At 71.7% G+C, this 57,671-nt stretch carries 43 protein-coding genes and 1 pseudogene (2 of these 44 cut by a window edge); 22 read left to right on the top strand and 22 right to left on the bottom strand.

The window, feature by feature from the left end:
• The 3 genes in view from IE311_RS18045 to IE311_RS18035 are tightly spaced (at most 32 nt apart) and all read right to left on the bottom strand, a layout consistent with a single transcriptional unit that may run on beyond the window.
• Positions 1-527, bottom strand: partial view of a DUF1345 domain-containing protein gene (locus tag IE311_RS18045; protein WP_189832722.1) — the 5' portion only. Its footprint begins 109 nt before the window's first position; 527 of the gene's 636 nt are visible here — the first part of the coding sequence; the start codon lies at positions 525-527; its stop codon lies off the left edge, out of view.
• A 32-nt stretch (positions 528-559) separates the two neighbouring features.
• The gene (locus IE311_RS18040) at positions 560-1,402 is read right to left on the bottom strand and encodes a family 1 encapsulin nanocompartment shell protein (protein ID WP_189832721.1); all 843 of its coding nucleotides are present in this window, start codon (positions 1,400-1,402) and stop codon (positions 560-562) included.
• 6 nt (positions 1,403-1,408) lie between these two features.
• Positions 1,409-2,392 carry a Dyp-type peroxidase gene (locus tag IE311_RS18035; RefSeq protein WP_189832720.1) on the bottom strand — a complete coding sequence of 328 codons (984 nt, stop codon included), beginning with the start codon at positions 2,390-2,392 and terminating at the stop codon, positions 1,409-1,411.
• Positions 2,393-2,723: 331 nt separating this feature from the next.
• Here IE311_RS18035 and IE311_RS18030 point away from each other — a divergent pair, with 331 nt between their 5' ends.
• A complete protein-coding gene (locus IE311_RS18030) occupies positions 2,724-5,054 on the top strand; it encodes an FdhF/YdeP family oxidoreductase (protein ID WP_189832719.1) in 2,331 nt (776 codons plus the stop codon).
• A 24-nt stretch (positions 5,055-5,078) separates the two neighbouring features.
• Here the strand turns inward: IE311_RS18030 and IE311_RS18025 are convergent, their stop codons facing one another.
• The 5 genes and pseudogenes from IE311_RS18025 to moaA form a co-directional block, all read right to left on the bottom strand.
• Positions 5,079-6,851 carry an FUSC family protein gene (locus IE311_RS18025; protein WP_189832759.1) on the bottom strand — a complete coding sequence of 591 codons (1,773 nt, stop codon included), beginning with the start codon at positions 6,849-6,851 and terminating at the stop codon, positions 5,079-5,081.
• A 110-nt stretch (positions 6,852-6,961) separates the two neighbouring features.
• Positions 6,962-7,435 (bottom strand): molybdenum cofactor biosynthesis protein MoaE, encoded by a 474-nt coding sequence (locus tag IE311_RS18020; RefSeq protein ID WP_189832718.1) that lies wholly within the window; start codon positions 7,433-7,435, stop codon positions 6,962-6,964.
• 45 nt (positions 7,436-7,480) lie between these two features.
• Positions 7,481-7,757 (bottom strand): annotated as a pseudogene (locus IE311_RS18015) (MoaD/ThiS family protein).
• 53 nt (positions 7,758-7,810) lie between these two features.
• The gene (locus tag IE311_RS18010; protein WP_229901990.1) at positions 7,811-9,193 is read right to left on the bottom strand and encodes a molybdopterin molybdotransferase MoeA; all 1,383 of its coding nucleotides are present in this window, start codon (positions 9,191-9,193) and stop codon (positions 7,811-7,813) included.
• Positions 9,194-9,287: 94 nt separating this feature from the next.
• Positions 9,288-10,307, bottom strand: coding sequence for a GTP 3',8-cyclase MoaA (gene moaA, locus IE311_RS18005; RefSeq protein ID WP_189832717.1), 1,020 nt, complete (start codon positions 10,305-10,307; stop codon positions 9,288-9,290).
• Between the two features lie 283 nt (positions 10,308-10,590).
• Between moaA and IE311_RS18000 the strand changes: the two genes are divergently transcribed.
• The 3 genes from IE311_RS18000 (at position 10,591) to IE311_RS17990 (ending at position 14,872) form a co-directional block, all read left to right on the top strand.
• Entirely contained in the window at positions 10,591-12,879 is a 2,289-nt protein-coding gene (locus tag IE311_RS18000; protein ID WP_189832716.1) for an FdhF/YdeP family oxidoreductase, read from the top strand.
• Positions 12,880-12,957: 78 nt separating this feature from the next.
• Positions 12,958-13,794: a formate dehydrogenase accessory sulfurtransferase FdhD gene (gene fdhD, locus IE311_RS17995; protein ID WP_189832715.1), complete on the top strand. Its 837-nt coding sequence runs from the start codon at positions 12,958-12,960 to the stop codon at positions 13,792-13,794.
• Positions 13,795-13,954: 160 nt separating this feature from the next.
• On the top strand, positions 13,955-14,872 hold the full coding sequence (locus IE311_RS17990) for a LysR family transcriptional regulator (RefSeq protein ID WP_189832714.1): 918 nt from the start codon (positions 13,955-13,957) through the stop codon (positions 14,870-14,872).
• A gap of 91 nt (positions 14,873-14,963) precedes the next feature.
• On the opposite strand, the gene IE311_RS17985 is transcribed toward IE311_RS17990, so the two are convergent.
• Complete coding sequence (locus tag IE311_RS17985; RefSeq protein WP_189832713.1) at positions 14,964-15,131, bottom strand: hypothetical protein; 168 nt, start codon at positions 15,129-15,131, stop codon at positions 14,964-14,966.
• Positions 15,132-15,134: 3 nt separating this feature from the next.
• A complete protein-coding gene (locus tag IE311_RS17980) occupies positions 15,135-17,687 on the bottom strand; it encodes an ATP-dependent Clp protease ATP-binding subunit (protein ID WP_189832712.1) in 2,553 nt (850 codons plus the stop codon).
• A 224-nt stretch (positions 17,688-17,911) separates the two neighbouring features.
• On the opposite strand from IE311_RS17980, the gene IE311_RS17975 reads away from it, so the two are divergent.
• Positions 17,912-19,189 carry a YhgE/Pip domain-containing protein gene (locus tag IE311_RS17975; protein WP_189832711.1) on the top strand — a complete coding sequence of 426 codons (1,278 nt, stop codon included), beginning with the start codon at positions 17,912-17,914 and terminating at the stop codon, positions 19,187-19,189.
• Between the two features lie 25 nt (positions 19,190-19,214).
• Here IE311_RS17975 and recQ read toward each other — a convergent pair whose 3' ends face one another.
• The gene (recQ, locus tag IE311_RS17970) at positions 19,215-21,344 is read right to left on the bottom strand and encodes a DNA helicase RecQ (RefSeq protein ID WP_189832710.1); all 2,130 of its coding nucleotides are present in this window, start codon (positions 21,342-21,344) and stop codon (positions 19,215-19,217) included.
• A 202-nt stretch (positions 21,345-21,546) separates the two neighbouring features.
• On the opposite strand from recQ, the gene IE311_RS17965 reads away from it, so the two are divergent.
• Complete coding sequence (locus IE311_RS17965; protein WP_189832709.1) at positions 21,547-21,798, top strand: EF-hand domain-containing protein; 252 nt, start codon at positions 21,547-21,549, stop codon at positions 21,796-21,798.
• A 119-nt stretch (positions 21,799-21,917) separates the two neighbouring features.
• On the opposite strand, the gene IE311_RS17960 is transcribed toward IE311_RS17965, so the two are convergent.
• Complete coding sequence (locus IE311_RS17960) at positions 21,918-22,217, bottom strand: hypothetical protein (RefSeq protein WP_229901989.1); 300 nt, start codon at positions 22,215-22,217, stop codon at positions 21,918-21,920.
• A 123-nt stretch (positions 22,218-22,340) separates the two neighbouring features.
• Here IE311_RS17960 and IE311_RS17955 point away from each other — a divergent pair, with 123 nt between their 5' ends.
• Positions 22,341-23,141, top strand: coding sequence for a YoaK family protein (locus IE311_RS17955; protein WP_189832708.1), 801 nt, complete (start codon positions 22,341-22,343; stop codon positions 23,139-23,141).
• Here IE311_RS17955 and IE311_RS17950 read toward each other — a convergent pair.
• On the bottom strand, positions 23,131-23,616 hold the full coding sequence (locus tag IE311_RS17950) for a carboxymuconolactone decarboxylase family protein (RefSeq protein WP_229901988.1): 486 nt from the start codon (positions 23,614-23,616) through the stop codon (positions 23,131-23,133). The genes IE311_RS17955 and IE311_RS17950 overlap by 11 nt on opposite strands.
• Before the next feature lie 113 nt (positions 23,617-23,729).
• Here IE311_RS17950 and IE311_RS17945 point away from each other — a divergent pair, with 113 nt between their 5' ends.
• Together IE311_RS17945 and IE311_RS17940 are read left to right on the top strand one after the other, a co-directional pair.
• Positions 23,730-24,653 (top strand): pirin family protein, encoded by a 924-nt coding sequence (locus IE311_RS17945; protein ID WP_189832706.1) that lies wholly within the window; start codon positions 23,730-23,732, stop codon positions 24,651-24,653.
• A 59-nt stretch (positions 24,654-24,712) separates the two neighbouring features.
• On the top strand, positions 24,713-25,105 hold the full coding sequence (locus tag IE311_RS17940; RefSeq protein WP_229901987.1) for a GNAT family N-acetyltransferase: 393 nt from the start codon (positions 24,713-24,715) through the stop codon (positions 25,103-25,105).
• A gap of 84 nt (positions 25,106-25,189) precedes the next feature.
• Here the strand turns inward: IE311_RS17940 and IE311_RS17935 are convergent, their stop codons facing one another.
• Both IE311_RS17935 and IE311_RS17930 read right to left on the bottom strand, forming a co-directional pair.
• The gene (locus IE311_RS17935; protein ID WP_189832705.1) at positions 25,190-25,987 is read right to left on the bottom strand and encodes a VOC family protein; all 798 of its coding nucleotides are present in this window, start codon (positions 25,985-25,987) and stop codon (positions 25,190-25,192) included.
• Between the two features lie 138 nt (positions 25,988-26,125).
• A complete protein-coding gene (locus IE311_RS17930) occupies positions 26,126-27,469 on the bottom strand; it encodes an ROK family transcriptional regulator (RefSeq protein WP_373313892.1) in 1,344 nt (447 codons plus the stop codon).
• A gap of 134 nt (positions 27,470-27,603) precedes the next feature.
• Here IE311_RS17930 and IE311_RS17925 point away from each other — a divergent pair, with 134 nt between their 5' ends.
• The 5 genes from IE311_RS17925 (at position 27,604) to IE311_RS17905 (ending at position 33,396) form a co-directional block, all read left to right on the top strand.
• Positions 27,604-28,908 (top strand): ABC transporter substrate-binding protein, encoded by a 1,305-nt coding sequence (locus IE311_RS17925; RefSeq protein WP_189832703.1) that lies wholly within the window; start codon positions 27,604-27,606, stop codon positions 28,906-28,908.
• A gap of 11 nt (positions 28,909-28,919) precedes the next feature.
• Positions 28,920-29,912: a carbohydrate ABC transporter permease gene (locus tag IE311_RS17920; protein WP_189832702.1), complete on the top strand. Its 993-nt coding sequence runs from the start codon at positions 28,920-28,922 to the stop codon at positions 29,910-29,912.
• Positions 29,913-29,949: 37 nt separating this feature from the next.
• Entirely contained in the window at positions 29,950-30,789 is an 840-nt protein-coding gene (locus tag IE311_RS17915; RefSeq protein ID WP_189832755.1) for a carbohydrate ABC transporter permease, read from the top strand.
• 35 nt (positions 30,790-30,824) lie between these two features.
• On the top strand, positions 30,825-32,216 hold the full coding sequence (locus IE311_RS17910; RefSeq protein WP_189832701.1) for a GH1 family beta-glucosidase: 1,392 nt from the start codon (positions 30,825-30,827) through the stop codon (positions 32,214-32,216).
• 112 nt (positions 32,217-32,328) lie between these two features.
• Positions 32,329-33,396: a phosphotransferase family protein gene (locus IE311_RS17905; RefSeq protein WP_189832700.1), complete on the top strand. Its 1,068-nt coding sequence runs from the start codon at positions 32,329-32,331 to the stop codon at positions 33,394-33,396.
• Positions 33,397-33,418: 22 nt separating this feature from the next.
• Here IE311_RS17905 and IE311_RS17900 read toward each other — a convergent pair whose 3' ends face one another.
• Positions 33,419-34,438, bottom strand: coding sequence for a LacI family DNA-binding transcriptional regulator (locus IE311_RS17900; protein ID WP_189832699.1), 1,020 nt, complete (start codon positions 34,436-34,438; stop codon positions 33,419-33,421).
• A 190-nt stretch (positions 34,439-34,628) separates the two neighbouring features.
• On the opposite strand from IE311_RS17900, the gene IE311_RS17895 reads away from it, so the two are divergent.
• From IE311_RS17895 to IE311_RS17880, 4 genes are all read left to right on the top strand, one after another.
• Complete coding sequence (locus IE311_RS17895; RefSeq protein WP_189832698.1) at positions 34,629-36,824, top strand: discoidin domain-containing protein; 2,196 nt, start codon at positions 34,629-34,631, stop codon at positions 36,822-36,824.
• Positions 36,825-36,961: 137 nt separating this feature from the next.
• Positions 36,962-39,154 carry a discoidin domain-containing protein gene (locus IE311_RS17890; protein ID WP_189832697.1) on the top strand — a complete coding sequence of 731 codons (2,193 nt, stop codon included), beginning with the start codon at positions 36,962-36,964 and terminating at the stop codon, positions 39,152-39,154.
• Positions 39,155-39,296: 142 nt separating this feature from the next.
• Entirely contained in the window at positions 39,297-40,388 is a 1,092-nt protein-coding gene (locus tag IE311_RS17885) for a DUF1996 domain-containing protein (RefSeq protein ID WP_189832696.1), read from the top strand.
• A gap of 106 nt (positions 40,389-40,494) precedes the next feature.
• Positions 40,495-41,943, top strand: a complete 1,449-nt coding sequence (locus IE311_RS17880) for a GH1 family beta-glucosidase (protein WP_189832695.1) — start codon at positions 40,495-40,497, stop codon at positions 41,941-41,943.
• 31 nt (positions 41,944-41,974) lie between these two features.
• Here IE311_RS17880 and IE311_RS17875 read toward each other — a convergent pair whose 3' ends face one another.
• Complete coding sequence (locus IE311_RS17875; RefSeq protein ID WP_189832694.1) at positions 41,975-42,847, bottom strand: class I SAM-dependent methyltransferase; 873 nt, start codon at positions 42,845-42,847, stop codon at positions 41,975-41,977.
• 344 nt (positions 42,848-43,191) lie between these two features.
• Here IE311_RS17875 and IE311_RS17870 point away from each other — a divergent pair, with 344 nt between their 5' ends.
• Entirely contained in the window at positions 43,192-44,400 is a 1,209-nt protein-coding gene (locus IE311_RS17870) for a glycoside hydrolase family 64 protein (protein ID WP_189832693.1), read from the top strand.
• A 165-nt stretch (positions 44,401-44,565) separates the two neighbouring features.
• On the opposite strand, the gene IE311_RS17865 is transcribed toward IE311_RS17870, so the two are convergent.
• The 5 genes from IE311_RS17865 to IE311_RS17845 all read right to left on the bottom strand — a co-directional run bounded on the left by IE311_RS17865 (position 44,566) and on the right by IE311_RS17845 (position 53,447).
• Complete coding sequence (locus tag IE311_RS17865) at positions 44,566-48,036, bottom strand: M28 family peptidase (RefSeq protein WP_189832754.1); 3,471 nt, start codon at positions 48,034-48,036, stop codon at positions 44,566-44,568.
• A 398-nt stretch (positions 48,037-48,434) separates the two neighbouring features.
• Positions 48,435-49,682 (bottom strand): multiple monosaccharide ABC transporter permease, encoded by a 1,248-nt coding sequence (gene mmsB / locus IE311_RS17860; RefSeq protein WP_189832692.1) that lies wholly within the window; start codon positions 49,680-49,682, stop codon positions 48,435-48,437.
• Entirely contained in the window at positions 49,679-51,256 is a 1,578-nt protein-coding gene (mmsA, locus tag IE311_RS17855; RefSeq protein ID WP_189832691.1) for a multiple monosaccharide ABC transporter ATP-binding protein, read from the bottom strand. The genes mmsB and mmsA overlap by 4 nt, the downstream gene beginning before the upstream one ends.
• A 93-nt stretch (positions 51,257-51,349) precedes the next feature.
• Positions 51,350-52,456, bottom strand: a complete 1,107-nt coding sequence (chvE, locus tag IE311_RS17850) for a multiple monosaccharide ABC transporter substrate-binding protein (RefSeq protein ID WP_189832690.1) — start codon at positions 52,454-52,456, stop codon at positions 51,350-51,352.
• A 4-nt stretch (positions 52,457-52,460) separates the two neighbouring features.
• Positions 52,461-53,447 (bottom strand): hypothetical protein, encoded by a 987-nt coding sequence (locus IE311_RS17845; RefSeq protein ID WP_189832689.1) that lies wholly within the window; start codon positions 53,445-53,447, stop codon positions 52,461-52,463.
• A 444-nt stretch (positions 53,448-53,891) separates the two neighbouring features.
• Between IE311_RS17845 and IE311_RS17840 the strand changes: the two genes are divergently transcribed.
• The 3 genes in view from IE311_RS17840 to IE311_RS17830 are tightly spaced (at most 45 nt apart) and all read left to right on the top strand, a layout consistent with a single transcriptional unit that may run on beyond the window.
• The gene (locus IE311_RS17840) at positions 53,892-54,662 is read left to right on the top strand and encodes an IclR family transcriptional regulator (protein WP_189832688.1); all 771 of its coding nucleotides are present in this window, start codon (positions 53,892-53,894) and stop codon (positions 54,660-54,662) included.
• The gene (locus IE311_RS17835) at positions 54,659-55,507 is read left to right on the top strand and encodes an SMP-30/gluconolactonase/LRE family protein (RefSeq protein ID WP_189832687.1); all 849 of its coding nucleotides are present in this window, start codon (positions 54,659-54,661) and stop codon (positions 55,505-55,507) included. The genes IE311_RS17840 and IE311_RS17835 overlap by 4 nt, the downstream gene beginning before the upstream one ends.
• 45 nt (positions 55,508-55,552) lie before the next feature.
• Positions 55,553-57,671 carry the 5' portion of a hypothetical protein gene (locus IE311_RS17830; protein ID WP_189832686.1) on the top strand. The gene runs 239 nt beyond the window's last position, so the window shows 2,119 of its 2,358 coding nt (coding positions 1-2,119); it begins with the start codon at positions 55,553-55,555; its stop codon lies off the right edge, out of view.

Below are 57,671 nucleotides of genomic sequence, written 5' to 3'. Positions count from 1 at the left end.
CTGGAGACATCGGTGTCGGAGACCTGGTAGGTCATGCCGAGGTTGTAGCTGAAGTAGAGGAAGTCGCTGTAGCGGGGCGGTTCCTGGGAGTTGAAGTCGATCCCGCCGCCGGGTCCGAGGTAGTAGACGTACGCGTAGCGCGTGGCGTACATGAGGTGCAGGGCCGCCCAGGCCATGAACACACCGGCGAGGGCCGTCGCGGCGGCGGCGTGACTCAGGTCCGACTTGGCGGCCAGGAGCAGCACGACGATGCCGACGAGCCCGCCCACCGCCGTGGCGACGACGGCCAGCTCCTCGACGACGGGCCGGAACTCCTCGCGACGCACATTGCGATGGGTGGTGGTGGCGTCCATCGGCCACAGGGTGATCCACCCGGCGACGACGAAGAGTGTCTCCCCCACGGCGATCGCGGCGAGGACGCCCAGGGGCACGTGGGTGAAGGCGGCGACCACGGCACCGGCCGCCGCCCCGACGACCGCCGAGAGGGCGAGCCGGGGGACGGCGGCGAGCGGCAGCGGACTCTTCATGGTGGCCTCGGGGGTTCCTGTCGTTCCGGATCTCAGGCTTCCAGTACGACGACGGCCTCGTCCGTGTACGTCCGGAACGTCAGCGTCTCCTGGAAGTACAGCTGGACGGTGTGGGCGTCGTGCCCCGTGTAGCCGATCGCCAGGTCCTGGCCGAGGAGCAGTTCGAAGTCGCCGCCGCGGGTGGAGAGCACGAAGCCGCCGCTGAGGGCCGGCGCCCAGATCGGGGAGCCGTCCAGCATGCGGCCGAGGTGGGCCGCGATCGGATAGCCGTGGTCGGAGGTCTCGCTGACCGCCCGGTACTCCTCTGCGCCGAGCAGCAGCGCGTACGGTCCGTCGACACCGGCGAGGCGAAGCTCGGTGAGGGCCCGGCTGACCGCGTCGGGGTAGTCGCGCGGCTCGGCGGGCAGCCGTACCACCGGGTTCGAGGACCTGGCGCGCAGTCCGTCGATGCCGGCCGCCTCGTACCCGTCGAAGATCACCCGGTCCTCCACGAACGCCATGTCGCGTGCCGCGTCCTTGACGGGCTGCCAGTCGGAGTCCTTCGCGCCGCGCTCGACGTCGTCGACGGCGGACCGGTCGACGGTGAACGGCACCCTCAGTTCGACGAGGGGTCGGACCTCGCGCAGGCGCGCGACGACGCCGGGGGCGGGCGCGGCCATACCGGTCAGGTGCCCCGTGCCGACGGCGGCGAGTTCCGGGCCGCCCGGGTCGGGGACGTCGACGACGCGTCGGCCCGCGACGTTGCGCCGGAAGGTGCGGCGGGCCTCCTCCTCGATCTCGGCCCAGGCGGCGGGGGTGATGGGGGCGAGTTCGCGGTGGAGGTTGTTCGTGTCGGGGCCGCGATGCGGCTCGTTCGGGGCGTCGGAGGTCGTCATGGCGGCTCAGGATCCTTTCAGGCCGCCGATGCCCAGGGAGTCTCCCTGGCGGGCGGCGGTCGGCGGCACGGCGGGCAGGTCGTCGAGAAGGTCGGCGCTCGGCACGAAGAAGAGGCCTCCGGTCACGGCCCGGGAGAAGTCGAGGATGCGGTCCGTGACGCCCGGGGGGTCCCCGAGGAACATGTTGCGCAGCATCCGTTCGGTCACGGCGGGTGTCCGCGCGTACCCGATGAAGTACGTGCCGAACTCTCCGGCGCCGATCTGCCCGAACGGCATGTTCGCGCGGAAGATCTGCTGCTGGACACCGTCCTCGTCGACGACGGTGTTCAGCGCGACGTGCGAGTCCGCCGGCTTGACGCCGTCGGGCATCTCCACGTTGGACGCCTTGCCGCGCCCGATGACGTGTTCCTGCTGCTCGACGGTGAGGCCGTCCCAGGCCGCCATGTCGTGGAGGTACTTCTGCACCATGACGTAGCTGCCGCCCCGGAAGTCGGGGTCCTCGTCGCCGATGTGGACCGCGTCGAGCGCCACCTGGCCGCCGGGGTTCTCGCTGCCGTCGACGAACCCGAGGAGGTCGCGCTCGTCGAAGAAGGAGAAGCCGTGCACCTCGTCGACGACGGTCACCGAGGCGCCCAGGCCCTCCACGACCTGCCGGGCCAGCTCGAAGCAGAGGTCCATGCGCGTGGCGCGCAGATGGAAGAGCAGGTCACCGGGGGTGGCCGGGGCGCGGTGGCGGGGCCCCCGCAGGGCGGGGAAGGGATGGAGTTCGCGGGGGCGGGGGCCGCCGAAGAGCCGGTCCCAGCCCTCGGAACCGATCCCGGCGACACAGGTGAGGCCGGATTCGGGGGAGCGGAAGGACACCGAACGGGTCAGACCCGTCACGTCCTGGAGTGCCTCCCGCACCTCGGCCTCACCACCGGGATTGACCGTGGCCACCAGGGACACGGCCGCCCGCGAGGGTGGGGCGACGACGGGCTGGACGACGACCATGGGACTCCCACGTACAGACCGAAATCGGCAGAAAAGGACAGCGTCAGCGTAGGCGTGCATGATCTGGTACGCAGCCCGGCACGCGCCCCCACCGAGACCGAACAGCGGCACAGGGCGCACGCCCCCGCCCCAGACCGAACGGCACGGGTCACGCGCCCCCGCCCAGGCCGAACGGCACGGGTCACGCGCTCCCGCCCAGACCGAACGGCACGGGTCACGCGCTCCCGCCCAGGTCGAATGGCACGGGTGATGAGGCGGGCATAGCCTGCCCGAAGGGGTCCTTTTCGTCCCGCAGCGTCCCATGTTTTCGCATGGGGAGAGGGTGAACGCCTTGAGCACCGACCAGGAAGCCCCCAGCCCCCAGGACGCGCCGGAACCCCTGGAACCCAGGGTGGGCCCCACCCCCGAGGGTGACCCCGAGTTCCACCCCTACCACCACCCCGCCGCCGGCTGGGGCGCCGCCAAGAGCGTGACCAACTTCCTCGTCCGCGAGCGGGCGCTGGTGGACGGCCCGCGCGCGATCATGCGGATGAACCACGAGAACACCGGCTTCGACTGTCCCGGATGCGCGTGGCCCGACGACACCAAGGGCCTGCACCTGGACATCTGCGAGAACGGGATCAAGCACGTCACCTGGGAGATGACCCGGAAGCGGGTCGACCGTGAGTTCTTCGCCGCGCACTCGGTGTCGGAGCTCGCCGAGTGGAGCGACTACGACCTCGAGAACGAGGGCCGGCTGACCGAGCCGATGGTCTACGACCCCGAGTCCGACCATTACGTGCCGATCACCTGGAAGGACGCGTTCGAGGTGGTCGGCCGTGCCCTGCGCGGCCTCGACAACCCGAACCGGGCGTCGTTCTACACCTCGGGGCGGCTCGGCAACGAAGCCACCTTCCTCTACCAGTTGATGGCCCGTGAGCTCGGCACCAACAACCTGCCCGACTGCTCCAACATGTGCCACGAGGCCAGCGGGCGGGCCCTTCAGGCCTCCCTGGGCACGGGCAAGGGAACCGTCGACCTCAAGGACTGGGAGACCGCCGACGCGCTGTTCATCCTCGGGGTGAACGCCGCCTCCAACGCGCCCCGGATGCTCACCGCGCTCGCCGAGGCACACCACCGCGGCGCCCGGATCGTGCACGTCAACCCGCTCGTCGAGGCGGCCGCCACCCGCACCATCGTCCCGCACGACTTCACGGACATGGCCCTCCTCAAGACGACGAGGACCAGCACCCTGAACCTCCAGCCGCGCATCGGCGGCGACATGGCGCTGCTGCGGGGCATGGCCAAGGCGATCCTGGAGCGGTCCGCGACCGACCCCAAGGCCCTCGACCAGGAGTTCATCGACCGCCACACCTCCGGCTTCGACGAGTACCGCGCGCGGTGCGAGGCCACGCCGTGGGAGGAGATCGAGAGCCAGTCCGGGCTGAGCCGGGCCGAAGTCCTCGAGGCCGCGCAGGTGTACGGCGAGGCCGACCGCTCCATCGTCAGCTGGTGTCTGGGGCTCACCCAGCACGAGCACGGTGTCGACACCGTCCGCGAGATCGTCAACCTGCTGCTGCTCCGCGGCAACCTGGGACGCGAGGGGGCCGGTCCCTCCCCCGTCCGCGGACACAGCAACGTCCAGGGCAACCGCACCTGCGGGATCGACCACCGCCCCAGCGACGCGTTCCTCGACCGCCTCGCCGAGGCCTGCGAGATCGAGCCGCCGCGCGAGCACGGCCTGGACACCGTCCGCACCATCGAGGCCATGGGGCGCGGCGAGATCAAGGTGTTCGTCGGCATGGGCGGCAACTTCGCCCTCGCCGCACCCGACACCCCGCTCACCTACGCGGCGCTGCGCAGCTGCGACCTCACCGTCCAGGTGAGCACCAAGCTGAACCGCAGTCATGTCGTCCACGGCGCGCAGGCCCTGATCCTGCCGTGCCTCGGCCGGACCGAGAAGGACCATCAGCGCAAGGGCGTCCAGAGCACCTCCGTCGAGGACTCGATGAGCATGGTCCATCTGTCCGTCGGCATGAAGCGTCCGGCCTCGTCGCACCTGCTGTCCGAGCCGGCGATCGTCGCCGGCATGGCGCGGGCCGCGCTGCCCGACAGCGCCACACCGTGGGAGTGGTACATCGAGGACTACGACCGCATCCGGGACACCATGGCCAAGGCCCTCGACGGCTTCGAGGACTTCAACCGGCGGGTCCGGCTGCCCCTCGGCTTCCGCATCAAGCAGCCGGCTCGCGAACTGGTCTTCCTCACCCCGTCCGGGCGCGCCGAGTTCTCCAGCCCTCCGCTGCCCGACGTCGTGCCCGAGCCCGGCACCCTGGCCCTGGGCACCATGCGGTCCCACGACCAGTGGAACACCACCATCTACTCCGACAACGACCGCTACCGCGGCATCAAGAACCTCCGCACGCTCGTCTTCATGAACCGGGCCGACATGCGCGAACGAGGAATCGACGACATGGGTCCCGTGGACATCACGAGCACCGCGAAGGACGGCAGCGAGCGGCATCTGCACGGCTATCTCGCGATCCCGTACGACATCCCCCGGGGCTGCGCGGCCGGCTACATGCCCGAGATGAACGTGCTGTGCGCGCTCGTCGACTACAGCACCCAGAGCGACCAGCCGATCATGAAGCACGTCAAGGTGAGGATCGTCCCGGCCGCCTGACCCCGCGCGCCGCGCAGGGGGCGCTCACCCCTGGTGGGCGAGCCGTTCCAGGAGAAGATACGCACGCCGTTCCGCGGCGGCGAGTTCGGTGGGGTCGATCTCGGCCGGCCACAACTCGCCCGCCGCGGCGTCGTCGGCCTCGCGCAGTTCCACGACGGCCGCCGCCAACCGCGTCTGCACGACCGGGAACGACCCCACCGCCCCCTCCTGCAAGGCCCGCTCGGCACCGCCCGACGCCGCCGCGCACGCGGCGAGCGCGCGCTGCGCCCGGACCGCCGCCCGGTCGTGGACCACCACGAGCGCGCAGACCAGCGCGATGCCGACACCGAGCAGACTGCTGAGCGCGCGGTCCTGGACGAGGTCCCCGGCCGGCGAGGGAGCGGCCAGGTCGGTGAGGAGCAGCGCCAGCGGGGTGAGGAAGACGACGCCGAGACCGTAGTTGCGGGCGACGACGTACTCCAGCAGGAACTCCAGGAGCACGATCACCAGGACGAGGACGACGGGCTCGGGGCTCGCGGCCAGCACGCCGAGGGCGAGCGTCAGACCCGCCGTCGTGCCGAGGGTCCGCTGCACGGCCCGCTGCGCCGCCGTCCGCACATTGATCGAGTGCAGTACCGCCGCCGCGGAGATCGCCGCCCAATAGCCGTGGCCGAGACCGAGCAGCAGGGCCGCGCCTCCCGCCAGCCCGGTGCCGAGAACCATCCGCAGAGCCGGTACGAGCAGGACCGCCGCACGCGCGGGGACGCCCTGGCCCCGCCCCGTCACCAGTTCCGTGGCCCGCAGTTCGGTGGCCCGCAGAGTGGTGGGGTCGTCCGGAACGGTCCCCGGGGCGGCGGCGGCCCGCGCGATCAGGGACGGGACCGCGAGTTCGGGAAGCATCCGCGGCAGGTGCCGCCGACGGCTCACGAGCAGCCGGACCTGACGGCGCAGGTTCCGTGCCAGACCGGTGGGGTCGTGCGGCGTCCGGCGCGCCGAACCGGCGAGCAGCGCCCATGCGAGGTCGGTGAGGCGGAGGCACGTGTCGCCCCGGCCGCCTCGTCGGGCCGCGGTCGGCGGCAGCGCCCCGAGCGTCCGGTACGCCTGGAGGACGGCGGCCGTCGCCCGGTGCCGTACGAGCCCACGGCCGTTCCCCGAGGCCGCCGCCTCCCACAGGTCCGCCAGCTCGCGCAGCGCCGCCGCCACGGCGAGCCGCTGCGGACGGTCCGGATGCACGAACCATCCGAGCACGGCGAGGACCCAGGCCACGGCGGCGCCCGTCGCGGCCAGGGCCGTCCGGAGCGGGATGTCGGCGGGGTCGGTCGAGCCGTTGGCGGCCACGGCGAACGAGAAGAGCAGCAGCACCGCGCCGAGACCGCTCAGCCGGGCCGCGTCGCAGGCGAACTTCGCCCCTCCCGCCACCAGCGCCGTCGCCACGACCGTCACAGCGGCCCCCGCTCCCCCGTCCCTCGGCTGCGCCCAGGCGCCGAGCGCCGCACCGCAGCCCACGCACGCCGTCATCGCCACGGCGACGACGGCGAGCACCCGGGCCCGGCGCGCGTAGGGCAGGTTGCGGCCGAAGGTGGTGGTGAAGGAACCGAGCATCGTGTAGACGGCGAGATCCGCCCGCCCCGCCAGGGCGAGCGGCAGCGCGGGCAGCGCCATGGCGAGCGCGGCGCGCAGAGCGAAGGACAGGGCACCGTCGACGCTCTGCAGGGCCAGCGCGCCCCGGGGGGAGAGCGCCCGCCCCGCCCGGACCGCCGCCCGCCGCCGACGACCGGGCGCACCGACGCAGGCCGGCCCTCCGCCTCCCGTCGGCATGACGCCTCTCTCCGGCACCCCGCCTCCCTCCGGGGCGACCCGGCCCTTCGACTCCCCCGGGCCGTCCGCTCCGTCCACTCCATCCGGGCCGCCCTGCTCCCCCCGGTCGCTCAGCACGCGCCGACCCACTCCTCTTCGCCGTCGACGAAGATCTGCTGCTTCCAGATCGGCACCTCGTGCTTCAGGTCCTCGACCAGGCGCGCACAGGCGGCGAACGCCTCCGCGCGGTGCGGGCAGGAGACGGCCGCCACGACGGCGACCTCGCCCACGGTCAGCGGGCCGGTCCGGTGCACGGCGGCCAGCGCGCGGACGGGGAAGTCGGCGGCGACCTTCTCGGCCACCCGGCGCAGTTCGGCCTCGGCGCCGGGGTGGGCGCTGTAAGCCAGGGAGGTCACCGCCCGGCCGCCGTCGCGGTCACGCACGGTGCCGACGAAGAGGGCGGTGCCACCCGCGGCATCGTCGCCGACCGCCGTGTACACCTCGTCGAGGGAGAGCGGCGTGTCCCGTACGGCGAGGAGCCGGATCGGGTCATCGGCGGAAGCGGGGACGCCGGGCGGGGTCACGGGCGGGGGCAGGTGCGTCATGGTCCAGGTTCCTGAGGGGGAGCGGGCGGCGGTACGGGGGCGGGCTCAGCCGCCCGCGAACGGGGGCAGCACGTCGGCCGTGCCCCCTTCGGCCGGCGGTACGGCGGTGTGGTCCCGGGCGCCGACCGGGTGACCGTCCACCAGGAACGAGCCGTGCCCCAGGAGCCGGGCGAGGCGCGGCCGGTCGGCGCGGCGGGAACGGGCCCGCGCCAGGGCCTCCGCGAGGGTGGTCGCGCGGTACGGCTCCTCCGCCGTACCGGCCTCGGCCTTCGCCGCCCCAGTGGCGGATGGTTCCAACGGGTGTCGTCGTCGACGGCTTCACGGCCGTGCCTCCTCGATGGGTTCGGGTGGGTGGTTCCCCCCGGGGGGCGACGGTCACCGCCCGGGAACGTCGAGCACCTCGGCCGTCGCTCCGGCGGGCAGCCCGCCCGGCGGCACGACGGCAAGGCCGTCGGCGAGGGCGAGGCCGCGCAGCATCGCCGGTCCGTCGAAGGGCAGCGGCGCCACGTCCCGCCCCAGGCGGCGCACCGGCACCAGCCGGGTGTCCCGCGGGTGCCCCGGCAGTGCGGCGGCGCAGGCCGCGCGGAGCGGCTCGGGGTCCGCGTGACCGCCGAGCCGACGCAGCAGCGGTACGGCGAGGGTCAGCGCCCCGGCGACGGCGGCCAGCGGGTTGCCGGGCAGGCCCACCACATGGCGGGGCCGGCCGTCGGGACCCGGCGGCAGCGCGGCGAGCAGCATGGGGTGGCCGGGCCGTACGGCGACGGAGTCGACGAGGAGCCGGGCGTCCGCCGCGCGGAGGGCGTCGTGCAGGAAGTCGACGGGTCCGGCGGCCGTGCTGCCGGTGGTGACGACGACATCGGCGGTGGAGTCGCGTACGGCCTCGTACAGCGGCGCGAGCGCGTCCGTCACCAGGCGGCGGCCGGTGACGTCCGCGCCCCCGGCGTCCAGCCAGGGAGGCAGGAGCGGGCCGAGCGCGTCGCGCACGCGCCCGTCCCCGGGCACGCCCGACTCCAGCAACTCGTCGCCCAGCACGAGGAGTTCGACAACCGGGCGGCGGTGCACGGCGAGGGCGTCGTATCCGGCCGCCGCCGCGAGGCCGAGGACGGCCGGGGTCACGGTCGTGCCGGCGGGGAGCAGGAGCTCGCCCGCCCGGCACTCCTGGCCCCGGGGCCGGACGTCGCGGCCCGGCGCCAGGGGTCCGGGGCCGGTGGAGCGGTCGTGCAGCATCCCGCCGCGCGCGTCGGCCTCCCCGTACTCCCGGCGCAGGACCGCGGTGGCCCCCGAGGGCAGCCGGGCGCCGGTGGCGACCGGGACGGCGGTGCCGAACCGCAGGGGCTCGGGGCGCGCGCCGGCGAGGACACCTCCGCCCCGCAGCCTCCAGGGCCCCGGACCCGCGACGACCCAGCCGTCCATCGCGGAGGTGTCGAACGGCGGCAGGGCGGTGAGCGCCGCCAACGGCGCGGCGAGTGCGTGCCCGAGTGCCTCGCCGAGGTCACGGGTGACGACGGGCAGGGGCGGTACGTCGCGGGCCACGGTCCGGGCCCGGTCCCAGGCCGTGGCGTGGGGGCGCCCCGCCGAAGGGCCTCCCGGGCGGCCCGCCGAAGGCGCCTCCGCGCCGCCGGCCGGGGCAGCCACCGGGCTCTCCGGCGCCACCTTCTCCGGTACCGCGTTCCACGGCACCGGGGTCTCCGGTACCGGGGTCTCCGCCCGTTCCGAGCGTCCGGAGAATCCGGTGTCGCTCATCGGTACCGCCGTCATGGACTTCCTCGCTTCCGTCACTTACGCCGCTTCCCTCTGCTTCCTGTCACTTCCGTACCGCCGCGCTTCCTGTCACTTCCGTACCGCCGCCGTGTCAGCCGCCGATCGCCGACATCGGACGCTCCGGCCGCCGGAACTCCGGGCTGTCGATGGCATGGCCCGGACCCTTCCCGCCGATCGAGCTCCGCCAGGCCGCCTCCAGGGCCGCGTCGTCGGCGCCACCGCGCAGCAGGGCCCGCAGATCGGACTCCTCGGTGGCGAAGAGGCAGTTGCGCAGCTGTCCGTCGGCGGTGAGCCGCACCCGGTCGCAGCTGCCGCAGAAGGGGCGGGTGACGCTGGCGATGACGCCCACCACCGTGTCCGTTCCGGCGATCCGCCACTCCTCGGCGGGCGCGTTGTCCCGCCGTCCGGCCGGGAGCAGCTCGAAGCGTTCGCCGAGGCGGTCCAGGATCTCCTCGGCGGTGACCATCCGGTCCCGGTCCCAGGCGCCGTGCGCGTCCAGCGGCATCGACTCGATGAATCTCGCCCGGTAGCCGTGCTCGACGGCGAAGGCGGCCAGGTCGGCGATCTCGTCGTCGTTGACCCCTCGCACCGGGACGGTGTTGATCTTGACCGGTGAGAGACCGGCGGTGCGGGCGGCGCGCAGGCCGTCCAGGACGTCGTCGAGCCGGTCGCGCCGGGTGATCGCGGTGAACCGCTCGGGGCGCAGGGTGTCGAGGCTGATGTTGACCCGGCGCAGCCCGGCCTCCCGCAGGGCGGCGGCGCTGCGCGCCAGGCCGATGCCGTTGGTGGTGAGGGACAGTTCGGGAGCGTCGGGCAGGGCGTGCAGCCGGGCGACGAGTCCGGGCAGGCCCCGGCGCAGCAACGGTTCGCCGCCGGTCAGCCGCACCTCCGTGATGCCGAGGCGCCCGGCGGCGACACGGACGAGCCGGACGACCTCGTCGTCGGTGAGCAGTTCCGGCCGGGGCAGCCAGTCGAGGCCCTCGGCGGGCATGCAGTAGGTGCAGCGGAGGTTGCAGCGGTCGGTGAGCGACACCCGGAGGTCGGTGTGGACCCGTCCGAAGCGGTCCGTCAGCGGGGACGGGACGGTCCTGTCGAGGAGCGGTCGGGACACGGGGCTGCCTTCTTCCTCTGCCCGGGGGCAGTCGCGCATTTCTCACCCGCCGACCACTTTCGGGGGAGGGCGGGATGAAGTCAAAGAGGGTTTCGCTATGACGTCATCGGTGGCGCCAATCCGAGCCGACAGATCCGCTCTGACCTGGGAATTCGTAGCAATAGGCCACACCTTTCAGGTCATCGAATTCCCCTCTTTGACTTCACTCCGCGAATAAGCGGATATTCGGCTCACGATCCCCGGAACGCAGGGCCCCGAACAAAGGGAAAGAGGCGCATCGGTCATGAGCAGCCGCATCGAGGACGACCCGGGCGACGACCTGAAGGTCACCCCGCCCAAGACCTGGGCGACGGGTCTGCCCGCGGTGACGCACGCGCTGGAGTACTCACTGAGCCAGACCTCGCCCCGCCGCACCGCGCTGACGCTGCTGAACATCAACCAGCCCCGGGGCATCGACTGCCCCGGCTGCGCCTGGCCGGAGCCCGCGCCGGGCAAGCGGCACAGGAACGAGTACTGCGAGAACGGCGCGAAGCACATCAACGACGAGGCCACGTCGCGGCGCGTCACCCGGGAGTTCTTCCGCGCGCACTCGGTCGCCGAACTCGACGGGAAGTCCGACTACTGGCTGAACCAGCAGGGCCGGCTGACGGAGCCCATGGTGAAGCGGCCCGGCGGGACCCACTACGAGCCGATCGGCTGGGACGAGGCGCTCGGCCTGCTCGCCGAGGAACTGCGGGGGCTGGACTCCCCCGACGAGGCCCTCTTCTACGTCTCCGGCCGGCTGAACAACGAGGCCGCGTTCCTCCTCCAGCTCTTCGCCCGCGCGTACGGCACGAACAACCTTCCCGACTGCTCCAACATGTGTCACGAGTCGAGCGGTTTCGCGATGTCCCAGACCCTGGGCATCGGCAAGGGCAGCGTCTCCCTCGACGACATCCACGAGGCCGACCTGATCTTCGTGGTGGGCCAGAACCCGGGCACCAACCACCCCCGGATGCTCTCCGCCCTCGAGGAGACCAAGCGCAACGGCGGCCAGGTCGTGGCGGTCAACACGCTGCCCGAGGCCGGCCTGATGCGCTTCAAGCACCCGCAGAAGGCCCGCGGTCTCCTCGGCCGCGGCACCCCGATCGCCGACCAGTTCCTGCACATCCGCGCCGGGGGCGACCTGGCCCTGTTCCAGGCCCTGAACCGGCTGCTCCTGGAGGCCGAGGAGGCGGAACCGGGAACCGTACTCGACCACGAGTTCATCCGGACGCACACCACCGGCTTCGAGGACTTCGCCGCGCACGCGCGGAAGATCGACTGGGCGGACGTCCTGGCGGCGACCGGGCTCTCCCGCGAGGAGATCCAGGAGGTCTTCGAGCGGGTGCTGAGGAGCGGGAGGATCATCGTGTGCTGGGCGATGGGGCTCACCCAGCACAAGCACGGGGTGCCGACCATCCGCGAGGTCGTCAACTTCCTCCTCGCCCGTGGCAACATCGGCCGGCCCGGCGCCGGCGTCTGCCCGGTGCGCGGCCACAGCAATGTGCAGGGCGACCGCACGATGGGGGTGTGGGAGCAGATGCCGCAGGAGTTCCTCGACGCCCTGGGGGCCGAGTTCGGCTTCACCCCGCCCGCGCACCACGGCCTGGACGCCGTGAACGGCATCCGGGCCATGGACGAGGGCCGCGCCAGGGTCTTCCTGGGTGTCGCGGGCAATTTCGTCCGGGCCACCCCCGACAGCGAGGTCACCGAGGCCGCGATGCGGACGTGCCGGCTCACCGCGCACATCTCGACCAAACTCAACCGCTCCCACACCGTCTGCGGCGACACCGCGCTGATCCTGCCCACGCTGGGCCGCAGCGACCGGGACGTTCAGGCGACCGGCGAGCAGTTCGTCACCGTCGAGGACTCCATGAGCGATGTCCACGCCTCCCGGGGAAAGCTTCCGCCCGCCTCCCCGTATCTGCTCAGTGAGGTCGCGATCGTCGCCCGGCTCGCCCGCCGGACCCTCGGTGACGAGCCCGCGGTGCCGTGGGAACTCTTCGAGGCCGACTACGGCGCCATCCGTGACCGGATCTCGCGCGTCGTGCCCGGCTTCGAGGACTTCAACACCCGGGTGGCCGAGCCCGGCGGCTTCAACCTGCCCAACCCGGTGAACCGGGGAGTCTTCCCGACCCCGAGCGGCAGGGCCGTCTTCACCCGCAACGACTTCACCATGCCGCACGTCCCCGAGGGACACCTGCTGCTGCAGACCCTCCGCTCGCACGACCAGTGGAACACCGTCTGGTACGCGCCGAACGACCGCTACCGCGGTATCCACGACGCCCGCCGGGTCGTCCTCGTGAACCCTGCCGACCTGGAGGCCCTGGGCCTCGCCGACCGTGACACCGTGGACCTGGTGAGCGTCTGGCACGACGGCCGGGAGCGCCGCGCGAAGGACTTCCGGGTCGTGGCGTACCCCGCCAGCCTCGGCTCGGCGGCGGCGTACTACCCGGAGACCAACGTCCTGGTGCCCCTGGACAGCGTCGCCGACGTCAGCAACTGCCCGACCTCGAAGGGAGTCGTGGTCCGCCTCGAACGCACGTCATGAAACAGTCGTACGAGGCCGCCCGTAAGGCACGACCACCATCACACCGTCGGAGCGGCGCTCCGAGGAGAGGAGCGAACCATGGGACGAGTGACCGTACGGCGGCGCGTGCTGCGCGTGCGGGAGGGTGACTCCTCCTACCGCCCGGACACCCTCGCCGCCGAGGAGCCCATGGAGATCCGGGTCGGCGGGCGCCCGCTGACGGTGACCATGCGCACCCCGGGAGACGACTTCGACCTCGCGGTCGGCTTCCTGGTGAGCGAGGGCGTGGTGCACTCCGCCGAGGACGTGGCCGGCATCCGCTACTGCGCGGGCGCCACCGCCGACGGCAGCAACACGTACAACGTGGTCGACGTCGGCCTCGCCCCCGGAGTCGCCGCCCCCGACGCGTCCCTGGAGCGGAACTTCTACACGACCTCCTCGTGCGGTCTGTGCGGGAAGGCGAGCCTGGACGCGGTGCGCACCACGGCCGCCTGGTCGGTGGCCGAGGACCCGCTGCGGATCGGGACGGACGTCCTGACGGCGCTTCCGGACCGGCTGCGGGCGGCCCAGCGGGTGTTCGACAGCACCGGTGGTCTGCACGCGGCGGGGCTCTTCTCCGCCGAGGGCGAGCTGCTGTGTCTGCGGGAGGACGTGGGCCGGCACAACGCCGTCGACAAGGTCGTCGGGCACGCCCTGCGGTCGGGGCTGCTTCCGCTGCGCGAGTCGGTCCTGATGGTGAGCGGCCGGGCCTCGTTCGAGCTGGTGCAGAAGGCGGTGATGGCGGGAATCCCGCTGCTCGCGGCCGTCTCCGCGCCGTCCTCGCTGGCGGTGGACCTCGCCGCGGAGAGCGGCCTGACCCTGGTCGGCTTCCTGCGCGGCGCCTCGATGAACGTGTACACGGGCGACGAGCGACTGCGCCCGCTGCCCGTGGCCTGAGCGGCGCCGGCGGGAGGCCGCGCTCCGTAGGTGCACGTGGTGGGGGCAGGTGGTCCGGGCACGTCGTGGGGGCGTGTGGTCGGGGCGGATCGTGGGGCTCGCGACCGTGTGCACCGTGGGGCGATTGGCGTTCGGCCGGACCGTCGGGTAGACCCGGAGGGTGCTGTTCCGTCAACTCGAATACCTTGTGGCGCTCTCCCGCGAGCGTCACTTCGCCCGCGCCGCCCAGGCCTGCCACGTCTCCCAGCCCGCGCTCTCGGAGGCCATCCGCAAGCTGGAGGACGAGCTCGACGTCCCGCTGGTGCTGCGCGGCCGCACGTACGAGGGCCTCACGCCCGAGGGCGAGCGCATCGTGGTGTGGGCGCAGCGGATCCTGGCCGACCGCGACGCGCTCAAGAGCGAGGTCGGGCATCTGCGCACCGGTCTCAGCGGGAGGTTGCGGATCGGTTCGGTCCCGACCGCGTCCGGCGCCGTCGCCCTGCTGACCGCCCCGTTCTGTCTGGCTCATCCGCTGGTCACGGTCGAGGTGACGGCGGACCTCCAGTCGGAGGACGTGCTCCGGCAGCTGCGGGCCTTCGAGATCGACGCGGGAATCACCTACCTCCACGAGGACCTCGGGGAGCGGTTCCGGACGATTCCGCTGTACGAGGAGCGGTACGTGCTCCTCACCGGCGCCGCCGACGCCCCCGCCCACCGGACGACGGCGACCTGGGCGGAGGCCGCACGGCTGCCGCTCTGTCTGCTGACCGGGGCGATGCAGGGGCGCAGGGTGCTCGACGAACTCTTCGCGGAGGCCGGCGTCCGGCCGTCGCCCCGGGTCGAGACGGATTCCGTGGCGGCGCTCTTCGCCCATGTCAGGACGGGCCGGTGGGCCGGCGTCGTGCCGCACGCCTGGCTGCACGTCTTCGGGGTGCCGCACGGCATGCGGGCGGTGCCGCTGGTCGAGCCCGCCAGGACGGTGCCGGTCGGACTGGTGACGGTCGCGCGGGAGCCGGGTTCGGTGCTGGCCCGCGCTCTCCGTGAGATCGCGGACCGCACCGATGTCACCGCCGCGCTGGAGCGGCTGCCCGAGGACTGAACCGTCGGACCTGCCCGTTCCGGAGCGGGGACGGAAACCGGGGACCTGCGACCGGGGAACGGCCACCGCGGAGCAGCGACCGGCGACCGGGCTAGTCGGCCTGCCGTTCCTGGTCCGGGGAGAGGCCTGCCTCCTCGCGGTCCTCCTCCAGGCGCGCCTCCAGCTCCTCCTCGTCCGGGCGGCGGGGCATTCCGCGGCTGTGGCCGGTGTCGGGGTCGCCCTCGACCTCTTCGTTCGACTTGTGGTGGTGATGGGCCATCGGTCACTCCTTGCCGTCGGGGGTGCCGGTCGCCGAGGAGACCCCGGAGGTCTTCCCGGCCCCGTCGCCCTTGCGGATCGTGCAGTGCAGGGAGTCGTCGATCACGTCGGCGACGATCGTGTCCCCGGGGTCGGCCTCTCCGCCGAGCAGCAGCGAGGCGATGCGGTTGTCGAGCTCCGTCTGGATCGTGCGCCGCAGCGGACGGGCCCCGAACTCCGGCTGGTAGCCGTGGGCCACGAGGAGCTTCTTCGCCGCTTCGGTGACCTCGAGGCGCAGGCCCTGCGCGTGCACACGGTGCTCGGACCGGTCCAGGAGGTGCTCGACGATCTCCGACAGGTCCTTCTCGGTGAGGCTGTGGAAGACGATGATGTCGTCGATACGGTTGAGGAACTCGGGCAGGAACCGGCCGCGCAGATCCTCCATCAGCTCCGACTTGAGCTCGGCCGCGTCGCCCTCGTGGGCGAGGATCCGGTGGGCGCCGATGTTGGACGTCATGATGACGACACAGTGCCGGAAGTCGACCGTCCGGCCCTGACCGTCGGTGAGGCGCCCGTCGTCGAGGATCTGGAGCAGGGTGTTGAAGACGTCGGGGTGTGCCTTCTCGACCTCGTCGAAGAGGACCACGCTGTACGGGTTGCGGCGGACCTTCTCGGTGAGCTGGCCGGCCTCCTCGTACCCCACGTAACCGGGAGGCGCTCCGACGAGCCGGGCGACCGTGTGCTTCTCCTGGAACTCGCTCATGTCGAACCGGACCATGCGGTCCTCGTCGCCGAAGAGCAGGTCGGCGAGGGTCTTGGCGAGTTCGGTCTTGCCGACACCCGTGGGTCCCAGGAAGAGGAACGAGCCGACGGGGCGGTTCGGGTCGCCCATCCCGGCGCGGCTGCGGCGTACGGCCTCGGAGACGGCGGTGACCGCCTCGTCCTGGCCGACGATCCTGGCGTGCATCTCCTCCTCCAGCTTGAGGAGCCGCTCCTTCTCGCTGGCGGTGAGCTGGGAGACCGGGATGCCGGTGCGGCGCGAGACGATGTCGGCGATGTCGGCGGCGGTGACCGAGACGATGCCCTCCCGGCGCTCCTCGACGCCCGCGAGCTCGCCCTCGACCTCGGCGATCTGCCGCTTCAGGCCCGAGGCCTTCTCGAACTGCTCGGCGGCGACGGCCTGGTCCTTCTCGCGGCGCAGCTTGGCGAGGCGGTCCTCTCGCCCGACGACCTCGGTGGAGCGGGCGGCGCTGCGCAGCCGTACGCGCGCGCCCGCCTGGTCCATCAGGTCGATGGCCTTGTCGGGCAGGAAGCGGTCGCCGATGTACCGGTCGGAGAGCTCGGCCGCCGCCGCGAGGGCCCCGTCGGCGAAGCGGACCTGGTGGTGGGCCTCGTAGGCGTCCCGCAGTCCCTCGAGGATCTGCACGGTCTCCTCGACCGTGGGCTCCGGGACGAGGACCGGCTGGAAGCGGCGCTCCAGGGCGGCGTCCTTCTCGATGTACCTGCGGTACTCGTCGATCGTCGTCGCTCCGACGACATGGAGCTCGCCCCGGGCGAGGGCGGGCTTCAGCATGTTGCCCGCGTCCATCGAGCCCTCACCGGTCGCGCCCGCGCCGACGACCGTGTGGAGCTCGTCGATGAAGAGGATGATCTCGCCGGCGGCGTTCTGGACGTCCTCGATGACCTTCTTGAGGCGCTCCTCGAACTGCCCCCGGTACTGCGCGCCGGCCACCATGCCGGACAGGTCGAGGGAGACGACCCGCTTGTCCTTGAGGGTGTCGGGCACCTCCCCCGCGACGATGCGCTGAGCGAGGCCCTCGACGATGGCGGTCTTGCCGACGCCGGGCTCGCCGATGAGCACGGGGTTGTTCTTGGAGCGGCGCGAGAGGATCTCGATGGTCTGCTCGATCTCCTCGGCCCGGCCGACCACCGGGTCGAGCCTGCCCGCCTTCGCCTCGTCCGTCAGGTCCCTGCCGAACTCGTCCAGGGTCGTGGCCGGCTGCTTGGGCTGCTTCCCGGCGGCCGGGGACCCGCCGTCGGAGCCCGCCGCCCGGTCCGTCAGGCCCTGCAGCTTCTTCACGTCGGTTCCGTCGGCGCCCAGGAGCCGGGTGGCTCCCGAGTCGGCGTCGGCGAGGAGCGCGGCGAGGATGTGCTCGGGGCCGATGTACGACACGCCCGCCTCCTGCGAGCGGCCGTAGGCGGCGGCCAGGGTACGCTTCGCCGCCGGGGTGAGCCCGGGTTCCGACGAGGGCTCGCCGGACTCCCGCGGCAGCACCTCGTCGAGCTGGGCCGCGAGCGCCTCGGGATCCACCCCGACCCGGGAGAGCAGTCTGCGCGAGGGGTCGACCCGGGTCGCCGCCCACAGGAGGTGCTCCGTGTCGAGGTCGGACGTGCCGTCCTCGACGGCTTTGCGAGTGGCCAGGCTGAGGAGTTCGTGCGAGGACTCGGTCAGGAGGCGCCCGATCGGTACGCGCTGCACGGCCGGGGGCGACGACGCCGGCGACATTCCGAAGAACCGGTTCAGCATGTCGCTGAAGGGATCGGGCGAACCGAAGGACGAACCGAACGCCATCGACATGTCAGCTCCAGGGACGCATGGGGGGGGTCGTTCTCACTCAAACGTGACGTACGGTGCGCCGCAACCGGAGTGGAGGTCCTCGGACCGCGCCCGGGAATCCATCGGCGGACACGTCCACCGCGAGGTCGGGGCCGGTCCGATCGTGGCCCGCGGGCCGACACGCCCTACCTCCCCGTACGGCCCGCAATCCCCGCCACGACGGCGCGCGCGTCGACGATGACACCATGACGTCCGCGATCCCCCCGAAGACCCCCGGCCCGCAGGTCCGCGCCCGGGCCCTCGTCCGGAATCCCAAGCTGTGGCTCGTACCGACCGTCCTGAGCGCGATCGTCGCCCTGGGCCTCTCGCTCCTCTACATGGGCAGCATTCTCGATCCGAACGACAACCTCCACAGGCTGCCCGTCGCCCTGGTCGACGAGGACCGGGGCGCACCGCTCCCCGGGCAGCGGGAGAACCTGGGGAAGCAGATCACCGATGCGATCGTCGCCGCCGGCTCCTCGAAGAACGATGTCGACTGGCAGCGGCTCGACAGCGCGGAGGCCCAGGACGCACTGGCGTCCGGCAAGATCTTCGGCGCCCTCGTCGTCCCGCCCGACTTCACCGCCTCCGTCGCGGCCCTGACCACGAACCGGGCGACGGTACGGCCGACGCTCACCGTGCTCACCAATCCCGGCGTGGGCAGTCTGGGGTCGTCGCTGACGGCCCAGATCAACCAGAGCGCGGCCCATCAGGCCTCGCTGACCATCGGCAAACAGCTCTCGGCCTCCACGGAGGTCCCGACGACCCGTCTGCTCCTGACCGACCCGGTGGCCGTCACCACCCGTGTCGGCCATCCGATCGGCCGGCACAGCGGCCTGGGCCTGACCGCCTTCTACTACACCCTGCTGCTCGTCCTCGGCGGCTTCATCGGCGGCAACCTCGTCAACGCCGGAGTCGACACCGCGCTCGGCTATGCCGACAGCGAGATCGGCCCCTGGCACTCGCGCCACCCGGCGGTACCCATCAGCCGCACCCAGACGCTGGTCCTGAAGATGCTCATGACGGCGGGCATCTCGCTGCTCACCACCACCCTGGTCATGGTGGCGACGATCGCCGTACTGGGGATGGACGCCTCGCACCTGCCGATGCTGTGGCTCTTCTCCTACTGCGCGACGGTCGCCGTGGGTCTGGGCGTCCAGGCCATCAACGCCGCGTTCGGCGGGATCGGCCAGCTCGTGTCCATGTTCGTGTTCATCGCGCTCGCCCTCCCCTCCTCGGGTGCGACCGTGCCGCTGGAGGCCACCCCCGGCTTCTACCGGTTCCTGGGCGTCTTCGAGCCGATGCACCAGCTCAGCGCGGGGGTGCGGTCCATCCTGTACTTCGACGCCCGCGCGGACGCGGGCCTGGCCCGCGGCTGGATCATGATCGCCGTCGGCATGGCCCTCGCCCTGGCGTTCGGCTTCGCCATGACCCGGTACTACGACCGCAGGGGCCTGCGCCGCTTCGCCCCCCAGCCCACCTGAGGTACGCGGCGCCCGGCCCTCCCGGCTACCGCCAGTCGTCCCAGGGCGGGGGCTCCTCCGTCCCGTCCATGTCGTAGGGCGGCTCCTCGTCGAAGAACGGGACGTCGGGCCCGGACGCGGAAGAGACGGGAGACGCGGAAGGCGAGGAGGCCGCGGGGGCCCCCGCCGGGACGGCACGGGAGACGGCGGTGGCTCGGGCGGCGGCCGGCGGCGCGGCGACAGCGGCGGCGGGCGCGGCGACCGGATCGTCTCCGGCACCCGCGCCGGCATCGGCACCGGCCGCTGCCGGGGCCCCGGCAGCGGCGCCGCTCTCGGCCAGGGCTTCGAGGACACCCTCGGCGTACTTGGTGAGCTTGGCCTCGCCGACGCCGCCGATGGTGCCGAGCTCCTCGACCGTCGAGGGGAGTCGCGTCGCGATCTCCCTCAGCGTGGCGTCGTGGAAGACCACGTACGCCGGCACGCCCTGCTCACGGGCCGTCGCGGCCCGCCAGGCCCGGAGGGCCTCGAAGACGGGTACGGCGGCCTGCGGCAGGTCGACCGGGACACGGGCGCCCTTTCCGGAGCGTCCGCCGGACTCCTTGCGGGAGGGGGCGGCCGGCGCCTTCTCCTTCCGCATCGTGACGGTGCGGCGCCCACCGAGCACCTCACCGCTCTCCCCGGTGAGGACGAGCGTGCCGTAGTCGCCCTCCACGGCGAGGAGCCCGAGACCGAGGAGCTGACGCACGACACCGCGCCACTCCGCGGTGCCCAGGTCCGATCCGACGCCGAAGACCGAGAGCCCGTCGTGGTCGAACTGGATGACCTTGGCCGTCTTCTTGCCCTGCAGGATGTCGATGATCTGGCCGGCGCCGAACTTCTGGCGGCGCTCCTTGGCCAGCCGCCACACGGTGGACAGCAGCTTCTGCGCCGCGACCGTGCCGTCCCAGGACTCGGCGGGCGTCAGACAGGTGTCGCAGTTGCCGCACGGCTTGCCCGCCTGGCCGAAGTACGCGAGGAGGCGGACGCGGCGGCAGTCGACGGTCTCGCAGAGCGCGAGCATGGCGTCGAGGTGCATGGCGAGGGCGCGCCGGTGCTGCTCGTCGCCCTCGGAGCCCTCGATCATCTTCCGCTGCTGGACCACGTCCTGGAGGCCGTACGCCAGCCAGGCCGTGGCCGGTTCTCCGTCACGTCCGGCGCGGCCGGTCTCCTGGTAGTAGCCCTCGACCGACTTCGGCAGGTCGAGGTGGGCCACGAAGCGCACGTCCGGCTTGTCGATGCCCATGCCGAAGGCGATCGTCGCCACCACGACGACCCCGTCCTCCCGCAGGAAGCGGGACTGGTTCGCGGCGCGCGTACGGGCGTCCATGCCGGCGTGGTACGGGACGGCGTCGATGCCGTTCTCCACGAGGAGGGCCGCGGTCTTCTCCACCGACGCGCGGGAGAGGCAGTAGACGACTCCGGCGTCCCCGTCGTGCTCGGTGCGGATGAGTTCGAGCAGCTGTTTGTGCGGGCTGCTCTTCGGGACGATGCGGTACTGGATGTTCGGCCGGTCGAAGCCCGCGACGAAGTGCTTGGCGTCCTCCAGGCCGAGCCGTGCGGCGATCTCCCGGTGGGTCGACTCGGTGGCGGTGGCGGTCAGCGCGATCCGCGGCACCTTGGGCCAGCGCTCGTGGAGCATGGAGAGCGCGAGGTAGTCGGGCCGGAAGTCGTGGCCCCACTGGGCGACGCAGTGCGCCTCGTCGATCGCGAAGAGCGACACCGTGCCCCGGTCGAGGAGCCGCTGGGTGCCCTCGGTCCGCAGCCGCTCGGGGGCCAGGTAGAGCAGGTCGAGCTCGTCGGCGAGGAAGGCCTGCTCGACGGCCTGGCGCTCGTACGGATCCTGGGTCGAGTTGAGGAATCCGGCCCGCACCCCGAGGGCCCTGAGCGCGTCCACCTGGTCCTGCATCAGGGCGATCAGCGGGGAGATCACGACGCCGGTGCCGTCTCTGACGAGGGCCGGGATCTGGTAGCAGAGCGACTTCCCGCCGCCGGTCGGCATCAGCACGAGGGCGTCGCCGCCCTCGACGACCTGCTCGATGATCTCCTGCTGCTCGCCTCGGAAGGAGCTGTAGCCGAAGACGCGGTGGAGCACCTGCGCTGCCTCGGAGATCACGGCGGAACCGTCGGAAAGGACCATTCACCCACCCTATCGGCCCCCACGGACACGCCGACCGGACGCGGGGAAACCTGTGGACAAGCTCCCGGCGGCTCGGGCCGGGACGAGGCGACCGGGCTCGGTGACAGGGCCGGAGGCAACGCGCGGGGCGAACCCCGCGTCCTTCTTCGCAGGGAGGCATCGGCCGACCCGACCGCCACGGCCGCAGGGAACAGGAATCATCATGAGCGACAAGGCCCGCACTCTCTTCGACGCGCTCGACCTCGACCACGACGGCACCCTGACGCGTGTCGAGGTCATCGACGCCCTCCGGGTCAAGGGCCCGACCCTCGCCGCGCAGGGCGTGATCCCCTTCTGGGGCGTGGGGAACGCCGACGAGGCCTCGGCCCTGTTCGACGAGGCCGACCAGAACGGCGACCGCGTTCTGTCGTTCGAGGAGTTCGCGACCCTGGTCGACCGCCGCTTCGGCTGGTGACGGCGGACCACGACACGGGGACGGAGGCGGGGACCGGGACTACGAGGGGGACGGACCGGGCCGGCGCCGGGGCAGCGAAAAGCCGGCACCGCGCGTCGACGCGCGGTGCCGGCTCGGGTTCAGGAGATCTCGGGAAGCACCCCGGTGACCGGTGCGGCCAGGTCGGTGAGCTGGTGGAGCTGGTTCACCTCGTTCACCCGGTTGAGCCCACCCAGCTGACCGGCGATCCCGGGGAACTGCGCGCGGGACTCCTCGGGGAGTCCGGTCGTGGTGAGGGCGTCGAGCTCGCTGATCGGGCTGATCGGCGGGCCGAGCGGGCTGGTGGTGGCGACGGCCTGCGCCGCGGTGCCGCCGAGGCACGAGAAGGCGGCGGCGACGGCGAGGACTGAGGAGATGCGTCGTGTAGAGGTCACACCCACACAACGGCGCTCCTCGCCGGGGGGACACGGCCGCCCTCCGCCGACCGGTGACTCGGCGTGGCGACGCGGGGGATCGGGAGCGGATCGGTGATGCTCCCACCGTCGTGGAAGGAGCGCCCGAGGATGCGCAAGCTGCTGGCCGACGCGGCCCACACGCTGGTTCCGCCGCGGGGCGACCGGCACGGGCCGCTGCCACCGCTCCTGCTGACGCTGACGGTGGTGACCGGGCTGGTGGACGCGGTGAGCTACCTCGGGCTCGGGGAGGTCTTCGTGGCCAACATGACCGGCAACGTGGTGCTCCTCGGCTTCGCGCTGGCGGGCACGGCGGGGCTCTCCGTGCCCGCCACCGCCGTGTCGACGGCGGCGTTCCTCGTCGGCGCGGTGGCCGGTGGCCGCTTCGGCGGCCGGTTCGCCGGGCACCGCGGGCGACTGCTCGCCTCGGCCATGAGCGTGCAGGTGGTGCTCGTCACGGCGGCGCTCGTCACCGCGACCCTGGCGGACGACGGGCCGGCCGACCCGGTCCGGTACACCCTGATCGTGCTTCTCGGGCTCGCCATGGGGTTGCAGAACGCGGTCGTCCGGCGCCTCGGTGTCCCCGACCTGACCACGACCGTGGTGACCCAGACACTGACGGGCCTCGCCTCGGACTCCGCCCCGAACCCCACCCCGGACTCCACCCCGAACCCCGCCCCGAGCTCCGCTCCGGGCTCCCCCCACGACTCCGCTCCGGACGGCGGGGCCGGACTCCGGCGCGGTCGTCGGATCCTGTCGGTCCTGGCGATCCTCCTCGGCGCCCTCGTGGGCGCCCTGCTGCTCCGGGTCTCCCTGACGCTCGTCCTGGGGGTGGCGCTGGCGCTGCTCGCGACGGCCGTCCTGGTCACGCGTCGTCTGTCGGCCACCGACGCGGCATGGGTCAGGCCCTGACCTCCCGTACGGGATGACGGCTGAGGATCGAGACGCGGTTGAAGGCGTTGATGGTGATCGCCACCCAGATCACCGCGGAGATCTCGTCGTCGTTCAGGACCTCCCGGGCCAGGTCGTAGGCCCGCTCCTGCGCGAGGGAGTCCGCCGGGTCGGTGGTGGCCTCCGCCAGGGCGAGGGCCGCGCGCTCCCGCGGGGTGAAGAGCTCGGTGTCCCGCCAGGCGGGGAGCACGCCGAGGCGCCGGGTCGTCTCCCCGGCGCGGAGCGCCGCCCTGGTGTGCACGTCGAGGCAGGAGGCGCAGCGGTTGATCTGCGAGACACGGAGGTTGACCAGTTCCACCAGGACGCGGTCGAGGCCCGCCTCGGCGGCGGTCGCGCGGACGGCGTCGGCCGTCGCCACCAGGGCCCGGTAGGCCGTGGGACTCTGCTTGTCGAGGTAGACCCGTCGACCGTCCCGGACCACTGTCACGTCGTTCACCCTGCGCTCCTTCGACCGACCCGTGCGCGTCACGGGTTTCGGGGCTATGATCATCCATAGTTGTTGAAAACAAAACTACATTCTCGGTGGACGAGATACGAGAGGGGTCGGGCATGGACGACACGGAGGTGCAGGTCCTCGGCGCCCGGGACGTCCCGCTGGGCGGCCCGCGCGCCATGACCGTACGGCGCACCCTGCCCCAGCGGTCCCGGACGCTGATCGGAGCATGGTGCTTCGCCGACCACTACGGCCCCGACGAGGTCGCCGAGTCCGGCGGAATGGACGTCGCTCCCCACCCGCACACCGGCCTGCAGACGGTGAGCTGGCTGTTCAGCGGCGAGATCGAGCACCGCGACAGCCTGGGCAGTCACGCGTTCGTACGGCCCGGGGAACTCAACCTCATGACCGGCGGCCACGGCATCAGCCACACCGAGGTCTCCACACCGGGCACCACCGTCCTCCACGGGGTGCAGCTGTGGGTGGCGCTGCCCGGCGAACACCGCCACGCCGACCGCGACTTCCAGCACCACGCGCCGAAGCCGGTGCGGCTGGAGGGGGCGGAAATCCGGGTGTTCCTCGGCTCACTGGCCGGTGAGACCTCCCCCGTCCCCACCTTCACGCCCCTCCTCGGCGCCGAACTCCTCCTCGCCCCCGGCGCCGCGGTCACCCTCCCCGTCGACCCGGCGTTCGAGCACGGCCTGCTCGTCGACGAGGGAACCGTCCGCCTCGGCGGCACCTCGCTGCGCCCGGCCGAACTCGGCTACGTCCCCACGGGGCACGACGCCCTGACCCTGACGAACGAGTCCGACCACCGCGCGCGGGCGGTCCTCCTGGGCGGCACGCCGTTCGACGAGGAGATCGTCATGTGGTGGAACTTCATCGGCCGCAGTCACGCGGACATCGTCGAGGCCAGGGAGGAATGGGAGCGCGCCTCCGAGCGCTTCGGGCACGTCGACGGCTACCCCGGCGCGCGACTCCCGGCCCCGGCCCTGCCGAACGCCGCCCTCACCCCCCGGGGAAACCCGCCCCGCGCGTGACCACCGACCCGGGGCCGACCCCCGATCCCCACCGACCCGCGACGCAGACAAGGCAGATCATGAGCGAGCAGAGGCCCGAGCAGGGAACCGCGCAGGAGACCGATCGGGAGACCGGGCGGAAAGGCCCGGCCCCCGTCGTCCGTCGCGTCGACCCCCGCCATCGTTACGAGATCCTCGTCGACGACCGGCGCGCCGGTCTCACGGCGTACCGCGACCGCGACGACCGGCGCGTCTTCTTCCACACCGAGATCGACGACGCCTACGCGGGCCAGGGCCTCGCCTCGATCCTGGTCGAGCAGGCCCTGACCGACGTGCGTGCCTCCGGGATGCGGATCGTGCCGGTCTGCCCGTACGTGGCGAAGTTCCTGAAGAAGCACGAGGAGTTCGCCGACATCACCGACCCGGTGACCCCGGAGATCGTCCAGTGGCTGGACGGGCGGCTGGGCCGCTGACCGCGCCCTCCCCGGTCGCCCGGCCCCTCGGGCCCGGGCGGCCGGGGAGGGAGTCCACCCGGCCTCCCGGGTCGGCCGCCCGGCTCAGCCGGCGACCGGGGCGAGGACCACGAAGTCGGCGTTCGACGGGTCGAGACAGACGGCGAGCCGGCCGACGCCCTCCGCGTCGTCCGGTCCCATCTGGACGTTTCCGCCGCTCGCGGTGACCTTGGCGACCGCGGCGTCGCAGTCGTCGACGGCGAAGACGGGGTGCCAGTACGGCCGCCCGTGCGCGAGGGCGAGGTCCGCCTCGCTCAACTGCATGAGGCCGCCGTGCATCCGCTCCTCGGGAAGTCCGGCGGGGGTGATCAGGGCGTACGTGCCCCCACCGCCGGGCAGTTCCATGTCGCTGAACTGCCAGCCGAAGACGGCGCCGTAGAACTCCTTGGCGGCCGCGGCGTCGCTCGTGTACAGCTCGGTCCAGGACAGTGAACCCGGCTTGTCGACCAGGTCGACGCCCTTGTTCGTTCCCGGCTGCCACACGGCGAACTGTCCGCCCAGCGGGTCGCTGTACTGCGCCATGCGGCCCCACTCGTCGAGATCCATCGGGGCCACCCGGACCGTGCCGCCCGCCTGCTCGACCGCCCGGGTCGTGGCGTCCGCGTCGGTGACGCTGTAGTAGATCATCCAGGCGGAGCGGGCACCCTCCTCGGTGAGCTTGCCGAGCCCGGCGACGATCTTCCCGTCCTTGCGGAACATCCCGCCTTCCATCTCCTCCGACTCCCCCATGGACTCGTACTCCCAGCCGAGCACGCCGCCGTAGAAGGCCGCGGCGGCCCCGACATCGGGGGCACCGAGGTCGAGCCAGCAGGGCGAGCCGGGTACGAAGTCAGTGGTGATCATGGCGATGACCTTTCGCAGAGGCGGTACGCCCCCAGGCTCGCACCGGGACCCGCCCCTCGCCCGTCGGCGCCGCTCCGCCCGCCCCGCCCGCCGGGCCCGGGCGGCGACCGCCGGCGACGTCCCGCCGCCGCGGTCCGCTCAGGGGGACACCCGGTCCTGCAGGGCCGACTGCCAGGCGGGGGCGGGGACGCTCGGCTTGCTCTCCGGGCGGCGGCCTCCCTGGGCGAAGAAGTCGACCAGCGGCAGCAGGGCCGCGCCGACGGTGACCGCCTCGGGGCCGAGCGTGCCCATGCCGACGGCGGTACGGCTGGCCGGGTACCGGAGCGCGTACTCCATCGCGTAACCGGTCACGGTCTCCAGGAATCGGGTGCCGAGCTGGAGACCGGCCCAGCCGCCGACGAGGATGCGGTCGGGCTGGAAGAGGTTGATCAGGTCGGCGAAGCCGGCGCCCAGGTACTCGGCGGTCTCCTCCAGGACGGAGAGCGCGGTCGCGTCGGGGTCCGTGCCGGGGTCGACGGGGTAGGCGGCGGTGAGCATCGCGGTCAGGGCGGTCTCCTCGTCCGCGCCGGCCGGGGGTTGCCCACCGGCCTCGCACCAGCGCGCGAGGAGGGCCTCGGCACCCGCGTACGCCTCCAGGCAGCCCTGGGCGCCGCAGCGGCAGCGCCGGCCCCTGACCCGTACGGTCAGATGCCCCCATTCGAGCGCCCGGCCGGGCCCCATCGGATCGGTGAGCACACAGGCGCCCACGCCCGAGCCGAAGAGGACGACGACCGCGCTGCGCGCCCCGCGCCCGGCTCCGAACCACATCTCGGCCTGGCCGAGGGTCTTGGCACCGTTGTCAATCCAGTAGGGGACGGCCTCGGGCAGTTCGACGGCGGCGCGGAGCAGACGTTCGAAGGGGACCGCGTCCCAGCCGATGGTCTGGCCGTGCACGACGGCGCCGTCCCCGGCCTCGCGGGAGACGATGCCGGGGACGCCCACGCCGACGCCGATGAGCCGCTCGGCGGGAACGTCCGCGGTACGCAGCACCTCCGCGATGCCCTCACGCAGATGGGCGACGACGAGGTCGACGTCGTAGCGGGCCGTACGGGGTCCCGAGCTCGCCAACGGACGCTCGGTGCGGGCGAGTTCGGTGAGCGTGAGATCGAACAGCTCGATCCTGATGCGGGTTTCGCCGATGTCGACGCCGATCATGAAGCCGCTGGCGGGGGTGATCCGTACGAGGGTGCGGGGGCGTCCGCCGGCGGAGTCGACGCTGCCGGCCTCCTCCACCAGGCCCTCGGCGACGAGCTCCGCGACCACGTTGCTGACCGAACCCGAGCTGAGGCCGGTCGCGGGGCCGAGCATGAGGCGGCTCATCGGTCCGTCGAAGTACAGCCTCCGCAGCACTGCGGTGCGGTTCTCGCGCCGCAGGTCACGCACCGTGCGGCCACTTCTCGCGTGCACTTTGGTCCCCGTCTCTGAAGTCGTTCGTTGCAACATACCCGCACTACAAGCCTTGACGCGACCTTCTCATGGGGTTTAACTCACATCCTAAATTAAGCCGATGTTACGGCGGGCGCTCCAGCAGCCCACCGCTTCGGCATCCCCGTCATCCCCGAAAGGGCCCAGGAGCCATGCGCAGATTCAGAGCCGCTGTCACCGGTGCCGTCTCCCTCTCCCTCGCCTTCACCGCGACCGCCTGTGGCGGCGGTGAAGGAAGCGAGGCGTCGCCGAAGACCCTCACCTACTGGGCCTCCAACCAGGGCTCCAGCCTCGAGGTCGACAAGAAGGTCCTGCAGCCCGAGCTCGACCAGTTCGAGGAGGAGACCGGGATCAAGGTCAAGCTGGAGGTGATCCCGTGGTCCGACCTGCTCAACCGGATCCTCACCGCGACCACCTCCGGCCAGGGCCCCGACATCCTCAACATCGGCAACACCTGGAGCGCCTCGCTGCAGTCCACCGGCGCCCTGCTGCCCTGGGACGCGAAGAACCTGGAGGCGATCGGCGGCAAGGACCGGTTCGTCGACTCCGCGCTCGGCTCCACCGGTGTCCCCGGCAAGGAGCCGGCCGCCGTCCCGCTGTACTCCATGGCGTACGCGCTCTACTACAACAAGGCGATGTTCAAGGAGGCCGGCATAACCAAGCCGCCGACCACCTGGGACGAGGTGGCCGCCGCCGGCAAGAAGCTCACCAAGAACGGCAAGGCCGGCATCGGAGTCGAGGGCTCCAACCTCTCCAACAACATCCACCAGGTCTTCGTCCTCGCCAAGCAGCACGGCGCCGACTTCTTCACCGCCGACGGCAAGGCCGACTTCACCTCCGACGGGGCCGTCGCCGCCGTCAAGCAGTACGTCGACCTCATGGCCACCCAGAAGATCGTCGCCCCCGGCAACGCCGAGTACGCCCAGAACCAGTCCCTCAGCGACTTCGCCAAGGACAAGACCGGCATGGTCCTGTGGCAGACGCCGTCGCAGACCTTCGCCTCCCAGGGCATGGGTCCGGAGGAGTGGGGCGTCGCCCCCGCCCCCGTCCCCTCCGGCAAGCCCGGCACGGGCAAGCAGACCAACTCGATGGTCGCCGGCATCAACATGGCCGTCTTCAAGAACACCAAGAACCTCGACGGCGCGCTGAAGTTCGTGAAGTTCATGACCAGCGACGAGGAGCAGATCCTCCTCAACAAGGCCTACGGCTCGGTCCCGCCGGTCAAGAGCGCCCAGAAGGACCCGGTCTTCGCCGACCCCTCGCTCGCCGTCATCCGCGACACCCTCGCCACCAGCGCCGCCGCCCTGCCGCAGGTTCCCGAGGAGTCGCAGTTCGAGACCGTCGTCGGCACCGCGGTCAAGGAGCTGTTCGCCGACGCCGCCGCCGGGCGCCCGGTCACCACGGAGTCCGTGCGGGCCAAGCTCGAAAAGGCCCAGCAGCAGATGCCCAAGAAGTAGGCCACACCTCCATGACCCAGACCGCCGTCACTCCCCCGAGTGAGCGCGCGGTGCGCAAGGCCACACCCGGAGGGGCACGCGCACCACGCCGCTCCGGGCGTCGCCGCATCGCACTGCCGTACCTGCTGCTCCTGCCCGCCCTGCTCCTCGAACTCCTCGTCCATCTCGTCCCGATGCTCATGGGCATCACCATGAGCTTCAAGGAGCTCACCCAGTTCTACATCCGGAACTGGTCGGAGGCGCCCTGGTCGGCTCTCGACAACTACACCGTCGCGATCGACTTCGACGCCCCCGTCGGCCAGGCACTGCTCAAGTCCTTCTTCACGACGTGCCTGTTCACCGTTCTCTCCGTGGGGCTGTGCTGGTTCCTCGGGACGGCCGCCGCGATCTTCCTCCAGGAGAACTTCCGGGGCCGCGGCTTCCTGCGGACCCTCTTCCTCGTCCCGTACGCGCTGCCCGTGTACGCCGCCGTCATCACCTGGGCGTTCATGTTCCAGCGGGACAACGGCCTGGTGAACCACGTCCTGCACGACCAGCTGGGCATCGGCGACAGCCCCGCCTTCTGGCTCATCGGCGACAACAGCTTCTGGGCGCTGCTCGTCGTCTCCGTGTGGAAGGGCTGGCCGTTCGCCTTCCTCACCGTCATGGCGGGACTGCAGAACATCCCCCGCGACATGTACGAGGCGGCGGCCCTCGACGGCGCCGGCGTGTGGAAGCAGATCCGTCACATCACCCTGCCGTCGCTGCGCTCCGTCAACCAGGTCCTCGTGCTCGTCCTCTTCCTCTGGACGTTCAACGACTTCAACACGCCGTTCGTGCTCTTCGGCAAGGCGGCGCCCGAAGCCGCCGACCTGATCTCGCTCCACATCTACCAGTCGTCCTTCCAGACGTGGAACTTCGGCACCGGTTCGGCGATGTCCGTACTGCTGCTGCTCTTCCTCCTCGTCGTCACGGGCGTCTACCTCCTGCTCACCACCCGCGGAAGGAAGACCTCCGATGTCTGAGCACGCTTCCCGGCGAGCGGTCGTCCACCGCTCCCCCATGGCGGCACCGCGCTCGTTCCTCTGGACGCGGCGGATCTTCCTCACCCTGCTCACCGCCTTCGTGGTGCTGCCGGTGTACGTCATGGTCTCCAGCTCCCTCAAGCCGCTGGAGGACGTCTCGGGCAAGTTCGAGTGGATCCCCTCCGGACTCACGATCCGCCCGTACTTCGACATCTGGGAGACCGTCCCGCTCGCCGACTACTTCGTGAACTCGATCGTCGTCGCGGGCGCGGCCACGGTGTTCTCGGTGGCCGTCGCGATCTTCGCCGCGTACGCCGTGAGCCGTTACACCTTCCGCGGCAAGCGGGTCTTCACGGTGACGGTGCTGTCCACCCAGATGTTCCCCGGCATCCTCTTCCTGCTGCCGCTCTTCCTCATCTACGTCAACATCGGCAACGCCACCGGCATCGCCCTCTTCGGCTCCCGCGAAGGTCTCATCCTCACGTATCTGACCTTCTCGCTGCCGTTCTCCATCTGGATGCTGACCGGCTACTTCGACTCGATCCCGCGCGAGCTCGACGAGGCCGCCAAGGTCGACGGCTGCGGCCCGATCAGCGCGCTGTTCCGCGTGATCGTCCCGGCCGCGTCCCCCGGCATCATCGCCGTCGCCGTCTACGCCTTCATGACCGCCTGGGGCGAGGTCCTCTTCGCCTCCGTCATGACCAACGACACCACCCGTACCCTCGCCGTCGGCCTCCAGGGGTACGCCACCCAGAACGACGTCTACTGGAACCAGGTGATGGCCGCCTCCCTCGTGGTGAGCGTCCCCGTCGTCGTCGGCTTCCTCCTCCTCCAGCGCTACCTCGTCGCCGGCCTCACCGCGGGTGCGGTCAAGTGACGTCCTTCTCCACACCGATCACGAAGAGGTTTCCCGTGTCCGAATCCACCGACGCCCGCACCGCGCTCGACCTGGAGGCCTTCCCGCCGAACTTCGCCTGGGGCACGGCGACCTCCGCCTATCAGATCGAGGGCGCCGTCGCCGAGGACGGCCGGGCCCCGTCCATCTGGGACACCTTCTCCCGTGTCCCCGGCGCGATCGACAACGGCGACCACGGCGACACCGCCTGCGACCACTACCACCGCTGGCCCGAGGACATCGCCCTGATGAAGGGCTTCGGCACGGACGCCTACCGGCTGTCCGTCGCCTGGCCGCGCGTCGTCCCCGGCGGCGACGGCCCCGTCAACAAGGCCGGGCTCGACTTCTACGACCGGCTCGTCGACGGACTCCTCGACGCCGGGATCACCCCCTCGGTCACCCTCTACCACTGGGACCTCCCGCAGGCCCTCCAGGACCGGGTCGTGGACAGCCACGGCGGCTGGACCGAGCGCGCCACCGCGGAGCACTTCGCCGCGTACACCTCGGTCGTCGCGGAGCGCCTCGGCGACCGGGTCACCCAGTGGGCCACGCTCAACGAGCCGCTCTGCTCGGGCTGGATCGGTCACCTGGAGGGCCGCATGGCCCCCGGTCTGACCGACCTGACGGCCGCCGTCCGCGCCTCGTACCACCTCCTCCTCGGCCACGGCCTCGCCACCAGCGCCATCCGCGCCGCCGCTCCCGGGGCGCAGATCGGTCTGGTCACCAACCACTCCACCGTCGAGGCCGCCTCCACCCGGCCCGAGGACATCGCCGCCGCCGCCCGCGCGGACGGCCACACCAACCGCTGGTGGCTCGACCCGGTCTACGGCCGCGGCTTCCCGACCGACATGCGCGAGCTGTACGGGGTCGAGCTGCCCGAGCGCCCCGGTGACCTGGAGACGATCGCGGCCCCGCTGGACTGGCACGGTCTCAACTACTACTTCCCGGTCACCGTCGCGGACGACCCGAGCGGCCCCGTCCCCCACGCCCGCGAGGTGCGCCTGCCGGAGGTGCCCCGCACCGGCATGGACTGGCAGATCGACGCCGGCGGCCTGGAGACCTTCCTGCTGCGGCTCACCGAGGACTACGGCGTACAGAAGCTGTACGTCACCGAGAACGGTTCGGCCTTCCCCGACACCGTCGGCCCGGACGGCGAGGTCCACGACCCGGAGCGCACCCGCTACCTGGAGCAGCACCTCGCGGCCTGCGCCCGCGCCGTCCGCAAGGGCGCCCCGCTCGCCGGCTACTACGCCTGGTCCCTGCTCGACAACTTCGAGTGGGCCTACGGCTACGACAAGCGCTTCGGCCTGGTCCACGTCGACTACGCCACCCAGCGGCGGACCGTGAAGACGAGCGGTCGCCGGTACGCGGACATCATCCGCGCCCACCGGGAGGCGACGGCCGGCTGACGTGACAGCCGCGTCCCGACCGACGTGAAGGCCGCCCCGGCACTGCCGGGGCGGCCTTCCGGAACCCCGGCAGCACCCACCCCTCTCCCCGGCTTCCGCACAGGAGCGCCCCATGGCCGCCAGTGCCGTCCCCTCCTCTCCCCCCGGACCCGACGACGCCGACACACCGGCCGACGGGCGGTTGCGTCAGGTCCTCGGTCGGGTGACCGTCGTCCGGGGGACCGCCCTCGGTGGGGGCCTCTACAACTCCGCCCGACTGCTCGAACTCGACGACGGACGCCGTCTGGTGCTCAAGACGGCGCCCCCGGCGGACGCCCCCGCCCTCACCCACGAGCAGGGTCTGCTCGGCACCGAGGCGCTCTTCCACCGTCTCGCGGCCGGGGCGGGCGCCCGGGTCCCCACGGTCCTCCACCACGAGCCCGCAGGACCCGGGGTCCCCTCCGAGTGGCTGCTCCTGTCCTACCTCGACGGCACCACCTGGGCCGACGCCCGCGAACGGCTCACCCCGGCCGATCACGCCGCGCTGCGCCGCCGGCTGGGCGCGACCCTGGCCCGTGTCGCCTCGGTCACCGGCCCCGCGTACGGGTACCCCCGGCGCGACCCCGGTCTGTCGGCCGCCGACTGGCCCTCCGCGTTCACCGCCATGCTCCGTGCCGTCCTCGACGACGCGTCCCGGTTCGGCGTCGCCCTGCCCGCTCCGGCCGAGTCCCTCGCGGAGCTGCCCGTCCGCTTCGGCCACCGGCTCGCGGAGGTCCGCCGCCCCGCCCTCGTCCACTTCGACGCCTGGGAGGGGAACATCGTCCTCGGCCGGGCCCCGAACGGCGTTCGCGAGGGCTCGGGCCAGGTCGCGGACACCGGCGCCTGGCGTCCGATCGGTCTCATCGACGGCGAACGCGCCTTCTTCGGCGACCCCCTGGCCGAACTCGTCGGGCTCGACCCGCTCGGCTCGGCCGAGGACGACGCCGGGCTGCTGGCCGGCTACCGCTCCGTCGCTCCCGGCCTGACCGTCGACGGCGGCGCGCGGGTCCGGCTCGCTCTCTACCGGGTGTACCTCGCCCTGGTGATGCGCGTGGAGTCGGTTCCGCGGGCCTACGGCGGGGATTTCGCGGCCTGGCTGGACACCTGGTCCGCCGACCGCGTCACGGAACAACTCGCCGTACTGGACGTCCTGGAGAGGTGAGGCGCGGGCCGTCGCCGGAGGGTCAGGTGGACTCGCGGACGACGAGCACCGGATCGAACACCTTCGAGGCGGGCCCGGAGCCACCGCCGTCGAGCTCCTCGACCAGGAGGCCGGCCATCGCCGCCGCCATCCGTTCCACCGGCTGGCGCACGGTGGTGAGCTGCGGCCGCGCCTTGCGCGCGGCCACCGAGTCGTCGAATCCCACCACGGCCACCGTGCCGGGGACGGCCACGCCCTGTTCGCGCAGGTACTGGCAGGCGCCCTGGGCCATCAGGTCGTTCGCGGCGAACACCGCGTCGGTCTCCGGGTGGTCCTTCAGCAGCTTCGCCATGGCGCGGCGGCCGCTGTCGACGGTGAACCGGCCCCGTACGACGGGAACGGACGTCACCCCCCGGGCCGCGAAGACGTCACGGAAGGAGTCGAGGCGTTCGTCGGCCGTGGGGGCGGTCACCGGTGCGGCGATGGTGGCCGGGCGCCGCCGGCCGGTGGCCCACAGGTGTTCGGCGGCCAGCCGGGCGCCGGCGGCGTTGTCGAGGTCGACGAAGCCGCACCGCTCCCCGTCGCGGGGGCTGCCGAAGAGCACCGTGGGGAGGCCGGCCGCCACGAGCATCGCCGGCAGCGGGTCGTCCTGGTCGAGCGGGACCACCAGGGCCCCGTCGGCGCCGCCCTGCCGCAGGTACTCGACGAGCTGGGTCCTGGCCTGTTCCGACTCGGCCACCAGCAGCACCGGCTGGATCCCGCGTTCGCGCAGGACCGGGAGGACTCCGTCCACGACCCGTCCGAAGAAGGGGTCGGAGAAGACCCGCGCCGCGAAGGCCCTGCCCGTCGCGGAGAGTACGAGCGCGACGGTTCCGGTGCGCCGTGTCACGAGGGAGCGGGCGGCCTGGTTGGGCGTGTAGCCGATGCGGGCGATCGCGTCGCGGACGCTGCGCTGGATGTCGGGAGCCACGTTGCGCACGCCGTTGACGACGCGGGACACCGTCGCGCGCGATACCCCCGCCTCACGTGCGACGTCTTCCAGTGTCGGTCCTCGATTCCCCACCTCCGCACCTTAGCGGTGCCGTGTGTCCGCTGGGAGAACAGTCCACGGCATGGCCGGAACCATTGAGGTCGACACTTAATGAAAGTCAAAAGAAAAGTCATGTCATACGCCTTGACCGTCAACTCGCCCTGGGGGCAAGGTTTCGGAGAGCGCTCTCCCACATTTCCCCCATGTATCCAGAGGAGACCCCATGTCTTCCGTCGGGTCCCCGCCGGTCTTCCGGCGACCCGCCTCAGCCGTCCGACGAGCCACCGTCGGCGCACTCGTCTCGTCGTTGGCGGGCAGCCTGCTCGCACTGGCCCCCGCCACGACGGCACACGCCGCCCCCACCCTGCTCTCCCAGGGCAAGACGGCCACCGCCTCCTCCACGGAAGGGGGCGCCTTCTCCGCGGGCGCCGCCGTCGACGGCGACCTCACCGGAACCCGCTGGGCCAGCGCCTGGCAGGACGCCCAGTGGATCCAGGTCGACCTCGGCGCGAGCGCCACGCTCAGCCACGCCGTCCTCAACTGGGAGGCCGCGTACGGCAAGAGCTACCAGATCCAGGCCTCCGACAACGGCAGCGACTGGCGGACCGTCACCACCGTCACCGCCGGCGACGGAGGCACGGACAACGTCACCCTCTCGGGCACCGGCCGCTACGTCCGGATGAACGGCCTCACCCGGGCCACCGGATACGGCTTCTCCCTCTGGGAGTTCCAGGTCTACGGCTCCACCGACACCACCGGCCCGACGCTGCCCGGCGGCGGCGACCTCGGCCCCAACGTGCACGTCATCGACCCGGCCACGCCCGGCATCCAGGCCAAGCTGGACCAGGTCTTCCAGGAGCAGGAGTCGGCCCAGTTCGGCAGCGGCCGGCACGCCTTCCTCTTCAAGCCCGGCACGTACAACGGCCTCAACGCCCAGATCGGCTTCTACACCCAGATAGCCGGCCTCGGGCTTCGCCCCGGCGACACCACCATCAACGGTGACGTGACCGTCGACGCCGGCTGGTTCAACGGCAACGCCACCCAGAACTTCTGGCGCGGCGCCGAGGGCCTCACCCTCAACCCGGTCAACGGCACCAACCGGTGGGCCGTCTCACAGGCCTCCTCCTTCCGTCGCATGCACGTCAAGGGCGGCCTCAACCTGGCGCCCAACGGCTACGGCTGGGCCAGCGGCGGCTACATCGCCGACTCCAAGATCGACGGCCAGGTCGGCAACTACTCCCAGCAGCAGTGGTACACCCGGGAGAGCACCATCGGCGGCTGGTCCAACAGCGTCTGGAACCAGACCTTCTCCGGCGTCGAGGGCGCTCCGGCCACCTCCTTCCCCGAGCCCCGCTACACCACGCTCGACACCACGCCGATCTCCCGCGAGAAGCCGTACCTCTACCTCGACGGCAACGAGTACAAGGTCTTCGCCCCGGCCAAGCGCGTGAACGCCCGCGGCACCAGCTGGGCCAACGGCACCCCGCAGGGCGAGTCGATCCCGCTGAGCCAGTTCTACGTGGTCAAGCCGGGCGCCACCGCCGCCACGATCAACCAGGCGCTGGCCCAGGGCCTGCACCTGCTGTTCACGCCGGGCGTCTACCACGTCGACCAGACCATCAACGTGAACCGCGCCAACACCGTCGTGCTCGGCCTCGGCCTCGCCACGATCATCCCGGACAACGGCGTCACCGCGATGAAGGTCGCCGACGTCGACGGCGTCCGCCTCGCCGGCTTCCTGATCGACGCGGGTCCGGTCAACTCCCCGACCCTGCTGGAGCTCGGACCGCAGAACTCCGGCGCCGACCACGCCGCCAACCCCACCACCGTGCAGGACGTGTACATCCGCATCGGCGGCGCCGGCGCGGGCAAGGCCACCACCAGCGTGGTCGTGAACAGCGACGACGCCATCATCGACCACACCTGGGTGTGGCGCGCCGACCACGGCGAGGGCTGGGGCTGGGAGACCAACCGCGCCGACTACGGCGTCCGGGTCAACGGCGACGACGTGCTCGCCACCGGCCTCTTCGTCGAGCACTTCAACAAGTACGACGTCGAGTGGTACGGCGAGCGCGGCCGCACGATCTTCTACCAGAACGAGAAGGCGTACGACGCCCCCAACCAGGCCGCCATCCAGAACGGCTCGACGAAGGGGTACGCGGCCTACCGGGTCGACGACTCCGTGAACACCCACGAGGCCTGGGGCCTCGGCAGCTACTGCAACTACAACGTGGACCCGACGATCGTCCAGGACCACGGCTTCAAGGCACCCGTCAAGCCCGGGGTGAAGTTCCACAGCCTCCTGGTCGTGTCCCTCGGCGGAATGGGCCACTACAACCACGTCATCAACGACACCGGGGCGTCCACCATCCCCGCCGGCACCTCCACCGTGCCGTCCACCGTCGTCAACTTCCCCTGACGGCACCGCCGGGACGCGCCCTCCGGCGCGTCCCGGCCCCCTCACCCCTTCCGGGCGGCGCCCAGTCCCCGCTGCGCCGCCCGGAAGGCGATCCCCCTCCCTTCCCCACCTCCCCTGTTGTCCGTCCAGGAGCCGCCATGACCGCGATCACCGACCCGACGACACCACGGCGCACCCGCCGCCGCGCCCGTACGACAGGCTCACTCCTCTCCCTGGGTGCCCTGCTCGCCACCTCCGTCACCTCCACCGCGCTGCTGACCGCGGCGCCCGCCACCGCCGCCGAGACCCTGCTCTCCCAGGGGAGGACGGCCACCGCCTCCTCCTCCGAGGGCGCCGCCTGGGGCGCGTCCGCCGCCTTCGACGGCGACCTGACCGGCACCCGCTGGGCGAGCCAGTGGAACGACGCCCAGTGGATCCAGGTCGACCTCGGCAGCAGCAAGGACGTCAGCCGCGTCGTCCTGAACTGGGAGGGCGCCTACGGCAAGGCCTACGACATCCAGCTCTCGGACAACGGCAGCGACTGGCGCACCGTCAAGTCCGTGACCGCCGGCGACGGGGGCACCGACGACCTCGCCGTCACCGGCACCGGCCGCTACGTACGCCTCCAGGGCGTCACCAGGGGAACCGGGTACGGCTACTCCCTCTGGGAGTTCCAGGTGTACGGCGGCGGATCCGCGCAGCCCGAGCCCGGCGGCGCCGTCCGGGTGAGCGGGACGCAGGGCAACTGGCGGCTGACCGTCGGAGGCCAGCCGTTCACGGTCAAGGGCGTCACCTGGGGCCCGGCCATGGCCGACGCCCCCCGCTACATGCCGGACGTGAAGTCCATGGGCGTCAACACGGTCCGCACCTGGGGCACCGACGCCGGCACCAAGCCCCTGCTCGACGCGGCCGCGGCCAACGGCGTCAAGGTGATCAACGGCTTCTGGCTCCAGCCGGGCGGCGGCCCGGGCTCCGGCGGCTGCGTCAACTACGTGACGGACACCGCGTACAAGAGCACCATGCTCACCGAGTTCGCCAAGTGGGTCGACACCTACAAGTCCCACCCGGCCACGCTCATGTGGAACGTCGGCAACGAGTCCGTCCTCGGTCTGCAGAACTGTTACGGCGGCACCGAGCTGGAAGCCCAGCGCAACGCGTACACGACCTTCGTCAACGACGTCGCCAAGAAGATCCACTCCATCGACCCCGACCACCCCGTGACCTCCACGGACGCCTGGACGGGCGCCTGGCCGTACTACAAGCGGAACGCGCCCGACCTGGACCTGTACTCGATGAACGCGTACGGCGACATGTGCGGGGTCCGCCAGGACTGGGTGGACGGCGGCTACACCAAGCCGTACATCATCACCGAGACCGGGCCCGCCGGCGAGTGGGAGGTGCCCGACGACGCCAACGGCGTCCCCGACGAGCCCACCGACGTGCAGAAGGCCGACGGTTACACCAAGGCCTGGAACTGCGTCACCGGCCACCAGGGCGTCGCCCTCGGCGCGACCGTCTTCCACTACGGCATCGAGCACGACTTCGGCGGCGTCTGGTTCAACCTGCTCCCCGACGGTCTCAAGCGCCTGTCGTACTACGCCCTGAAGAAGGCGTACACCGGCTCCCTCTCGGGCGACAACACCCCGCCGGTCATCAGCGGCATGACGGTCACCCCCGCCGGATCCGCCCCGGCCGGCGGCGAGTTCACGGTCCGCGCCGACGTCCGCGACCCCGACGGCGACCCCGTCACCACCAAGATCCTCCTCAGCGGCAACTACGCCAACGGTGACAAGCGTCTGATCGACGCCCCGTTCCGCTCGCTCGGCAACGGCACCTTCGCCGTCACCGCACCCGAGAAGCTCGGCGTCTGGAAGGTGTACGTCCAGGCCGAGGACGGCCGCGGCAACGTCGGCATCGAGACCAAGTCCGTCAAGGTCGTCGCCCCGCCCGTCGCCGGCACCAACATCGCCCTGAACAGGCCCGCCACCGCCTCCTCCGCCCAGGCCTCCTACGGCGACTGCCCCTGCCCGGCGACCAACGCCGTCGACGGCAACACCGGCACCCGCTGGGCCAGCGACTGGAGCGACCCGCAGTGGATCCAGGTCGACCTCGGCTCGGCCAAGCCCATCCGCACCCTGCAGCTCGTCTGGGACCCCGCCTACGCCAAGTCCTACGAGGTGCAGGTGTCCGACGACGGCAACACCTGGCGGACGATCCACTCCACCACCACGGGCAACGGGGACATCGACACCGTCACCACCTCCACCACCGCCCGGTACGTCAAGCTCCAGCTCACCGCGCGCGGCACCGGATGGGGCTACTCCCTCCACGAGTTCGGCGTCTACAGCTGACGACACCGGCTCCCCCGTACGGGCGTGGCGGGGACCACCGCAGGACCCCGCCACCCCTGCACCACCGCTCGGGAATCCATCACACCAGTCGCGTGGCGTCCCGGCGTTCACGCGAACCCACCCCCATGGGCAGGAGATCCCCATGAGATCGAGTCCGAAGCGACTCCCCGCACTCCTCCTCGGCACGGCCCTCGTCGCCAGTGTCCTCGGCATCGGCACCATCGCCTCCGCCGCGGGCACGGACAACGCAGGCCCGCCCTCCGTCGCCACGGCGGGCGCCCACGCCGGCCACGTCATGGCCGTGTCCACCCAGGCCTCGGGAGACGACGCCGACGGCGACGGCTACATCCCGGCCGTACCCCAGGTCACCGGTGTGACACCGTCCACCGCCACCCCTCCCCCCGCCTACCACCACGAGTTCCAGGCCGGCTGCGCCGTCACCCACACCGCGCCGGACGACCCGATCGTCTACCCGGGCCAGTTCGGCAAGTCCCACGACCACACGTTCATGGGCAACACCTCCACCAACGCCGCCAGCACCACCGGCTCGCTCTACGGAGGCAACACCACCTGCAAGGCGCCCGCGGACGCCTCCGCGTACTGGATGCCCTCGCTGTACAAGGGCGACCAGAAGATCCTGCCCGTCGGCCCCCAGGTCATCTACTACAAGGCGGGCGTCACCGACTACCGGAGTGTGCGGCCCTTCCCCAAGGGTCTGCGGTACGTCGTCGGCAACCCGATGCAGAGCGCCGAGGAGTTCCGGGCCCACAAGGGCTTCGTCGAGGGCTGGGAATGCGGTGACAGCTTCTTCAACACCGACATCCCGGCGAGCTGTCCGGACCGGCCCGACGTCCAGCTCAACCTGCGCATGCAGGCGCCCAGTTGCTGGAACGGCCTGTACCTCGACACCCCCGACCACAAGAGCCACATGGCCTACCCGGTGGTCAAGCCCGGCACCAACGACAACATGTGCCCGGCCTCCCACCCGGTCGCCCTGCCGATGATCGAGTTCAAGATGGCGTGGCCGGTCAACGGCGACATGTCCCAGGTCCGCCTGGCGAGCGGCCGCGGCTACTCCTTCCACTACGACTTCTTCAACGCGTGGGAGGAGCGCACCCTCAAGGCCCTCGTCGACCACTGCATCGTCGGCGGCCTGCAGTGCGACACCCGGGGCTTCGACCTCTACCGCCCCGAGCGCGGAACCGTGCTGAACGCGGACCACCGTCTGCCCTGATCCCTCGTCCCCGCACGGCCCGGACGCCCGCGACGGCGTCCGGGCCGTCCTCACGCCCACGCCCCACCGTCCGACCGACCTTTCTCCCCGGCCTCAGGAGCAGCCCATGACCGCCCCCGCCCCGTCCGTCACCGCCCAGCACGACGAGCTCATCGACCTCCTGCCGCCGCACTTCCGCTTCGGCGCCGCCACCTCCGCCTTCCAGATCGAGGGAGCCGTCGCCGAGGACGGCCGCACCCCGTCCATCTGGGACACCTTCTGCCGTGTCCCGGGAGCCGTCGACAACGGCGACACCGGCGATTCGGCCTGCGACCACTACCACCGCATGCCGGAGGACGTGGCCCTGCTCGCCGCCCTCGGCCTCGACACCTACCGCTTCTCCGTCTCCTGGTCCCGCGTCCAGCCCCACGGGCGCGGCCCGGGCAACCCCGCGGGACTCGCCTTCTACGACCGGCTCGTCGACGAGCTCCTCGCGCGGGACATCACCCCCTGGCTGACCCTCTACCACTGGGACCTGCCCCAGGAGCTCCAGGACGCGGGCGGCTGGCCGGCCCGCGACACGGCGTACCGCTTCGCCGACTACGCGGAGCTCGTCCATGAGCGCCTCGGTGACCGCGTCACCCACTGGACCACCCTCAACGAGCCCTTCTGCTCGGCGATCCTCGGTCATGTCGAAGGCGTCCACGCACCGGGCGGACGCTCCCTCGCCGACGGAGTGGCGGCCGTGCATCACCTGCACCTGGCCCACGGCCTCGCGGCCCGGCGGCTGCGTGCGGCCGCCCGGGGCCCGCTCGACCTCGCCGTCACCCACCTCCTGGGCACAAGCAGTCCCGCCACCGACAGCGAGGCCGACCGCGAGGCCACGCGCCGGGCGGACGCCCTCGGGTTCCGCTTCTACCTCGACCCGATCCTGCGCGGCCGGTATCCGCAGGACCTCGTCGACGACCTGGCCGTCCACGGCATCGAGATCCCCGTCCGGGACGGCGACCTGGAGACGATCGCCGCGCCCATCGACACCCTGGGCGTCAACTACTACCGCTCCATGCGCACATCGGGAGTCGACGAGCACGGCGCCACCACCGACGCCCGCGGCATCCCCGTCACCCGCAACCTGCCGCACGGCGGCCTTCCGGTCACCGGGCTCGACTGGGAGGTGATGCCGCACGACCTCACCGACCTGCTGCTGCGCATCGCCCGGGACTATCCCGGCACCCCCGTGGTGATCACCGAGAGCGGCGCCGCGTACGAGGACCGGCCCGACGCCCACGGCTTCGTCGACGACACCGAGCGCACCGCCTATCTCGCCGCCCATCTGGCCGCGGTGGCCCGGGCCCGCGCCGGCGGAGCCGACGTCCGCGGCTACTTCGCCTGGTCGCTCCTGGACAACTTCGAGTGGGCGTACGGCTACGACAAGCGCTTCGGGCTCGTCCGCGTCGACTACACCACCCAGCGCCGCACGCCGAAGCGCAGTGCCCTGTGGCTGCGCGACACGGCCCACCGCGTCCGCGGCGCCGCCGGTCTGGACGCCGCCGAGAAGCGCGAGGGCGAACGCTAGAGGGTGTCCGGAAGGTCCCGCCCGACACCCCCTAGGACGGCTCTTCCGGCTTCCGGCCCCAGGCCGTGAGCATGCCGGCCGACAGCGCGGCACACGCGTCGGAGTCCAGGTACCGGATCGCCTCGTCGACGGCCGCGTCGTCGACGAGGCCGGTGGCGAGCATCGGCGCCCTGCTCCGCTCCCAGGTGTCCGCCCAGAAGCGGCTGATGGGGCTGCCCGGCTCCAGGGGCGGCACATGGATCTCGGCGGCGACGGGGACGAGACCCGCCCCGCGCAGGAGTCGCGGGTACGACGGCACCCAGGAGACATCGGTGCCGATGGTGTCCCGCAGGGCCTGCCACATGGCACGCATCATCGAGGTGTACGGCGTGCCGGCCGCCGGTCCGCCCGTCTGGTCGCTCATGCCATCGGCCGTGCCGTCGGCCGTGAGCCCGCTCGTCAGGTCGACCGCGTCGCTGAGCACCAGCACGCCGCCCGGCTCGACGAGTTCGGCGAGGCGGGTGATCAGACGCTCGCGCCCGGGCAGGTGCATGAGCACGAAGCGCGCGTGGACGAGCCGGAACCGGCCCGGGGCGAAGTCCGGGTCGGTGACGTCGGCCTCCAGCACGTCGAGCCCGGTGACGGGCCGCTCGAGGAGGAACCGTACGTCACGGTCCACGGCGAGCACCCCGGTGACCCCGGCCTCCTCCAGCAGCCGTCGGGAGACCGTGCCCGTGCCGGCGCCCACGTCGAGGCACCGCCAGCCCGGGCCCGCGCCGAGCGCGCGCAGCCGCGCCATGGTGATGTCGTCGTAGGCGAGGGCACCGAAGTCGATGCGCTCACCCTCGCCCTCCTGTTCGGGTCGGAACACGGCTTCGCCGTAGCGGCCGTCCCCCGGCGCGTCCCCGCGCGGAGCGGTGGTCATGTCGCCGCCGCAGCGACGCCGGGGCACGGGAACAGCGGGTGCTCGAACAGTTTCATGGCGGGTTCTCTTCGCAGGTGGGGCGGGTCGGGCGACCCCGTCCCTCAGCCGCCTCCCGTCGATCCTCCACCGGCGGCCGTCCGGACGGCCGAGGCGCGCCGGACCTGAGCCGATCGGCCCAAGGGGCCGCGGTTCCCCCGTCGTCGGCGCGCGGCCGCGGTCGACCGCGTCCACTCACAACCATTGACAGGTCCATCTCACCCTCACCATTCTTGAGAGCGCTCTCAGAGCGCTCTCACGACCCATCAACCGCCCCACGGGTCCCCCCACTTCCCAGGAGCCCCCACATGCCCGCACGTCACAGGCGCACCCGCGCCCTGCTCGTCCCCCTGGCCGCCGCCGCGCTGATCAGCACCGGAATCGCCGTCGCCGGCTCCTCGGACTCCGTCCAGGCCGCCGTCCCCACGACGATTCCGCTCACCTTCACCAACAACTCCGGCCGTGGCGACCAGGTCTACATCTACAACCTCGGCACCGAGCTCTCGACGGGACGTCAGGGCTGGGCGGACGCCAACGGCACCTTCCATCCCTGGCCCGCCGGAGGATCCACCCCCGTGCCCGCGCCGGACGCCGCCATCGTCGGACCGGCCAACGGCCGGTCGACGACGATCCGGCTGCCGAAGTTCTCGGGCCGGGTCTACTTCAGCTACGGACAGAAGCTGGTCTTCAAGCTGGCCACGGGCGGCCTCGTCCAGCCCGCCGTCCAGAACCCGAGCGACCCCAACAGGAACATCCTGTTCAACTGGTCCGAGTACACCCTCAACGACTCGGGCCTCTGGATCAACAGCACCCAGGTCGACATGGTCTCGGTGCCGTACGCCGTCGGCGTGAAGCGCCCCGACGGCTCCGTCGCCAACACCGGCCGGCTCAAGCCCGGCGGCTACCGCGGCTTCTACGACGCGCTGCGCGGCCAGCCCGGCGGCTGGGCCGGCCTCATTCAGACCCGTTCCGACGGTACGGTGCTCCGCGCGCTGGCGCCGGGACACGGCATCGAGGCCGGCGCGCTGCCCTCCGGGGTGATGAACGACTACATCAACCGCGTCTGGAGCAAGTACGCCACGTCGACCCTGACGGTGACGCCCTTCGCGAACCAGCCCTCCGTGAAGTACTACGGCCGGGTCTCGGGCAACGTCATGAACTTCACCAACGGCTCCGGCGCCGTCGTCACCTCGTTCCAGAAGCCGGACTCCGACAGCGTCTTCGGCTGCTACAAGCTCCTCGACGCCCCGAACGACCAGGTGCGCGGCCCCATTTCGCGCACGCTCTGTGCGGGCTACAACCGCTCGACGCTGCTCACCAACCCGAACCAGCCGGACACCTCGTCGGCCAACTTCTACAAGGACTCGGTGACCAACCACTACGCGCGCAAGATCCACGCCCAGATGGTCGACGGCAAGGCGTACGGCTTCGCCTTCGACGACGTCGGCGCCCACGAGTCGCTGGTGCACGACGGCAACCCGCAGCAGGCGTACGTCACGCTCGACCCGCTCGACTAGGCCGTCTTCCGGATCTTGCCTGACCCGCGGTCGGAGCTTCGGTCCGATGAGCTGTCGTCCCCCCTTCCGGCGCTACCCGGGCGACCCGCGCGAGGACCGCCGAAAGCCCGGCCCCCGGATGTCGGGGGCCGGGCCGGACTCACCGTTGCGGAGGGGCGCCGGGTCTCAACTCACCTGGAGCGAGACGTCGTCCAGGACGAACGACGTCTGCAGGGACTGGTCCTCCACCGACGTGAAGTCGAGGGTGACGGTCTGGCCGGCGAAGGACGAGAGGTCGTACGACTTCTCGACGTAGCCCGCGGCCGCGTCCAGGTTGGAGTAGGACGCCAGCTGCCGGCCGCCCACGCTGACCGTGGCCACGTCGTAGGCCACGCTCTCGGTCTCGTCCGTGTCGATGTGGACGAAGAACGAGAGACGGTACGAGGCGCAGCCCGAGGGGATGGACACGGACTGGGCGGCCTTCTCGGTGTAGCTGGAACCCCTGCCCCCCAGCCATGCCTTGTAGCTTCCTGCGTGCGCGGCCTGTCGTGAGTCGTTGGTGATCACGCCCGCGCTCGCGCTCCACGGACTGCTGCCGTTCTCGAAGCCGCCGTTGACCACGAGCTGGCGCGGCGTGCAGGAGCCGCCACCGCCCGTGACGGTCAACGTGTAGGTGGTGGCGTGGCTGACGGTGCCCGAGCCGGTGACCGTCAGAGTGTAGGTGCCGGGCGTGGTGCTCGCGCCGACCTGGACGGACAGGGTGGAGGAGCTGCCGGACTGGACCGACGTCGGGCTGAGCGTGGCGGTGACACCGGCCGGCGCGCCGGAGACTGCGAGACCCACGGTCTGGGCGGCGCCGCTCACGGTGGCGGTGTTCACCGTCGCCGAGACGGACCCGCCGGCGGCCGTGCTGCCCGCGGACGGGCTCACGCCGACGGAGAAGTCCTGCGCCGGGGTGGTGCCGCCGACGGCCTGCTTCCAGAGGGTGTGGGCGACCCCGTCGGCGCTGCGGTTCAGGACCGTCGCGTTGATGTTGCTCGTGGTGTCACAGGCGCTGTGGTAGCAGGAGTCGTAGGCGGTGTTGGCGGAGCCGCCCCACTTCTGCGCCTGCGCCGAGGTCTTGCGGGCGCTCGCGCCGGCCGCGTATCCGGAGGTCGGGATGCCGCCCTGCTGGAAGGAGTAGTCGTCGCTGCGGCCCTGGCCCTCGGTGTTCTCCTCGGGCGCCAGGTTCAGGGAGGTCCAGTACTCCTTGAGGGGCGCGGCGGCGGCGGAGTTGAGGTTGTTGATGAAGTAGCCGCCGTTGGTGGAGCCGACCATGTCGAAGTTGTAGTAGGCCTTGATGGTCGCGCGCTGTGCGGCGGTGAGCCGGTTGACGTAGAACGCGGAGCCGTTGAGGCCCTGCTCCTCGTCGGTCCACCAGGCGAAGCGCACGTGCTTGGTCATCGTCGGGTTCTTCTGGGCGAGGGCGAGGGCGTTCTCCAGCAGGGTCGCGGAGCCCGAGCCGTTGTCGTTGATGCCGGGGCCCGCCGAGACGCCGTCCAGGTGCGCACCGAACATGACGACCTGGTCGGCGGGGCCGCCCGGCCAGTCGGCGATCAGGTTGTTCGACGGGTAGGTGCAGGAGGTGCAGTTCTGCTCGGTGATCGTGTATCCGGCGGCCTGCAGCTTGCTCTTCACGTAGGCCAGCGACTGGGTGTAGCCGGCGCTGCCCGCACGACGGTGGCCGCCGTTCTGGCCGGCGATGGTGTTGAACTGGGCCAAGTGCGCCTGCACGTTGGCGACGTTGATGTCCGGCGGGTCGTTGCCGGGCTGGGTTCCGCCGACGTTGAGCGTGTAGTCGGTGGTGTGCGACAGCGTGCTGCCCTGGCCCTTGACGACGACTGTGGACGTGCCGGGTGCCGCGTTGGAGGTGGCGGTCAGGGTCAGCACCGAGGTCTGGCCGGACTGCACCGTCGCGGGGTTGAAGGAGGCGGTCACTCCGGCGGGCAGGCCGGTGGCGGTCAGCGTCACCGACTGTGCGGTGCCGGTCGTGACGGCGGTGCCGACGGTGGTGGTCACCGAGCCGCCCTGCTGGACCGTGCCGGACGAGGGGTTGAGCGACATGGAGAAGTCGTTGTTCTGACCGCTCGGGGTGCAGGTCGGGTCCGCCGACTGGGCGGGCACGCTGATCGCGTCCCACGCCGCCTTCGTCTTGTTGAAGAGGCCGCAGGTCGCGTCGAGCGACTTCGCGGAGCTGAGCGTCGTCGTTCGGTACTTCTTGTAGCTCATGCTGCTGGTCTTGAGCAGCATGCCACCGTAGAAGATCTTGCCGGCGGTCTGTATTCCCACACCCGTCAGAGTGCTCTGGTTGCAGGTGCTGCTGCTGGGCTTTCCGCCGCCGGGGCTGGTGCCCTCGGACAGCAGGTAGAACCAGTGGTTCAGCGGGCCCGCGGCGGCGTGCACCTCGGTGCCGGGGATCGCCGAGCTGTAGCAGGCCGGGTCGTTGTTGACGGCGGGCGGGTTGTACATGTTGCGGATCGGGCCCCGTCCCTGGAGGTTGATGACCTCGCCCACCAGGTAGTCGGGGACGTCGTAGGGGGCCGGCTGGTTGATGTACGCCTCGGTCAGCGCACCGAAGATGTCACCGGTGCCCTCCCCGAGTCCGGCTTCCTGTCCGCCGGTGCCTCCGGGGGTGTTGGAGTCGATGGCGTGCCCGTACTCGTGGGCCACCACGTCCACGCCGGCGATCCACTCGTTGGCGCTGTTGCGCCCGATGGTCACCGAGCTGCCGTCCCAGTAGGCGTTGAGCTCGCCGAGCCCGACCTTGGCGGGGAAGCTGCGGCCGTTGCCGTTGACGCCGTTGCGACCCAGCCACTGGCTGAGCATGTCCCACTGCTTCTGCGCGGCGAACATCAGGTCGACGCAGCCGGTCTCCTTGCTCGTGGGGTTGCCGGTGCCCCAGGAGTCGGAGGACTTCGAGAAGACCGCGTTGGTGCTGTAGTCGGCGCAGCTCAGGCCGGTCCGGTTGGGGTCGCGGAGGGAGTAGGTGGATCCCGAGGCGGTGGTGTCGATGGAGACCGGCCCGGGTCCGTTCCACTTGCTGTTACCGGTGCCCGCCACCACGTCGTCGTAACTGTCGACGACGGCACCCGTACGCGCGTCGACGAAGACGTGCAGTTTGCTGGGCGCGCTCTTGGTACGGCCGCGCAGCACGGTCTCCCACGCCAGCACCGGCTGGTCGTCCTTGAGGCGGACGACCAGCCGGCTGCTCTCGACCTTGTCGACCGAGGCCAGCTTCTTCCGCGAGGCCGTCTCGGCCTTCTTCGCGGCGACCGACGGCCGGGTCGCCACGTCGATGCGCACGGAGGAGGCGGACTGGAGGGCACGGACCCTGCCGGAACCGTCGGCGAGTACCACGGCGTCACCGCCGACGACCGGCAGGCCGCGGTAACTGCGCTCGTACGACACCGAGTAGAGATCCTTGACCCAAGGGGTGACGAGACGTCGGTCGTACTGCTCCTGGGCCGAGTTGACCAGTGTGTCGAGACCGCTGTCGACTGCCAGGTCCGCGGCCGCGACCGCGCGGGTCACGGGACTGTCCTTCTGGGCCGGTGACGCCGGCCGCGCCGCCGATGCCGTTCCGGCGAGGGTGCCGGCGAGGCCTGCGGACAGCGCCATCGCTGTCACGGCCGCCGTCCATCTGGTGGGCTTCAACGTCCACTCCGATCGTGGGGGTACGGGCTCATCGCCGCCGAGTATGAGCGTGTACATGACGATCGGATGGCATCCCTGCGGGCATAAGACCCACGTTATGACCCATCGGAGACACCTCTCGCGCCCCTGGAATTGGCCGGATCCGGTCTGCCCGCGTACCCAGCGCGCGCGACTTCCGGCCCTGCGGTGAACTCTCCACCCGGACGGGCCCCGGCTGGGCGAGCGGCCTCTTCGGGAAGACCGGGCCGTCACCGGCGTCGCGGGTGACGGCCACCCCGTATCGCCCCGGTCCGGGCCGCCCCGGATCGGATCGCATCTCACCCCCGGTCCGGACCGGACCGGGGGTGAGATGTTCCGCCCGATCAGGCCTTGCGCTTGTTCCACACGTCGAAGCCGACCGCCGCGAGCAGCACCAGGCCCTTGATCACCTGCTGCCAGTCCGTGCCGATCCCGACCAGGTTCATGCCGTTGTTGAGCACGCCCAGCACCAGGCCGCCGACGATGGCTCCCAGGACCGTGCCGACCCCGCCGCTCATCGAGGCCCCTCCGATGAACGAGGCGGCGATCGCCTCCAGTTCGAAGTTGATGCCCGCCTTGGGCGAGGCGGCGTTGAACCGGGCGGCGAAGACCAGACCGGCGAGCGCCGCGAGGACCCCCATGTTGAGGAAGACCAGGAAGGTGACCTTCCTGTCCCGGACGCCGGAGAGCTTGGCGGCGGGCAGGTTGCCGCCGATCGCGTACACATGGCGGCCGACGATGGCGTTCCGCATGACGTAGCCGAAGCCGGCCAGGAGCACGGCCAGGATCAGGAGGACCACCGGGGCGCCCTTGTAGCTGGCGAGCAGCAGGGTGAACACCAGGACCGTGGCGACGAGCGCGCCCAGCTTCGCCGCGAAGAGACCGACGGGCGGGACATCGAGCGCGTACTCCCGCTGGCGGCGCCGGTCCCGCACCTCCTGCCAGACGACGAAGACCATGAGGGCCAGACCGAGCACCAGCGTCAGATTGTGGTAGTCGGTGCTGGGCCCGACCGCCGGCAGGAAGCTGTTGGAGACCGTCTGGAGCCCCTCGGGGAAGGGCCCGATCGTCTGTCCCTTGAGGAAGATCTCGGTGAGGCCGCGGAAGAGCAGCATGCCGGCGAGGGTGACGATGAACGACGGTATGCCGAGATACGCGATGAAGAAGCCCTGCATCGCGCCCGCCACCGCACCGAGCAGCAGCACGAGCACCACCGCCAGCGGCCAGGCCATCCGGTGTTCGACCATCAGCACGGCGGCCACCGCGCCGACGAAGGCGGTGAGGGAACCCACCGACAGATCGATGTGGCCCGAGATGATGACGATCATCATGCCGATCGCCAGGATCAGGATGTAGCTGTTCTGAAGGACCAGATTGGAGACATTGCGCGGCAGCAGCAGGTCGCCGCCGGTCCAGACCGCGAACAGCGCCACGATCAGCCCGAGCGCGATCAGCATGCCGTACTGCCGCATGTTGCCGCGCAGCCCGTCGAGGATCAGCCGGCCGACGCCGGGGCCGGTCCCGGCGGGGCGCCCGGACGGGCCCTTCCCCGTGCCGTCGGCCCGGGTCCCGGCCGTGAGATCGGTGCTCATGCGTGCTCCCTCATGTCCTTCGTGCCCTTCCTGTCCTGCTTGTCCTTGGTCATGTGCCGCATCAGCAACTCCTGGGTGGCCTCGGCCCGGGACACCTCACCGGTGAGCCGGCCGGCCGCCATCGTGTAGACGCGGTCGCACATGCCGAGCAGCTCGGGGAGTTCCGAGGAGATGAGGAGCACCGCCTTGCCCTCGGCGGCCAGCCGGTCGACGACCGTGTAGATCTCGTACTTGGCGCCCACGTCGATCCCGCGGGTCGGCTCGTCCAGGATCAGGACATCCGGACCCGCGAAGATCCACTTGCTGAGCACGACCTTCTGCTGGTTTCCGCCCGAGAGCCGGCCGACCGGTTCGAAGACCGTCGGCGCCTTGATGTTCATGGAGCGGCGGAAGCCCTCGGAGACCCTGGTCTCCTCGTGCTCGTCGACGATGCCGCGCCGGGCGACCTTGGGCAGCGCGCCCAGCGAGATGTTGCGGTTGATCGTGTCGATCAGGTTGAGGCCGTAGTGCTTGCGGTCCTCGGTGACGTACGCGATGCCGTGCCCGACCGCCTCGGGGACCGTGCGGGTACGGATCTCCACTCCGTCCTTCAGGACCGTCCCGCCGCCGTACCGCCCGTAGCTGCGCCCGAAGACGCTCATCGCCAGCTCGGTGCGGCCCGCGCCCATCAGTCCCGCGATGCCGACGATCTCCCCGCGCCGGACGGTCAGCGAGACACCGTCGACGACCTTGCGGTGCCGGTCGATCGGATGGTGCACGGTCCAGTCCCGGATCTCCAGGGCGGGTGCCGCGTCCCGCTCCGGCTCGTGCGGGGTGCGGGCGGGGAAGCGGTGGTCCAGATCGCGGCCCACCATGCCCCGGATGATCCGCTCCTCGGTGGTCTCCGGCGCCTTCACGTCGAGGGTCTCGATCGACCGGCCGTCACGCAGGACGGTCACCGAGTCCGCCACCCGGGCGATCTCGTTGAGCTTGTGCGAGATGATGATCGACGTGATGCCCTGGCCCTTCAACTCCTCCATGAGGTCCAGGAGTTTGCCGCTGTCCTCGTCGTTGAGCGCGGCCGTCGGCTCGTCGAGGATGAGCAGCTTCACCTCCTTGGCGAGCGCCTTCGCGATCTCCACCAGCTGCTGCTTCCCGACGCCGATGTCCGCGACCCGGGTCTGCGGATGCTCGTCCAGACCCACCCTGCGCAGCAGGGCGGCAGCGTGCCGCAGGGTCCGGTCCCAGCTGATCACCCCCCGGGTGGCGTGTTCGTTGCCGAGGAAGATGTTCTCCGCGAGGGAGAGGTGGGGCACCAGGGCGAGCTCCTGGTGGATGATCACGATGCCGCGCTTCTCGCTCGCTCCGATGTCCTTGAACCGGCAGGTCTCCCCCCGGAAGAGGACCTCCCCCTCGTAACTGCCGTGGGGATGGACTCCGCTGAGGATCTTCATCAGCGTCGACTTGCCGGCGCCGTTCTCCCCGCAGACGGCGTGCACCTCGCCCGCGCGGACGGTCAGGGAGACGTCCGACAGGGCCGTCACCCCGGGAAAGGTCTTGATGATCGAGCGCATCTCCAGGACGGGTCCCGCCATCGCGCGCCCACCCCTCTCTGGTCGAGGTCCGGTCGGGGTCCAGGTCGTCCTTCCCGGACCCTGCCGGTCGGGCAGGGTCCGGGAAGAGACGGTCTAGTCGAGGTCGGTCGCCCTGATGTAGCCGGAGTCGACGAGCACGCCCCGGTAGTTGCCCTTGTCGACGCTCACCGGGTCGAGCAGGTAGGCCGGGACGATCTTCTTCTCGTTGTCGTACGTCTTGGTGTCGTTGACCTCGGGCTTCTTGCCGTCGAGGAGGGCGTTCACCATCTGTGCCGCGACCTTGGCCAGCTCGCGGGTGTCCTTGTACACCGTCTGGGTCTGCTCGCCCGCGATGATCGACTTCACCGAGGCGACCTCGGCGTCCTGCCCCGTGACGACGGGCAGCGGCTTGCTCGCGCTGCCGTAGTCGTCGGACTTCAGCGCGGACAGGATGCCGATGGAGATGCCGTCGTACGGGGAGAGGACCGCGTCGACCCGCTCCTTCGCGTACGAGGAGGTGAGCAGGTCGTCCATGCGCTTCTGGGCGAGACCGCCGTCCCAGCGCAGGGTCGTCACCTGGTTGAGCCGGGTCTGGCCGGACCGGACGACGAGCTGCTTCTTGTCGATGTACGGCTGGAGGACGTTCATGGCGCCCCGGAAGAAGTAGCGGGTGTTGTTGTCGTCGTTCGAGCCGGCGAACAGCTCGACGTTGAACGGGCCCTTCTCGCCGCCGTCCTTCAGACCCAGCTTCTCGACGATGTAGCCGCCCTGGAGCTCGCCGACCTTCTCGTTGTCGAAGGAGGCGTAGTAGTCGACGTTCGGGGACCCGAGGATGAGCCGGTCGTAGGAGATCACCGGGATCTTCGCCTCCGCCGCCTGCTGGAGGACATTGGCGAGCGCGCGGCCGTCGATGGCGGCGACGACCAGGGCGTCGACGCCCTGGGTGATCATGTTCTCGATCTGTGAGACCTGCTGGTCCGGGTCGTCCTCGCCGTACTGGAGGCTCGTCGCGTAGCCGTACTTCTCCAGGCTGCTCACCATGTTCCTGCCGTCGGCGATCCAGCGTTCGGAGGACTTGGTGGGCATCGCGATCCCCACCGTCGGCTTCTCCGCGCCCTTCTCCTCCTTGGCACCGCCCGCGCCGCTCTGGCCGCAGGCGGAGAGGGCGAGCGCGAGCGCGGTCGTGAGGACGGTGGCGGTGGCGGCACTGCGCATACGCATGTCTTCAGTCCTTGTCGGTGAGGTGGGTCGGGTCCGGGAAGCGGTTGAGGGGGCCGGGCAGCCGGGAACCGAGCGGTGACATCCCGCCGTCCGCGCCGTGGCGGGCCAGCAGATCGAGGGCGAGCCGGCCGCGGCGGACCCGCTCGCGTGCGGTGGCGAGGACGGTCTCGCGCAGATGCAGACCGGAGGGATAGAGCGAGGGCGCCTTCGACAGGCCGAACTTGAGGTAGAGCGGGGCGCCCCGGCGGATCAGCTCGGCGACCTCGTACATCCGGACGTAGCCGCCCAGGTCGTCGGGTGCCTCGATGTACATGTCCATGGGGGCGGCGCTGACCCGCCGGATCTCGGTGAGATGGGCGAGCGGCAGATCGCTCGGCACGTTCACCGAGTCGGCGCCCAGGCGTTCGTGGACGGCGTACGCGGCGGGGTTCACGGGGCCGATGAGCGCGGAGACCTTCAGTGTGGTGTCGGCCGGGATCACTCCGTGGCGGCGGGCCCTGTGCAGCGTCCACAGCACGCCCTCGTCCGCCACCAGGAGGCAGTGGACGCCCAGTTCGGTGGCGCGGACGGCGTCCTCCACACAGCCGGCGACGGCGTCGTGACCCCGGGCGCGCAGTCCTCCGCCCCGTGAGTCGGTGCGGACCGAACCGCCGATGTCCCAGGTGCCCCGGGGGCCGGTGAAGAGGCAGAGTTCGACGGAGCGTTCGCCGGCGGCTCGCACCATCTCGGTGATCTCGTCGTCCGTGAGCATCCAGACGCCGCTGCCCTGGCTGACCCGGTGGACGGGCACGTCGAGCCGCGCGGACTCCGCCAGGACCGCTTCCAGCACCTCGGGTCCTTCGACGGACGGCACCTCGGTACGCCAGGTGCCGCCGTCCGGGAAGGAGTGCGGGGACGTGTCGGCGGGAGAGGGCGCGGGGGCGCCGAGGCCGAGGACGGCGAGTGCCTGTTCGCCGGGGCGGCGGGGAGGGGAGGGCCGGGCTTCGGTCACGAGCGGTTCTCCGTGTTCGGTATGTCGGACATCGTTCGGAACGATGAGCACAGCTCGGCGGACGGGCGTACGGGGCCGGCTACCGGGCGGCTCGCCTACCGCCGCCACGTGTCGCGGGCGCGCGTCTCTCCCGGCCTTCGGCCCGGAGGTCGAAGCGGGCTCGCCGTCTGGGGAAGGCGGCGGCGGTGTCGAGTTCGACGCCAGGGCGTGCCGACGACGTGGGTGCTGATTCCCTTGATCCGCACGGCAGTTGCCCCTTCACCTCGTTCGATATATCGACACACGTTCGAAATGTAGGCGTGACCGTAGGGTCTGGTTCCGGGCATGTCAACGGATCGCGCGACCGTTGCCCGGTCAAGCGGCCGATGGCTAGCCTGTGTTCGCGATATCGGCGATTGACCGGAATACCGAACAACGTCGAGCGGGAAGGGTGGGTGAGCGGCGATGGCGCGACAGGTGCCCGCGGTGACCAGAGCACTGGACGTACTGGAGCTGTTCCTGACGGGCGACGGGACGCTCTCCGCCCGGGAAGTCGTCCACCGGCTCCGGCTGCCGCGCACCACGGTGCACGAGCTGCTCACCACACTGGCCGCGCGGAACTACCTCGTGGCGGTGCCGGAACAGCCCGGCCGCTACCGGCTCGGCGTCCGCACCCACCAGCTCGGCAGCCGGTACGCGGAGCAGCTCGACCTCGCCGCCGAGGGCCGAAGGGTGGCCCGTGAGGTCGCCGCGGTCTGCGACGAGACCGTCCATGTCGCGCTCCTGGAGGACACCGACGTCGTCTACGTCGCCAAGGTCGACTCCACCCACGCGGTCCGCATGGTCTCGGCGGCGGGCCACCGGCTCCCCGCGCACTGCACCGCCGTCGGAAAGATGCTGCTCGCCTCGCTGCCGCCGGCCGACCTCGAAGGCCGCATCGCCGGGCGGGAACTGGTCGCGATGACGCCCCACAGCATCACGGGCCACAACGCGCTGCGCGCGGCACTCGCCGGGATCCGCGAGCGGGGCGTCGCCGTCGAGCACCGGGAGTCCAACCCGGACGTGAGCTGCGTCGCCGCACCCGTCCACGACGGCGGCGGGCGGGTCGTCGCGGCGCTCTCCGTCTCCGTGCCGGTGATCCGCTGGAACGAGGACCGGGAGCGGGAACTCGCCGAACTGGCCGCCAGGGGCGCCGCCGAGCTCTCCGTACGACTGGGTCACCGGGGCACCCGATGAGCGGGCACCTCGAAGTGGCGGTCCGCGAAGCGGCCGCACTGGGCGAGGGCCCCACCTGGGACCCGGCCACCGGGCGGCTGATCTGGGTCGACATCCTCGGCTCGCGCGTCCACACCTACACCCCGGCGAACGGCCGCCGCACCGTCATGGCCACCGAGCAGCACGTCGGCGCGGCGAAGCCGTGCGCGGACGGTGGTCTCGTGGTCAACCTCCGCGACGGCGTGGGCCGTTACGGCCCGGACGGCACCTTCACCTGGCTGCTGCGCGATCCCGTGCCCGGCCGACGCGGCAACGACGCGGCCGTCGCCCCCGACGGGGTGCTGTGGGCGGGATCGATGCGCTACGACGAGGCACCCGGCGGCGGAAACCTGGTCCGCCTCGCACCCGACGGGAGCGCGCGGGAGGTGCTTCCCGCCGTGACGGTCGGCAACGGCATGGGCTGGAGCCCGGACGGCTCCCTCATGTACGTCATCGACAGCCCCACCCTCCGTGTCGACGTCTGCCGCACCGACGCCGACCTCGCCACGAACCGGCGCGCCTTCGCGACCGTCGAACCCGGCGCGGGATTTCCCGACGGACTCACGGTCGACGCGGACGGCTGTGTGTGGGTGGCCCTCTGGGACGGCGGACAGCTCCGTCGCTACACCCCGCACGGCCGGCTGGACCGGGTCGTCAGCCTCCCCGTACGGCGGCCCACCGCCTGCGCCTTCGGCGGCCCCGGCCTCCGCGACCTGTACATCACCACCGCCCGCACCGGTCTCCCCCGCCCGCACCCGCTCTCCGGCTCCCTGCTGGTGCTGCGCGACGCGGGGCAGGGACTGCCGGGAACCCCCTTCGGCGGCTGACCGCGGGCAGCGGTCGGTGTCGGTGCCGGGTGCCATGATCGCCGCATGGCACCCGAACAGACGCGCGCGCAGCTCCCCGGAGTAGTCACCGGCCTGTCCTCCGGGCGGACGCCCGAAGAGGCTCTGGCCCGTGTGATGGACGACGTCGACGCGTACCCCTGGTCCGCCGTCTCGCACGCCTACGGCCCGGCCGAGGATCTGCCCGGCCTGCTGCGCGTGCTCGCGGAAGGCGAGCCGGACGCCGCGGGGGAGGCCGTCTCCGAGCTGTACGGAAGCGTGCTGCACCAGGGCACCGTCTACGCGGCGAGCGCCGCCGTCGCCCCGTTCCTCGCCCGCGTCGCCGCGGCCGGACGGTCGCGGGCCGACCTGCTGACCCTGCTCGGCGGCATGGCCGAGAGCGAGGACGAGCACGGGGTGGAGCAGGGCACCGTCCGGGCCGCCGTCGCCGCACAGCTGCCGCTGATGCTCCCGGCGTTGTCCGCAGGCGAGCCTGAGGTGCGCCGGGCCGCCGCGTGGGCCGTGGCCCACACCCGGGAGGCACGGGCCGTCCTTCCCGGACTCCGCGAACGCTGGGAGCGGGAGCCCGAAGCGCCGGTACGGGGGGAGCTGCTCGGCGCCGTCTCCCGCCTCGCCCCGGCCGAGGGCGCGGCGCTCGCGCGCGAGGCGCTGGCGCCGCCGGGAGCGCCGCCGGGTCCGCCTGCGGGCGCGTCGACGGGCCCGCCGCACGTGCTGCTGGCCGCCGTGTTCGCCTGTCTTGACGCGGGCGTGCCCTGGGACGCCGCGCAGCACAGCGCCCTGCTCTCCACCCTGCCCGCGGACCCGCTGGGCTCGGACAGTCTCGACCTGGACCGCACGGAGCCGTTGCACGCGGTCGTCGAGGCGCTCCTCCTCCGTGACACGGAGGAGGACCGGGCGGCCGTCGCCGCCCTGCTGGACACCGCACTGCGCGACGGCCGCGCCGAGGTGCGGGCGGAGGCGCTGTGGGCGGCCGAACAGGCCTGCCGGCTCTCCCGCGGCACGAGGGAACGCCTCCTCCCCTCTCTCCTTCCGCTGCTCTCCGACGCCGACTCCGCGCGGGGCGTGGTGTCGCTGCTCGGCGGGATCGGTGCCGCCGCCGCGACCGCCGTTCCCGCGCTCCTGGCCCTGGCGACGGTGAACGCGGACGCGGCGGACGACGGCACCGACCGGGAGGGCATCACCGGCGAGAGGATCGGAGGCGACACCGACCTCGCGGACCGGGCCCTCGGGGTCGTCGCGGTCCTGTCGCCGGAGAAGGCCGCTCCGCTGCTCGCCCGCGATCTCGGGCGCCGCCCGTGGGCACTCGACGCGGCCGCCGGAAGCCGGGCACCGGAGGGCACCCGGTTCCCCTTCGACCGGCGGCTTCTCGCCGCGATCCGGGTCCGGCTCACCGAGCCCGACCTCCCGAGCGGTGAACCCTGGCAGTTGACGCGCCTGCTGCGCGACTGGGGCGCCCTCGCGGCCCCTGCGCTGCCGGAGCTGTGCGCGCTGCTGCCACGGCACCCGCAGGCGGCCGAAGCCATCGAGGCGATCCACGGGGCGGAGGCACCGGCGGAGCCGGCCGTCGTGGACGCCCTGCGCGCGGCGGCGGACAGCGGGCCGCTGGTGGTGGCGCGCGCGCTGTACCGATGGACCGGCGAGACCCCGGAGCTTCTGCGGCGTCTCGGCAAGGAGCTCGCCGGAGGGCCCGAGGCCGTCGCCCGGGCGGCCGGGGCGGCGGGCGAACTGGGCGCCGTGGCCGCGCCCTTGGTGCCCGCGCTGCGCGCCGCCCCGAGCGGGGCCGACGCGGCGGGGACCACCTCCGTCCTGGACGCCGACACGGCGATCGCCGAGGCTCTGTGGCGGATCACCCGGGACGCCTCCCCGGCCGTCCCCGTGCTCGACTCCGTGTTCGCCCGCGCGGCCGGTCGGTACTGGTTCCGCCGGAACGCGCTCCGCGCGGCCCGCGCGGCGGCCCTCCTCGGTCCGGCGGGCCGCCCGCTCGTCCCCCGCCTCGAAGCGCTGCTCGCCGACCCGCAGCAGGCCCCCGTGGCCGTTCTCGCCCTGATCGCCGTCGCCGAACCCGGCTCACTCGACCGCCGGGCCCTGGCCGGCGCCGTCCTGACCTCGGCCGAGCAGGGGGCGAGCGCCCCGGAGGCCTGCGACG

The sequence above is a fragment of the Streptomyces zaomyceticus genome (assembly GCF_014656215.1).
In the GTDB taxonomy this organism is placed as follows: domain Bacteria; phylum Actinomycetota; class Actinomycetes; order Streptomycetales; family Streptomycetaceae; genus Streptomyces; species Streptomyces zaomyceticus.
This window is presented reverse-complemented; position numbering and strand designations above follow the sequence as displayed.

Excerpts from the sequence above, each read along its gene's own strand:
- IE311_RS18020 (WP_189832718.1), bottom strand. The coding sequence starts at position 7,435 with ATGACGCACCTGCCCCCGCCCGTGACCCCGCCCGGCGTCCCCGCTTCC.
- IE311_RS17865 (WP_189832754.1), bottom strand. The coding sequence starts at position 48,036 with ATGGCGCTGTCCGCAGGCCTCGCCGGCACCCTCGCCGGAACGGCATCG.
- IE311_RS17975 (WP_189832711.1), top strand. The coding sequence starts at position 17,912 with ATGACGTCCGCGATCCCCCCGAAGACCCCCGGCCCGCAGGTCCGCGCC.
- IE311_RS18035 (WP_189832720.1), bottom strand. The coding sequence starts at position 2,392 with ATGGTCGTCGTCCAGCCCGTCGTCGCCCCACCCTCGCGGGCGGCCGTG.
- IE311_RS17880 (WP_189832695.1), top strand. The coding sequence starts at position 40,495 with ATGACCGCCCCCGCCCCGTCCGTCACCGCCCAGCACGACGAGCTCATC.
- IE311_RS17925 (WP_189832703.1), top strand. The coding sequence starts at position 27,604 with ATGCGCAGATTCAGAGCCGCTGTCACCGGTGCCGTCTCCCTCTCCCTC.
- IE311_RS17980 (WP_189832712.1), bottom strand. The coding sequence starts at position 17,687 with ATGTCGATGGCGTTCGGTTCGTCCTTCGGTTCGCCCGATCCCTTCAGC.
- mmsB (WP_189832692.1), bottom strand. The coding sequence starts at position 49,682 with ATGAGCACCGATCTCACGGCCGGGACCCGGGCCGACGGCACGGGGAAG.
- IE311_RS18000 (WP_189832716.1), top strand. The coding sequence starts at position 10,591 with ATGAGCAGCCGCATCGAGGACGACCCGGGCGACGACCTGAAGGTCACC.
- IE311_RS17940 (WP_229901987.1), top strand. The coding sequence starts at position 24,713 with ATGAGCGAGCAGAGGCCCGAGCAGGGAACCGCGCAGGAGACCGATCGG.
- IE311_RS17870 (WP_189832693.1), top strand. The coding sequence starts at position 43,192 with ATGCCCGCACGTCACAGGCGCACCCGCGCCCTGCTCGTCCCCCTGGCC.
- mmsA (WP_189832691.1), bottom strand. The coding sequence starts at position 51,256 with ATGGCGGGACCCGTCCTGGAGATGCGCTCGATCATCAAGACCTTTCCC.
- IE311_RS17895 (WP_189832698.1), top strand. The coding sequence starts at position 34,629 with ATGTCTTCCGTCGGGTCCCCGCCGGTCTTCCGGCGACCCGCCTCAGCC.
- IE311_RS17920 (WP_189832702.1), top strand. The coding sequence starts at position 28,920 with ATGACCCAGACCGCCGTCACTCCCCCGAGTGAGCGCGCGGTGCGCAAG.
- IE311_RS17945 (WP_189832706.1), top strand. The coding sequence starts at position 23,730 with ATGGACGACACGGAGGTGCAGGTCCTCGGCGCCCGGGACGTCCCGCTG.
- IE311_RS17890 (WP_189832697.1), top strand. The coding sequence starts at position 36,962 with ATGACCGCGATCACCGACCCGACGACACCACGGCGCACCCGCCGCCGC.
- recQ (WP_189832710.1), bottom strand. The coding sequence starts at position 21,344 with ATGGTCCTTTCCGACGGTTCCGCCGTGATCTCCGAGGCAGCGCAGGTG.
- fdhD (WP_189832715.1), top strand. The coding sequence starts at position 12,958 with ATGGGACGAGTGACCGTACGGCGGCGCGTGCTGCGCGTGCGGGAGGGT.
- IE311_RS17985 (WP_189832713.1), bottom strand. The coding sequence starts at position 15,131 with ATGGCCCATCACCACCACAAGTCGAACGAAGAGGTCGAGGGCGACCCC.
- IE311_RS17875 (WP_189832694.1), bottom strand. The coding sequence starts at position 42,847 with ATGACCACCGCTCCGCGCGGGGACGCGCCGGGGGACGGCCGCTACGGC.
- IE311_RS17935 (WP_189832705.1), bottom strand. The coding sequence starts at position 25,987 with ATGATCACCACTGACTTCGTACCCGGCTCGCCCTGCTGGCTCGACCTC.
- IE311_RS18040 (WP_189832721.1), bottom strand. The coding sequence starts at position 1,402 with ATGACGACCTCCGACGCCCCGAACGAGCCGCATCGCGGCCCCGACACG.
- IE311_RS17955 (WP_189832708.1), top strand. The coding sequence starts at position 22,341 with ATGCGCAAGCTGCTGGCCGACGCGGCCCACACGCTGGTTCCGCCGCGG.
- IE311_RS17915 (WP_189832755.1), top strand. The coding sequence starts at position 29,950 with ATGGCGGCACCGCGCTCGTTCCTCTGGACGCGGCGGATCTTCCTCACC.
- IE311_RS17885 (WP_189832696.1), top strand. The coding sequence starts at position 39,297 with ATGAGATCGAGTCCGAAGCGACTCCCCGCACTCCTCCTCGGCACGGCC.
- IE311_RS17905 (WP_189832700.1), top strand. The coding sequence starts at position 32,329 with ATGGCCGCCAGTGCCGTCCCCTCCTCTCCCCCCGGACCCGACGACGCC.
- IE311_RS17840 (WP_189832688.1), top strand. The coding sequence starts at position 53,892 with ATGGCGCGACAGGTGCCCGCGGTGACCAGAGCACTGGACGTACTGGAG.
- chvE (WP_189832690.1), bottom strand. The coding sequence starts at position 52,456 with ATGCGTATGCGCAGTGCCGCCACCGCCACCGTCCTCACGACCGCGCTC.
- IE311_RS17965 (WP_189832709.1), top strand. The coding sequence starts at position 21,547 with ATGAGCGACAAGGCCCGCACTCTCTTCGACGCGCTCGACCTCGACCAC.
- IE311_RS17835 (WP_189832687.1), top strand. The coding sequence starts at position 54,659 with ATGAGCGGGCACCTCGAAGTGGCGGTCCGCGAAGCGGCCGCACTGGGC.
- IE311_RS17930 (WP_373313892.1), bottom strand. The coding sequence starts at position 27,469 with ATGTTGCAACGAACGACTTCAGAGACGGGGACCAAAGTGCACGCGAGA.
- IE311_RS18010 (WP_229901990.1), bottom strand. The coding sequence starts at position 9,193 with ATGACGGCGGTACCGATGAGCGACACCGGATTCTCCGGACGCTCGGAA.
- IE311_RS18025 (WP_189832759.1), bottom strand. The coding sequence starts at position 6,851 with ATGCCGACGGGAGGCGGAGGGCCGGCCTGCGTCGGTGCGCCCGGTCGT.